Source organism: Maribacter thermophilus, assembly GCF_001020565.1.
Classification (GTDB): domain Bacteria; phylum Bacteroidota; class Bacteroidia; order Flavobacteriales; family Flavobacteriaceae; genus Maribacter; species Maribacter thermophilus.
In genome coordinates this window covers 3,847,002-3,904,672 of sequence record NZ_LDAS01000001.1, presented here as the reverse complement: position 1 = coordinate 3,904,672, position 57,671 = coordinate 3,847,002, and the positions used below count along the sequence as shown (strand labels likewise).

The following is a 57,671-nucleotide window of genomic DNA, read 5'->3' as shown; positions in this document are numbered from 1 at the left end:
CCTATCTTTTAAGGCGATACCTATTGTTTTTCCTTGCATCTGGGTGTGCAAACGCAATTGATCGGTAATCGTAGTCACTTGCATACGGTGCGGAGACATTTTACCCGCATCGGAAGTAGTACCTACAGAAGCATAACTGTCATCGGAAGCACAATACACCTCTACATCGTTCTCCTTATCATACCAATTGTTACCTATGATACCATGAGTTGCAGGCGTTGTGCCCGTGTATACGGATGCATGCCCCGGACCTGTACTTGTAGGAGCATAGTTATAATGGTTGTTCTTACAATTAAACCCATTTTCCATCATCCTTTTAAAACCTCCCTCATCATCGTACTGATCATAAAAGCGAGTCAAATAATCATAACGCATTTGATCTACGATAATACCTACCACAAGCTTCGGGTTGCCTTTTAAAGCACTATCGTCCTTTGCCTTCGCCTTACGTTGCGAAAACCCGGATATAATTGAAAAAAAAGTAACTAATACTGCTAAAATCGGTAATCTGAAATTCGTACTCATGCTTAAAATTTTGAAGTGTAAAAGTAAATAAAATCCCCCTTAATAGTTTAAATAGAAGTTAAATCAAATCGTTTATTGTTATTTTTACCGTAAGAAATCTATTTTTAATACATGAACTATTTAGCGTCTATTGGCAGCTATGCAATTATGATCCGTGAGGTTTTCAAAAAACCTACGAAATGGCGCATAATGAAATCGTTGATTTTAAAGGAAATAGATGAACTTGTTTATGGGTCTTTGGGCATCATCATTTTTATCTCTTTCTTTATTGGCGCGGTGGTTGCCATACAAACGGCATTGAACTTGACCAACCCTATTATCCCCAGAAGTCTTATCGGTTTTGCCACCAGACAATCGGTCATTCTAGAATTCGCCCCTACTTTCGTATCTATAATCATGGCCGGAAAAGTAGGTTCTTATATTACCTCTAGTATTGGCACCATGCGGGTAACAGAGCAAATCGATGCTCTGGAAGTTATGGGGGTAAACTCTTTGAACTATCTGGTATTTCCAAAAATAATAGCGATGCTCTTCTACCCTTTTGCCATAGCTATTTCTATGTATGTTGGTGTTTTTGGCGGTTGGATAGCAGGTGTCTTCGGAGGGTTTCTTACAAGTGCCGATTTTGTATCTGGGCTACAAACAGATTTTGTCCCCTTTCATATTGCCTATGCCTTTATCAAAACCTTGATCTTTGCCTTCATTATTGCTACCATACCTTCTTTTCACGGTTATTACATGAAAGGTGGAGCCCTAGAAGTAGGTAAGGCCAGTACCACCTCGTTCGTTTGGACCAGTGTGGTAATTATAATATTGAACTATTTACTAACGCAACTTTTATTGGGCTAATGATCGAAGTAAACGATATTCATAAATCTTTTGGTGATGCCCATATTCTTAAAGGTATTTCAACCACCTTTGAAAACGGAAAAACCAATTTAATAATAGGCCAGAGCGGCTCTGGTAAAACAGTCTTCCTGAAATGTCTTTTAGGACTGTTCTCTCCTGAAAAAGGATCTATTGTTTATGATGGAAAAACATATTCTAGCCTAACAGAAAAAGAAAAAAGAGCGTTACGGCAAGAAATGGGAATGGTGTTTCAAGGCAGTGCCCTCTTTGATAGTATGACCGTGGAAGGAAATGTTAAATTTCCTTTGGAAATGTTCACCAACCAATCCAAATCTGAAATGGAAGACCGGGTTAACACCGTATTAAAACGTGTAAACCTTGTAGACGCCCATCATAAATTCCCCGCCGAAATTTCTGGAGGTATGCAAAAGCGCGTAGCCATTGCAAGGGCTATTGTAATGAACCCCAAATATCTTTTTTGCGATGAGCCAAATTCTGGTCTAGATCCAAAAACCGCCATTCTTATAGATAACCTAATAAAAGAGATAACCGAAGAGTTCGACATCACCACCATTATCAATACGCACGATATGAACTCCGTGATGCAAATAGGCGAAAAAATTCTTTTCTTAAAAGATGGCCTTAAGGAATGGGAAGGCACAAAAAATGAAATTTTCAAAACCGATAACGAAGCCGTTACCAATTTTGTTTATTCATCCGATCTTTTCAAAAAAGTGCGCCAAATGTATATTGAAGAGCGAAATTAATCCGCTATTACTTCTTTTACCTGAATTTTATTATTGTTAAGACGAAGTTTTAACCATTCCTGCAATTTTTTCACATCCTTTTCGGTCTGATATCGTTTGGCCTGTTTCTTCCAGGTAACTTCAAAAACGGGTATCGTATCGGTCTTTTCAAAATCGGTAGAAATCAAATAGGAATACCCCAACCTTGACAAGTTTTCATAGTTGGCTTTCGCCTCTTGACTAATTTCGCCAAATGGAATTTGCCACTTGGTTCTTTCCTTCATTTTTGCCAATTCAGATTCTAAAAAGGCAATTTGATCCTCTTTGCTGGATAATTGGTTTTTTTGCGACTCATACAACTCGTTTACATACTTGAGCTGATCCACCTCGTCATTCTGTCCACCTTGGATAATTTGCAACTCCGTATTCTTGAGCCTTGGGTCTTCCATAAGCTTGGCCCGCCATGTTTCGATTACATTATCGGGTATTGCCTCACTCCCCATAAAAACTACAGCTATAAGCGAATTTTCACCGTGATTATATTCCAAGTCCGTAAAATCCTTTAAAAACCTACCTTGTCCCGAAAATTTATAGGGAATTATATTTTCAGCAATAAACTCATTTGCCTGTTTTTTAAACAATGATTCTTGCAAGGCATCCCAAAAAGTGATTCCTGCCGGAATCATCACAGCTATGGCCACGGCCGAAGCAAGCCTGGCTATCAACCTTCTCCTTTGAGAATTGACATAGCGCACCATAGGAAAACGCAACAACTTTATTACCAAAAACGTAGCCATGGCTATGAAAATGGTATTGATCGTAAATAGGTACATGGCACCACTGGCGTAGTCCCAATTACCGATAGCCAATCCGAACCCAACGGTGCACAGAGGAGGCATCAATGCCGTTGCAATGGCCACCCCAAAAATAACACTGGCAATGGTTCCTTTTTTTGCCCTCGCTATCACAAGGGCCAAACCACCAAAAAAGGCGATCAGTACATCGCGTATATCCGGGGCCGTTCTTGCCAATAGTTCAGAAGACTCATCCCTAAGCGGAAAAAATTTAAAAAAAAGGAAAGCAGTGAGAACACTAAGCACCACCATCACCCCAAAGTTTTTTAACGACCTCTTTAATGTGTCAATATCATTAATACCTATAGAGAGGCCTATACCTAAAATAGGCCCCATTAAGGGTGAAATTAACATGGCACCGATAACCACTGCGGTAGAGTTGGCATTTAAACCAATAGAAGCTATAAAAATAGAACATATAAGAATCCACGACGTATGGCCTTTAAAAGGTATATCGGCGATTATGGCCTCTTTGGTCGCTTCTTGATCGGTATTGGCCCTTATGTCCAACAATTCCAAAAGAAACTTCTTTATACTCCCCAACAGGCCCCAAAAGTCCTTTTTTACCTCTTCACCACTATCCGTTGGCTTCTCACTAGGTGTAATATTATCTTGATCTAATTTTTCTTGCATACCTATGCGTACTTGTTACCAAATTTGTCCTTTACTTTGTTCAATACCTTTTTTATATCTTGTTCTTTGGTTTTCGGGTATATCAAAAGTACATCTTCTTTATCTACAATTATATAATCTTTTAAACCATCGACCACAACAATTTTATCCTTAGATGTTCTGATCATATTGCCGGTAGCATCTTCTGGCAGCAACTGTGCATTCACTACCGCATTCCCGGTACTGTCTTTATCCAATTTATCAAAAAGAGATCCCCATGTACCCAAATCGTTCCAATCAAAGGTAGCGGCCAGCACATAAATAGCTTCCGATTTTTCTAGAATTGCATAATCTATAGAAATATTTTCGGCCTTTGGGTAGTTTTCAGCTATAAACCCTGTTTCCTCTTCCGAATTTAAGCAAGCTAATCCATTTATAAAAATTTGATATTGAGCAGGTTGGTAATTTTTAAACGCATTTACTATGGTCTTTACACTCCACATAAATATGCCCGCGTTCCATAAAAAATTACCCTGCACCAAAAACTCCTTTGCCGTTTCATAGTCAGGTTTCTCCCTAAATTGATTTACCTTCTTAACCTCATCGGTATCTTCCTTATCATATTCTATATACCCAAACCCCGTATTCGGAAATGTTGGTTTTATACCCAAAGTACACAACACTTCTTCTTTTTCGCATTTATCAAAACATGTAACAACATCTCTCGCAAAGGCATCCTCATCTTCTATCCAATGGTCACTTGGGGCTACGATCATTACCCCATTTGGGTTCATTTTCTGGATTTTCAAAGCTGCATATAGAATACAGGGCGCCGTATTTCTCATAGCAGGTTCTAACACTACCTGATCCTGTTTTACCATTGGTAATTGTTCCAACACCAAATCATTATAGCGCTCGTTGGTCAAAATCAAGATATTTTCTGTCGGAATGAACTTATTAAGTCGTTGAAACGTTTTTTGAATAAGTGTCTCACCTGTTCCGAGCATATCGTGAAATTGTTTTGGGTATTCCGACGTACTTATCGGCCAAAATCTGGAACCAACTCCACCTGCCATTAACACTGCGTAATAATTTTTATTCATTTTTCAACTATTTATAAGTTCAACCACGGCATTGGGTTGAAAAAGATACATTTTTCCTGTATTCAACTCTATACATTCATATCTTTTTACCCTTTTATTTCCTTTTTTGAACAACTTTCCGTTGTAAATCTTAAAAATGCTACCAATGGGTAACTCAAAAACGTATGTTTTCTTTTCTTGTTGTTCATCAAACTGTTGCAAAGCTACGGACAACATTGCATCGGTACTGCTACTTGCCTTCGGATTCCTGAAATGTTTCGCTAAAAGGGGTAAAAGTTTCGATGGAAATATTTCTGGCCGTATAAAAGGAAGCATCAAATATTGAAACGTCTTCTTCCACTCAACACCATGTGGTTTAATATGTCTGCCATACTTTTTAAATGCTACCAAGTGTGCAATTTCATGAATCAAGGTTATTAGAAACCGGTATTTATTAAGGGTGGCATTTACTGTTATCAGATGTTTTCCATCTGCCAGCCTTCTATAATCACCATGTCTGGTAACCCTCTCATTAACTATTTTCAAATGAACCTCATTTGTTCTAATAAGCTCCATACAGGACGAAGCGGCCCGTTCCGGTATATATTTTCGAAGAACTTCTTCCATTACTGCAAAAATACCTGAAAAAATATTATCTATTTGTTATTAAACAACGATTATAGTACTATTGATACCATATTCATTAATTATGAGGAAGTATTTTTTTACCCTAATTTTCTTGGCAATCGTTAGTTGCTCTCCTAAACTGTTCAACAAAAAATGGACAGAAGAAATTTCGCCATTACATTACAAAGTTCAATTCGAAACCTCAAAAGGGACCTTTGAAATAGAGGTAGACCGTAAACTTTCACCACAAGCGGCGGATAGGTTTTATCAACTCGTTAAGCATCGTTATTTTGACAATCAACTATTTTATAGGGTGAACCCAGGTTTTGTAGCTCAGTTTGGCAGTAGTGACTCTACAAGCATAAACAATTGGAGCAGTGTAAAAGTCCCCGATGAAAAGGTTGTTCAGGGCAACACAATGGGGACAATAAGTTTTGCGAGAAGCGGTCCAGAAACCAGAGCAACCGACCTCTTCATAAACCTAAGTGATAATGAACGCCTGGACACCATATTTTATAATGATGTAAAAGGCTTCCCTACTTTTGGAAAAGTTACCAAGGGAATGGATGTTGTCTCTTCTTTATATTCCGGTTACGGAGATAAGACAATGGGCTCCCTTGATCTAATGTACTCCAACAAGTCCGATTTTATAAAAATGTTCCCCAAATTGGACACCATACACAAAGCTGTTCTATTAAAATAACTCTATGGCGTTGAATTGGAAACCTGAATCAATTTACCATTAAAAAGCTGATTGCCGTTTAGCGCAAAATCTTTGATGTAACGTGCCATTTGTTCTGGAGTTGTGGGCGCCTCATACCCAGGAAAAGCCTCTTCCAACATTTCGGTCTGTACGGCACCCAATGCCAAAACATTAAAGGATGGCCCGGTTTCTTTATATTCCTCCGCAAGCAATTCTGTAAGTGTTATTACGGCTCCCTTACTGGAACTATATGCCGAAAGCCCCGGAAACTTAACACTACCCTGTACACCGCCCATAGAGCTACAGGTAATCACATGCCCATTTTTGCCCATCAACGGGATTACTAATCTTGTAATTGCCGCTACCCCAAAAACATTGACCTCATAAACTTCCTTAAATTCTTTAATCGAGGTTTCGGAAAACGGTTTGTTCAATAATTTGCCTGCATTGTTGATTAATATATCCACTTCTTGCCACTCTTTTTCAAGAAAGGCCCTAAGTGTATTCAAATCATCCTCTTTTGAAATATCAAAAGGAAAAGTTCGAATATTTTTATTCCCTAAATCCTTTATAGGTCTTTCATTTCTGGACAATGCCAATACCTCATGGTTTTCATTGGCGAACAATTGTGCCATTTCAAAACCAATGCCCCTACTTGCACCTGTTATTATTACTTTGGCCATTATTTTTAATTATATTTTATTTCCTTTTCCGGGGCATTGGCAATACCCATAACCACGGGTATCATTTTATTTATAACATTTGCCATATGCCCATAGTCCATTTCTTCATTTTCATCACCTACCTTATGGTAATGTCCGAAGTTGGTAAAATCAAACGTACTATACGTTTGGGACGGCACATTGAATTCTTGATGAAAAGCATAGTTATCAGAGCGTTTGAAAAGACCCAACTCTTTTGCCTTTGGAAGAAACCCAGCAATTTTTTCACCTGCATATTTATTACTGACCTCCGCTAAATTAGAAAGTTCGTACCCCGTTAAATACAATAAATGGTCCTTACCCACCATGGGAACCCCTACCATTTCAAAATTCAACATCGCATAAAGATCTATACTTTCTCCTTTCAATTTTGAAGCCAAATGCCTAGAACCCAACAATCCTTTTTCCTCTGCACTGAAAAAAGCAAAAATAATACTCCTCTTATTCGACTTTGTTTTCCCGAAGTATCTTGCCAATTCTAAAAGTGTACTTGTACCCGAAGCATTGTCATTGGCGCCATTGGCAATCTCATCATCTCCTTCGGGGCTTATGATACCAATATGGTCATAATGAGCTCCCAAAACAATATATTCGTTCTTTAAACCAGCGTCGTTCCCTTCCAAAACACCTACAACGTTATAAGCTACTTTATCAAAATTGTTCAGGGTATCACGATACGAAACAAAATAGGGCCTTACACCATTTTCTTGCAGAATACCCTCGATAAACGTGGCGGCCTTGGCAATACCCTCGCTACCGGAATCTCTTCCCTGAAGTTCGTCAGAGGCCAAAAACCCCATCAACTTACCTACTTCTGAAGGAGAAGTAAACCCAATCTTAGAACTTTGCCCCTTGTTTGGGTTTGTGGCCACAACACTTCCTTTTAAGCCCTTTGGATTAGTAGGATTCAATTCTACTTCATTGGAAATTTTCTTTGACCCACAAGAAGTCAACAAAATGACAAACAGTAAACTTAAATATTGTTTCATACGATTCGTATATATGGTAATAATAATTTTTAAAGATAAAAAAAGCATCCCTTAAGAGATGCTTTTTTTATCTTATTCGATAGATGTTTATTATGCTAACATCGTTACCGGATTTTCTATATAGGACCTTAAGGTCTGCAAGAACTGAGCCCCTACGGCACCATCAACGGTTCTGTGATCACAGGCCAATGTCAATTTCATGGTACTTCCAACGACAATTTCACCGTTCTTTACAACCGGTTTTTCCTCTATAGCCCCCACGGATAATATGGCAGAATTAGGCTGATTGATAATGGACGTAAACTCCTGAATACCAAACATACCTAAATTAGAGACGGTAAAAGTACTCCCTTCCATTTCTGCAGGGGTAATTTTCTTATTACGTGCTTTTCCGGCCAAATCTTTCACGGCACTTCCTATTTGTGTTAGTCCTAACAAATCGGCGTGCTTTACTACAGGAACGACCAAACCTTCATCAACAGCCACGGCAACCCCCATGTGAATATGCTTATACTGTATAGTAGTATCGCCATTCCATGTTGTATTCACCTGCGGATGTTTTCTTAAAGCCATGGCACATGCTTTTAATACCATGTCATTAAAAGAGACCTTTGTATCTGGCAAACTATTAATTTGTGCCCGTGACTTCTTGGCATTGTCCATATCCACTTCTATGGTCAAATAAAAGTGCGGTGCCGTGAATTTAGAGTTACCCAACGCCCTAGCGATTGCCTTACGCATATTGGAGTTCTTAGTTTCCTCTACCCCTTCTTCCCCTGACGGAAGTGCCATGGAAACAACCGGAGCTGCAGAGACCTTCTCTTCTTTTGCTACTGGTGCAGATGCACTTGTAACCTCTTCAATCGGCTTATAATTTTCAATATCCTTTTTGATAATTCTACCGTTATCACCTGTTCCGGTAACTTTGGATAAATCTATGCCTTTGTCCTTTGCTATTCTTTTTGCCAATGGGGAAGCTAAAATGCGACCACTGTCCGATACGGTTGTTGAACCCGATGGCGTCGACGTGGCATTATCTTTTTTATCTTCAGAAGAACCGGCAGTTTCTTTTGTTTCTACCACTTCATTCTTTGTCGCACCCGGTTTGGCGTTTAAAACGGCATCAACATCGGTACCTTCTGGGCCAATCACCGCAAGTACCGCATCCACGGGTGATGATTCTCCCTCTTGAACCCCAATGTACAAAAGCTTTCCGGAGTAAAAAGACTCAAATTCCATAGTAGCCTTATCCGTTTCTATTTCGGCAAGAATATCACCTTCCTCTACGTCGTCTCCCACTTTCTTCAACCAAGCGGCCACGGTACCTTCTTCCATAGTATCGCTCAGACGTGGCATTTTAACAACTTCTACTCCTTCCGGAATTTCTGCAGACGCTGTAGTATCTGAACTTTTTTCTGAATCCTGTACCACCTCAGCGGCCTCGGCGTTACTTTCTTCTGGTTTAGAATCGGCGCTACCGTTCAATAATCCCGAAATATCTTCACCTTCCTCACCAATAATAGCCAAAAGTGAGTCAACCGGAGCTCCTTCCCCCTCTTTTACACCTATATGTAAAAGGGTTCCTTCGTGAAAAGATTCAAACTCCATGGTGGCCTTGTCGGTTTCGATCTCGGCAAGAATATCACCTTCCTCGACTTTGTCTCCGACATTTTTTAACCACTTCGCTACGGTACCTTCTTCCATGGTATCGCTTAATCGGGGCATGTTTACTACTTCAGCCATTTACTTACAATTTATGTTGAACAAATGGAAAATCCTCTTGTTCGTAAACCACATCGTACAATTGATTTACTGGGGGATAATCTGATTTCTCTGCAAATTCCTCACACTCCTTCACCAAAGCTTTGACCCTATTGTCTATCTCTTTGATTTCTTCGTCGGTAGCGTAGTTTTTCTCTTTTATAACCTCTAAAACCTGTGTTATAGGGTCTATCTTCTTGTATTCTTCTACTTCTTCCTTGGTTCTATAGTGTTGTGCATCTGACATGGAGTGCCCTCTATAACGATAGGTTTTCATCTCCAAGAAAGTAGGTCCTCCTCCAGACCTGGCTCTTTCTATGGCCTTACTCATTTCTTGGGCAACGGTCACAGGATTCATCCCATCTACCGGACCACAAGGCATTTCATACCCTAGACCTAATTTCCAAATATCGGTTGAAAACGATGTTCTCGCTACAGATGTACCCATCGCATATCCATTGTTCTCACAAACAAATACGACCGGTAATTGCCACAACATGGCCAAATTGAATGTTTCATGAAGAGACCCTTGCCTTACGGCACCATCTCCCATATAACATATAGTTACGGCATCACGACCGTGATACTTATCACCGAACGCCATACCTGCACCTAAAGGAATTTGTCCCCCAACAATACCATGACCACCATGAAAACGATGTTCTTTTGAAAATATGTGCATAGAACCACCCATACCTTTAGAAGTACCTGTCACTTTTCCGTACAGCTCTGCCATCACTTTTCTAGGATCAACCCCCATACCTATGGGTTGCACATGATTCCTGTATGCAGTAATCATCCTATCCTTAGTCAAATCCATTGCGTGCAAGGCACCGGCGAGTACAGCTTCTTGACCATTGTACAAGTGAAGGAAACCCCTCACCTTTTGTTGAATGTATACTGCGGCAAGCTTATCTTCAAACTTTCGCCAAAAAAACATGTCCTCGTACCATTTCAAATAAGTTTCCTTGGTAATTTTTTCCATCGATTTTTTTATGAATTTATTACAAATTAGTTAGACTCATGGTATAGAGTCTACATGCACACCACAAGAAAGCAAAAATACACATATAAATGAATGGATAAAAAAAATAAAAGCAAAAGCGGAAAGAAATTACAGCCATAACAAAAAATCTGTTTGAAGTGAATTATGGCCAATCCATAAACCTTACCTATTTTAGGTAGGTATTATTAAAACCTAAAGGAAGAATATCCTCTAGCGACGCACATTCCACAATACTTCCACTAGCCCCCATAAGCAATAGCCTTATCGGAGATTTTTGCTTGAATTCGTATTCAAAAATAGCTTGCCGACAATTACCACAGGGTGCAGCCGGGACCGTTACCTCGTAATCTTCCGAAGCTGCCGTAATGGCTATAGTCTTTACTGGCACCCCCGGAAACTTCGCCCCCGCATGAAAGATCGCTACCCTTTCCGCACATAGCCCCGAAGGATATGAGGCATTTTCTTGATTACTGCCTATTTCGACCTCTCCATTTTCTAGCAATACGGCCGCGCCCACATTAAATTTAGAGTAAGGAGCATACGCATTTTTTCTAGCCTCAACGGCCAGACCCAATAATTTTCGGTCAGATTCCTTCAATTCGTTCAAAGAATCATAAACAGTAATATCAAAACTAATTTTCTTCTTTTTTGCCATGCCACTAAGGTAAAATATAATCTATAGAAAACAACAAGCCCGCCATATGGCGGGCTTGTCAAAATTATATAATTGTCTTTTTAATCGTTATAAAATTCTTCTCCTAAACTAAAGGTAAGAGAGAAACGCAATGTATTTTCCAATGGGTTTTGAACTTGTGAGGTTGAAAACAAATAAGATAGGTCTATTTGTGCCGCCTTAAATTTAAATCCGGCTCCTAAAGTGAAGAATTTTCTAGAACCTTTTACATCACTTTCATTAAAATACCCGGTTCTTACCATAAAGGCATCTTGATAAACGTATTCTGCACCCAAGGCCCAAGTCATTTCCTTAAGTTCTTCGCTAAACCCATCAGGTGCGTCCCCAAACGATTTAAAAATTCCACTGAAACCACTTTCATTTTGATAAATATCATTGTCCGCAGAGTCAATAACACCATCACCATTTTGATCTTTGGGTGTTGGCACCAACAATTTATTGAACTCTGTAGTCAATCCAATAACATTGTCTTGGTCCAATATAAAATCAAAACCAACCCCAAATTTCAGGTTACTGGGCAAAAAGTTTTCTTGACCACCTTCGTCATATTGAATTTTTCCTCCAATATTCGAAATATTGAAACCTGCCCTCCATCTACCGTCAAAATTATCATAGGCAATTTCCCTAGACCTATAATAACCGGCAACATCGACAGCAAAAGAACTGGCCGCCTGAGAATCTTCGGATCCATTACTTGGCAATTTTAAGTTAGACCTTATATATCTTCCTCCTACGGCCATTGAAAATGTAGGACTCAATTTTAAAGAATAAGACCCATCCAATGCCAACTCGTTCGGCTTGGCCAATGTACCGGGGTCATTTGCAAATTGCCTCAATTCTATTTCACCCAATGTAAAATATCGCAAACTAACGGCGAAGGCACTTTGCTCATTGATTTTATTGAAATAACTGGCATTCAACAACGAAATATCAGTAATTATACTTTCCAGATACGGGGTATAACTAAGACCAATACCCATTTTTCTTTCCGCAAAAGCAAATTTCGCAGGGTTCCATTGCTGGGAAAAAGCATCTGTTGAAGTAGCGACACCCATATCACCCATTCCCGCAGCCCTAGCATCGGCCGCAATTGTTAAAAACGGAACCGCAGTGGTTATTACCCTTTCATCTTCCTGTGCAGTAACTTTAACCAAAAAAAACAATAATAATAGTATCGAAATCTTTCTCATCTAGTTCAAAATTAATAAAGGCAGGGCAATATAGTGTTTCAGCCTAATATTTCTTTCTATTTTACATGTAAACGCCATTTTTAACGTTATCGTGTATCCATATATAACTATTTTCCATTTTTTTAAAGAAAGTAAGACCTTAAATCGATTTAATTTTAAATGATAAACCAAAAGAAAACATAGTATCCATACTATATCCATTTTTAGTACGTTATGAAAAATAGCAGGTAGCATTTTAATTACCTCGACATTAAGGATCGTTAAAATAATCCTGCCCCATAAAATATTATAGGGAAAACATCGTTCTAATCAGCGAAAGTGACATAAATTAATCAAAATCCAAATCAATTAGACTAGCAAAACTATTAGTTTAAACAGATTGAACTCAAGTCCTAATTATGAAAAAACAGTTTATTAAAGTTGTACTCTCATGCGCCGTTGTTGCGGGAGGTTTTACAGTAACCAGCTGTTCGAAATCCTCATCCTCCAAAAATGTGTCTCGAGCTACAGGTTGGAAAATAAATGCTAAGGAAGGTGGTTTTCAATACAATACAGATTTTAAAGAGCAAGAAACCGCTCCTGGACTCGTATTTGTTGAAGGTGGCACTTTCACAAAAGGTAAGGTCCAAGATGATGTAATGCACGATTGGAACAACACACCTACCTCTCAGCACGTACAGTCATTTTATATGGACGAAACTGAGGTTACCAATGTAATGTATTTGGAATATTTGGATTACCTAAAAAAGGTATACCCTCCAGAAAATCCTAAATATACCAATATATATAAAGGAGCCTTGCCAGACACTTTGGTTTGGAGAAACAGATTGGGTTTCAACGAAACGATGACCAACAACTATCTAAGGCATCCTGCATACGCAGAATATCCTGTTGTTGGTGTTAACTGGATCCAAGCTACCCAGTTTGCGGAATGGAGAACAGACCGTGTAAACGAAGTAATGCTGGAAAGAGAAGGTTATTTGGCCAAAGATGCCAAGTACAAAGCGGCACAAGGTGAAGTGGCAGGTACATTCAGTACCGAAGCATACCTTAATAGACCCGAGTCTGTATACAACGGACAAATAGATTCCCTACAAGGCAAAAAGAAAAAGGACAGTGTATCGACCTTTGCAAAAAGAAGTACTGGAATTATCATGCCAGAATACCGACTGCCAACTGAAACCGAATGGGAGTATGCAGCACAGGCACAAGTAGGACAAAGGGAATATAACAACTATAGAGGTAGAAAAAAATACCCATGGGAAGGTGATTATACCAGAAATGGGCAAAGAGTTGGTAGAGGAGACCAATTAGCCAACTTTAAACAAGGCAAAGGTGATTACGGTGGTATTGCCGGTTGGTCAGATGATGGTGCCGACATCACTGCAGAAGTAATGTCTTACAAGCCTAACGACCTTGGTCTTTACGATATGGCCGGTAACGTTGCAGAATGGGTTGCCGATGTATACAGACCAATAGTAGACGACGAAGTAAGTGACTTTAACTATTATAGAGGTAATATTTACATGAAAACCGCTATTGGTGAAGACGGTAAAGTTACTATCTTAAAAGATTCTATCGTATACGATACACTTCCAAACGGAAAAGTGGTTGCCGTAAACCTACCGGGAGAAATAAAAATGGTTCCTGTAGATGAAGAAGAGACTTATTTAAGAACAAATTTCTCTTCTAGCGACAACAGAGGATACAGAGATGGTGACCCAGGTTCCTCTAGATTTTATGACAGGTTTAACGATGAAGAAGAAAGTACGGACCAACAAGTAATGTACAATGCGCCTAAACATAAAGTCCAAAGGGATTCTGCAGGAAACATCATTAGACAATACGATAAATCCAACTCCAGAACTTCTTTGATCAATGACGAAGTTAGAGTCTACAAAGGTGGATCATGGAGAGATAGAGCTTACTGGTTAGATCCAGCACAAAGAAGATACCTACCTCAATATATGGCAACAGATTACATCGGCTTTAGATGTGCTATGTCTAGAGTAGGTTCTAAATCAAAAACGAAAAACAAAACAGTTAGAGGCAAAAAAGCCAAATAACGATCTTAAATGATATGTTTAAAAAAAGCCCTTTTCTTAAAGGGCTTTTTTTTATCTTCGATTTCATGACGATAAACGAACTACACACTATTTTTCTTGAAAACCCTTCCATTAATACGGACACAAGAAAACTAAGGCAGGGGGATATTTTTTTTGCACTTAAAGGTGATAATTTCAACGGAAACAAATATGCGGCACAGGCTCTGCAAAACGGTGCATCTTACGCAGTAATAGATGAAAAAGAGTTTCTAATAGACCATAGGACCATTCTGGTGGACGACGTTCTACAGGCCTTACAAAACCTAGGCAATTACCACAGAAAACAATCAAAGGCCACAGTTATTGGCTTAACCGGAAGTAACGGAAAAACCACCACCAAAGAACTCGTAAATGCCGTTCTCTCGCAAAAATATAGCACCATTGCCACTAAAGGCAACCTAAACAACCATATCGGAGTTCCGTTGACCCTACTTTCCATAAAAGAGGAAACGGAAATTGCAATCGTGGAAATGGGTGCCAATCATTTAAAGGAAATAGCGTTTTTATGCACATTGGCCGAACCGGATTTCGGATATATTACCAATTTCGGAAAAGCGCATCTAGAGGGTTTCGGAAGCGAACAAGGCGTTATAAAAGGAAAAAGCGAACTATACGACTATTTAACATCGAACAAGAAAGGCATTTTTTTGAATGCAGACGACCCTGTTCAAAAACAAAAACTGAACAGCTACATAAAAAAGTATGGATTTAGCTCTAACGATCCTAAGTTCTACCCTATCCATTTTAAGCAAGCAGACCCTTTTGTTGTTTTAGAGGTCGAAAACACCAACATCCACACAAAACTATTGGGCGCCTACAATTTTACAAATTGCTGCGCGGCCATTATCATGGGCAAATATTTCAATGTTCCATTAGAGGACATTAAAAAAGGGATAGAAGCATACACCCCGGACAACAATAGATCACAAATCATTAAAAAGAACGGACTTAAGATTATTTTGGACGCCTATAACGCCAACCCATCAAGCATGAGGGCAGCCCTTGAAAACTTCTCCAAAATGAATGATGATAACAAAGTATTGTTTTTAGGAGACATGTTCGAGCTAGGTGATTCTTCTCTGCAAGAACATGATGCCATTGCAAGATTGGCAACGGACCTCGGTTTCTCGAACGTAGTATTGGTTGGAGAGAATTTTAAAAAGATAAATTGTGGCTTTAGTACATTTGGTTCGTTCGAAAAATTGAAAGAAGATTTCAAGAGTATCCAAATACCGACACCCTCTACTGTTCTAATAAAAGGATCAAGGGGAATGGCACTGGAAAGAATATTGGAGTTATTATAATAGGCAAAAGACATTTACCGAAGAAACCTGTGGGATATACTGGATTCGAACCAGTGACCTCTGCCCTGTCAAGGCAGCGCTCTAAACCAACTGAGTAAAACCTTTAATGTTCCATTCAATAAGTTTAAAATCACAGACACCTCAAATAATATACATAATTCAAAATATTATTCTATGTGTTCTGTAAGTAAATCAGAATTGCCCAACAAGCTTAAAAGCATTGCTATTTTTTAAAGAGTAATAACCACTTTATTATTTTTTAATGGTTGTTCAACCTTTTGGCCCATCGTAATTATAATAAAACCAATCAACATCTATTACCCCACTTTCATCTAGTTCATTCCAATTAAAAAAGCCGAGCCGATCTCCCGTCCAATTTCCAAATTCAATAATAAATTCTGGACCAAATCGATAATACACATTACCATCTAAGCTGTATTCAAAATATGCTTTATTCCCATTGTTTATTGTTTTAATATAAAAAAAATCACCACTTATTTTAGGTCCAATTCTTTCTTCTCCCCTCTTATTTACGTAGAATATATAGCGACTATCCCAATCATCCATATGGACCCCTAACATATTATAAACACCTCCAAACCTAACAAAACCCGCCCTTTGCCCAATAGCCATCCTTGAAATATCAAATTTAGCAATCGCCGTTCCGTATGTAGTACCCATAATACGTTGACTCAATGTGTTACATGCACGCCAAAATGGGTATGACTCCCCTATTCCTTTTGGTCTTTTTATTTCTACATTATTAAAACTATCTCGAGGTACAGGTTTACTGGCTTTTAATCGAAGCCATCCAGGTCTATCGGTTAGCGACCAATGAGTATTTCGAGGATTATGATTCCATTCCCATTGAAACCCCAATTTGTTTTCAGAAAAATCATCATCGGTATACGGAGCCTTTACGGGAAAACCCAATATTGGTTTTTTATATTCCATTACTGGCTCCCCTATTCCATCATTATCCACATCCTCCCCAATTATAGGCCACCCGTCGACCCAAACCACTGGCTGCAGCAACTGCGGCCTTCCTTGAAAAGGTATTGCCGTATTTTGGACCAATTGATGAATATACCACCAAGAATTATCTTGAACTTTTACCAAAGCACCTTGGCTACAACTTTGTTCTATGCCATTTCCTCGCTCAAAAACAACTTTCTTTTCAAAAGGCCCGTAAATACTATTTGTTTTTGAACGCAAAACAATTTGTTTACGATCATTTTCATAAGTGTGAATTCTTCCATCCCCATTCGCCTCTTTTATATACCATTCCGAAATAAAGATGTACCATGTTTCATTTATATTATAAATTTTTGCTGCCTCTGCACCATACCCTGAATATATTACTTGTCCTGAATCTATAATTGTGCGCCCATCCCAACTCATTTTATACAAACGGGTCTCAAAATCGATTTTTTTATCCTTTTTTGATTTCAATAAATTTCCAGTATTACAAATAAGGAAAGCTTCATGTGTTTCTTCGTCCCAATATACGGCTGGGTCGTTGAATACTTTATTAGCCGCAAGCATCCTATGTGGTTCTGTCCACGGCCCACGTATATTTTCAGAACTACTCATGAACAAACCATAGTTTCTATCGATAAAATAACAATACCAAGTACCATCATGAAAAGCCAAATCTCCCGCCCACACACCAAAGGCATAGCCGTTCATTTGATCCCAATCATACTTTTTACCCCAAGAAAGCCTATCCCATACATGCCCAATATTTGTCCAATTGACGAGATCTTTCGATTCCAATATTACCATACCAGGTGACATATGCTGTTTCGAAGAAATCATATAATATGTATCCCCAACCTTTTCCACATCAACATCTGGGTAATCCGCATTAAGAATGGGGTTTTTATAGGTACCATCACCTTGATCTCCCCAACTACCTATTTTCCATACCTGTTCTTGGGCACAACAGACATTAAATCCCCCTATTAAAACAAGTAAAAAGTAACTTACAGTCCTTAACTTCTTTATCATTTACAATTAACTTTTCTTGTTTTACCACTTAATAGACAAGAACTGTTCATGAATTAAGCTTTTTACTCTTAACAATAGACATCTAAAATCTTATGGTGAGCGAGTTGACATTTTTCTCAAAAAGCTACGCCTCACCCCTTATTCAACAATTCTTTCTGCTTTATTCCAAATAGGGTTGGGTTTCATCATTTTTGCATTATTCCGAATACGCCATTCGTCCAATTGCGAATAAAGAGATGCTGCCAAAATTGGAAGCTCTTGATATAAATTGTGTTTTTCTGACAAATCATTTTCTAGATCAAACAACAATTTTTCCCCTGTCTCAAAATCGTGGATCAATTTATATTTACCTTTTCGAATAGCACTTCCTGGATTCCCTCCTTGATTTCCATAATGAGGATAATGCCAATATAGAACCTCTTCCCGGTTATTATCTTTTAAAACGTTTATACCGTCTACCTTATGAGGGTACTCTATGCCTACTTCGGATAAAATCGTAGGAAAAATATCGATACTGCTTACCATAGTATTACTAATCTCCCCCCCTTTAATATTTCCGGCTCTTTTAATAAAAAAAGGCACCCTGACACCTCCTTCATACAACCAACCTTTACCTCCCCTCAAAGGAACATTACTAGTAGGAGACCCATTCACGGTTGACAACCCTCCATTGTCAGATGTGAAAACTATTATTGTATTATCGTACAAATCAAGAGACTTAAGCTTTTCAACTACTTTTCCAACATTTTCATCCATACTTTTGACCATGGCTGCATAGGTCGGGTGGGCCTGGACGAATCTTTCTTTGAACGTTCTATTTATATAATTACCGGCCTTCCATTTGGGATTAAAATCTAGCTCATTTAATGTATCTCGGCCCAAAGATTTTCTTTTTTCCTGATATTGGGACACATACTCCGATTTTGCCTGTAAAGGGGTATGAACTTGATAAAAGGATAAATTAACAAAAAATGATTTGTCTTTGTTCTTTTCCATAAAAGCTACAGTTTCATCTCCCAGTCTGTCCGTAAGATATTCTCCTTCTTTCCCGTCCGACAACCGCGGATTTCCGTACGGACTAAAATACCCATGCACACCATTCTCCCTATTAAGGTTGGGATGACCTTTACCGGCACCACCTATATTTATGTCATACCCTTGGTTTTCTGGCCATAAATCTTCTGTTTCTCCCAAATGCCATTTACCTATAAAACATGTAGTATAGTCTTTGCTCTTTAAAACTTCTGCAATTGTAGTATATTTCAAATGAAGCTTATCTTCCGTAACATTGGACAACCATCTATTTTCTTTTTCAGCTCCTTTGTTCGCCGCCCGCCCCGGAATCCAATTCGTAACATCTACATTGGTCGGATACATTCCTGTTTGAATACTAGCCCTTGAAGGTGAACAAACTGGACTTGATGCATAACCGTTTATGAACCTAACACTTTCTTTAGCTAAGGCATCAATGTTAGGTGTTTCATAAAAGGAACTTCCATTATACGAGACATCCATCCATCCTAAGTCATCCGTTACAATTAAAACTACATTAGGTCTATTAACACTATCTTTTGGCGTATTGCTCTTGCAACTCACCAATATTGCATACATGACCAATACAACAATTACATTTTTCATATATTATTTTTTATCACCACATTATTGGTTTACCCTATAATAACATTATGTACAGCACTTTAGGTTCTATTTTCCTTTACAAAAAAAGAGTCCTTCTTATTATATAAGCTTATGCCAACACCTCTGCCGCTACCAATAGTCCCGCTCAGGGATAAACCACATTATACTTTTTTCTTTTCCCTATTTTAATATCCGTGGTCTTGGAGTCATACTTCAATACCGGTTTTGAACCATTTAAATATTTAAAACTATTTCCCTTTACAGAAACATCAGAACAATTTTCTATATATAAACTAGGTAGGTTTTCCAATATTGGTACGTACGTATCCGTCTGTTCAACAACATTGTCATGAAATACCAATCCATCTATGGAGATAGCCGTTAAAATTGGTGTATCGAATGTTTTAAATAAATTATTACGAATAATAATATTTTTATTGAATTTACTTTCAGCCCCTTTCTTGTCGGAATAGATTGGATCTATCAATATGGTAGATTGACGGTTATACCCACCATAGCCACAATCCTCAAAAATATTATTTTCAATGACCAGATTGTTAGAAGGCCCAGATTCGTTCCACAAATCCATGTCAGCCGTTATTCGAAGACTTGCCATTTGTGATGAGAAATGGTTTCCCTTTACCACTATTCCCTTAGAGCTGGCCAACAAAAAACTTCTTGCACGATTATTGCGAACTATATTATCCTCAAGAACAGCTGTGGGGCTCCACGTAACATTCTCTATTCCATAATATAGCCCCACCTTGTTTTTTACAGGTTTATCAAAAGTAAGAATTGAAATTTTCTCATTGATTCGTTTAACTTTCGTTAAAAAAAGATTCTCAACAGTCGGCTCCAATGTTTTATTATTAACAATACGAACCTCATCTCCCGTTTCCCCGAACAAATAGCCATTTTGGTGAGGATGATAAGTTTCTACGGCAACACTATAGTCGTCAATGATTTGATTAACCCTAACATATGTTCCGTGAATATTTGTAGCATCGTCCAACATATTTTCAAAAATCGAATTCCTTATGATAATGTGACCTTTATTGTTACAAAAGTGAGTTGCATCTGCCGAAGTGGTAACCATTCTTCCCTGTCCCTCCTTTAAAACGACATTAAAGCCATCTAAAGTTATATTCTCTGAACGTTCGGCAATAAACCCCATGGCACCTGCATGGTGTACATTGATATTCTCAAATAACAACTCTTTAGATTTAAAAACCCTAAATGCCGGGCACATTCTATTTGCAAGATATTCTCCTTTAGAAACAAATATAGACCCAACAGGAGGCACTTGTCTAGACTCTCCCTTTAACCGAATAACGCCCTTCTCAAGTTCTACAGCCTCAATCCCTTTTTCCTGCATTTGATACAGAAGGGTATTATAATAGGGAGACTTGGTTTTAGGATCCCAGACTATGTTTTGCCCAACTTCCACATCATACCTCTCTGATATATTAAATTTTGGCCCATATTTATTATGATAAGGAGTATCTTCTCTTTCCAAGGACAAATACAAACGCCCATATTTTACTACATATGGGGTACTAACCTTAATGTCAAAAGTTTTGTCCTTCTCATTATTCGCGATTACTTTCCCTTCCAATACAAATGGAACATCCCAGTTAACACTTAAATTGGCAATCTTTATATTGGAACTATTTTCAAGAATAAACGGAACTATTTTACTATGAAATATAAATTCTGAACCTCCCCCATCTATCTCAAAACCATTTAAATTCATCAACGGAAATGGAGTCCTTTTAAGCCCGTTATCGTTATTGGTAATTTCGCAATAAAATTCTGGAGCATACGTGGGATAGAAATGATACTTGCCTTTTGGAAAAACTACTTTTTTAACATTCAACTCTTTATAAGCCTCTATAACCTTTACAACTATAGGGGTAACATCTTGGTATTGCTCCAAATACTCCCCGTCGAACTCAAGTACACCATTTTTTATATTATATTGACAGTTTACATTACAACTTACCAAAAAGATCAGTATAGCTACAAACGATAAATTAAATTTTGTGTTCATCCATTTTTATTAATATGTTATAATCTGTACGTTTTTATTTAAATCTTTTGAATTGAAATTCTTAATCGGCATCTTCGGGCCTAAAATCAGATTTATTAACCCAATTAAGTTTTGGTGTATCTTCTCCGTTCATGTACTTTTCATAGTAGTTCATGAACTTTGCTGGATAAATAGGATATCCATCAAAAATTTCTCCCTTACCAAGTATTCTTGGATCATTTTGAGCTTTTAGTTTATCCTCCATTTGTTGGTACAGATCCTCTTTTAAACTCACAAAATCTTCCTTTCCGGCTAAATTATTTAGGCACTGTGGGTCTGTCTTTATATTATAAAGCTCTTCGGGCGGTCTTTTTCCAAAACTCAACTCCCAAAAAACATTTTTCCCGTCTCCTTTACTATCCAATATTGCCGTTTTAGTTGGCCCTCCATCACAATTTAGGTATCCTGTTTCTGGGTTACCGGCCGGCCACCTATCAACCTCGAAATTCTTTAGATATAAGTAATCACCAACTATAATCCCCCTCATTGGATAACCTTCATTATTCGGACGACCAATGTCGTGACGTTCTTTCCCGATTAATACATGGTCTCGATATGTTGTAATGCGTCCAGATTCCTCAGAAAACAATACATCCGACAAACTTGTTCCTTCGATAACTTCCATACCTGATTCCTTTTCCGAAATCCCGGCAAACTCAAGAAATGTCGGCGCAAAATCAATAAAGTTCACAAAATCTTTTACCGTCCTTCCTTTGTTTTTTATCTTTTTTGGCCACATAATAGCTAACGGCAAATGATTGGAGAGCTCATAGGTTTGACCTTTTATTCTAGGAAAAGGCATTCCGTTGTCCGAGGTTACCACAATAATCGTATTTTCAATAAGATTTTTCTCTTCAAGAAGATCTAACATTTTTTCTAGTTGAGAATCAAAATACTCTAACTCAAATGCATAATCTAAAATATCAGTTTTAACCGAATCGGTTTTAGGCCAAAAATCGAAAACCTCTTTTACTTCAGACAATTTTTTCCCATTTTTTAGTCCCGAACCAAACTCGTAACTCCGATGTGGTTCCCAGCCACCATACCAAAAGAAAAAAGGTTGATCTTCCTTTCTTTTTTCCAAAAACGTTTCAAAATTCTTAGGGTAATCATTATCACTTATTTCTGAGGTTGGCGCATCCTTTTTAAACTTGTTGTACGATTTTACCAGTAGTTCTCTTTTTTCCCCTTTTTCATCATAAGCTACCCCGGGCAGATACCCTTTTCCTGTATAACCTACATGATAGCCATTTTCATAAAGCACTTCTGGAAAAGATTTGAATTTAGTAGGAAAGTATGCCATATGGTTTGCCGCCTCTTCCAATTGCCATGAATTTCTACCGGTCAATACAGCGGCTCTAGAAGGAGCACACTTTGCATTCGGTGTATACGCATTTTCGAAATACACTCCTTGTTCAACTATTTTGTCAAATGCAGGTGTGGTTACCCAATCTGGGCTATGCTTTCCCATATGTAAAAAAGACGCATCATCGGCAAGTACAAACAAAATATTAGGGGCTTTCTCTTCGGCTTTCTCTTCGGTTTTCGAGAACCTATTACAATTAACAAATAATAACACCCAAACAGGGACAGAGATTAAATATCTAATTTTCATAAACTTATATCTTATTTCTTAACTTTGATTATTGTTGCCATATATTGTTGCGGAAAGGATACCGTAAACTTACCCGCTCCTTGTTCTAAACTTATTCCCAAATCTTTAGGGTATAAAACTTCCGCTTCGCCAATGTTTTTCATTTCCAATTGAACAACTTCTTTTCCTGACAACCTCCATACAGCATAATAATCTGCATCCTCACTTTTCAACCCTAAAGCTATAGGTGATGCATCATCCGATATTTTAGGCATTCCAAAAGGAAAAAAAGGAATAGATTTTGGTATAATACCCGCTAATTCATCTTTATAAATTTCAATACCCGTTTTTACCTGTTTAAAACTCTCTTCCGGTAATTCTGCCAAATGACCACTTTGATGAATTCGCCCTAGCATGGCATTGACCATATTAAAAGAGGCCTCATATTTATTTCCGTCCTTCATAGGATATGACCATACCGCCAATTGTTCTGGTAATACAGCGGCCATAGCACCCACAACGATAGCAGGGTTTTTCTTGTAATCCGTTTGATCACTAGAAGATTGTAATTGGTTCATGGAAAGCATGGCATAGTCCATTCGCATTCCTCCACTTCCACAATTTTCAATTACCAAATCTTGGTGTCTATCATAAACATTTTCCATCCAATTTCTATACGCCCTTTGATGCTTTAACAAACCTTGCCCCATACTACTGGCATTTGTCTCGGTCCCCATTAGGGAGTTAACATTATAATCCATCTTTACATAACCAGCACCATATTGGTCTACCACCCTATCTATAACTTCATCTGCATGCTCTATAACATTAGAACTTCTAAAATCCAGCATATAGCTACCATTATCTATGACTCGCTTGCCGTGGCGCATAAAAAACCAACTATCCGGCTTCTTTTTAAGAGGAGACCGTATCCCCACCCTCTCGATTTCCAACCATAGACCAGGTATCATATCATTAGAGCGGATACTATCCAACAGCCTTTCTATCCCCCCTGGAAACCTACTGTTTCCCGGTCTCCAAAGACCTACGGCATCCCACCATTTTTCGTTCATTTCCGCATACCAACCAGCATCGATCACGTAATATTCACAACCTGCCTCGGAAGCAGCCTTGATCAATGGTAATTCTTTTTCGGTTGTAGGGTCTCCAAAAAGACAATTCATATAGTCGTTAAAAATAACTGGACATTCCTGATTATCCTTATTAGGCGAAATACAAGCTACTCTCCTATATTTTGTTAAAGCTTCTATAGCTTCATCAAAACCTCCTTCTACACATCCTATAGCTACGGGTACCGTGACATATTCCTCCCCCGCACCTAGAGATTTCCATGCTTGATGATGCTCTTCATCAGGGCCTCCTATATAAACATATGTAGGGTTTTCCCCTGTAGGTGTTTTTGCACCAGACCTAACATTCGAGAACTCCCAGTGCCAAGACCCATTATGTTCTATTTGCCAAAACCAAGTTAACCCAACAGCTTTATTCTCTATCATAGCCATGGGCAACTCCTTTACAGTTGACATTGAACCGATATTAGTGTGAAAAATTCCAGAAAGTTGAAAAGTTCCATTAGGCCCCCAACCTGCTTCCGAAGGAAGTTCACTATGCCATTGTGCTTCTGTTTTCCAACCATTGTTGGCCCAATGCACAAGTAACTTTTCTTCTATACTCCCTTGTCCCAAATTACCAATATTGTTGATCATGGCCGAACTAAGGTGATTAACACCAATACTCTTTTTAGATACGTTCTTTACTTTTGTATATCTTCTACAGGTATTGGTACCTCTGTAAAATTCGTAGTAGGTAAATACCTCCAAACCAAGTTTTTGATCTTTCTGATATACCGTGTATAATTTCCCCCATGGCCTACTAACTTCCTCCACACTTACATAGTCCAGTCTTAACCCCGGTAGTCCCCCTGTTAGTTTTGCCCCATGGTGGGAGTCTCTATTCTCCCCCGTTACATGAAAAGAAACGCTCAAATCCGTTTCTTTATCAGTAGCGGGAAGCACAATATCTCCGTTATATTCAGAGGGCAGTAACAACCTTTCTTTTAAACGGTTATCAGAATCTACCTCAAATTTAATTTTGAGACCTTCAACTTCCATGTCGAAAGAGTTTTCTTGTGAGAAAACATTACATCCAAAAACCAAAAAAACCAATAACAATCTAAGTATATTCACAATACATTTTTTTTAATTATTCATCTATTCGCAACTCATTATCACATAGAACATCATGAAAAGCCAGTACACTCATCATGACAATTATGTTGATGACAATATGCTTATATCAATCATTATATATGAGACAAATGCTTTTGCTTTATTGTTCTTTATTAATTTTATGATTCAAATTTTAATTAAAAACAAACCACTCAAACCTTCTGTTGTAACGGTTCTATCCACTTCTTCCCCATTATTTATATCAATATTCTGAAGTTTGGTCCCCTTAAGCCTTTTAAACCTAGATCCTGGAAATAATTTGACAAGATCAAATGTGTAAGGTTTCAGTGATGCATTTACCAATACTACACCATTTTCAAATTCACGTGCCATTGCCAACTGCCTATTAGTGATCTTAAAATCCTTAATAACAACCTCACCCCCACCTTCTATTTCTATTTCAAGATCCCCTCTTTGCCCCACTTCCCTAAAGTAGAAACTACATGCTAGTTCGTCCACAGAATTTATGTAATTAAGAATTGAAGGCGCCGTATCATCTTTGTTTATCATGGCATCGGTACTGACCACTAACTGCCTAGGAACCAAAGATTCAAAACCAACAAGTGGTTCTTTAGATTTTGCTTTAAAATCGATAACCACATCTCCTTTTGAAAAGTTTACATCTTTTAATACCACTTTCATGTTCTTATCCGCAACATTAGCGTGGGAAAACACTATGAGTTCATTGTTTTTTATTTTGAATTGGCAATCCACAGAATTGATCTTTACCCCCTTAAAGTCCAGAACATTTTTTTTATTCAAACTAGCTCCGTCATAAATTGTCGGCCCTAATGGTTTGCCCAGCCAATACTCTTCATTTTCCTCGCCCTTGACCAACTCGTCCACAATTCCTCTCTTAAACCCGCTATCAGACGGTGTTCCTATAACCGAATTGAAAGAAACCCCTAAACATTGGGCAGCTGCCAAAACCATTCTTTCTCTATCTTTTTGATCCTTTTCACTGCCATTTTTATCTTTATTAGTTATATATGAAAAAGAAGGTGTTATAGCGTATTTGTTCCAATATCTGAACAAACTAAGAGGTTTTGAAAATTCTCTAAATGAATTATTTGGCTGGCAAAATCCCTCAGCTTCCATACCATTTGCAACACCAATAGCTCTCATCGAATAATCTACACCTCCATCGCCCAAAATAAGTTTTGTATTTCCTAAAGTTTTTCTAAGATTTTTATAAAAACTATACACCCCCATACCAAAAACATTCTTTCCATCTAGATAACCGTCATCTGCTATACCATCCAAATCAAGATCTACTTTTCGTTTTCCACTTGTCACCTTTTTTAATGTCCAAGGTGATATATCAAATTGGATTCCGTCCAAAGCAAAAGCGATACCATCATTTTCAAACCAGAATCCAATTTCCTCGACCAGTATATCTGCACATTGTTTACCATCCAAATCTTTAGGACAAGTTGAAGAAAGGTTATAATACCATAATAAATTATTGTCTTTGGGAGAGCCCCATGGACCACTTGTAGCATGTGGGGCAACATACGTTTTCCCCTTTTCAAAACTTAAAGGCTTTGTTCCATATTGGCCCCTAGCCACCTTTATGTAACCATCTCCAATCCCTACTAAGGTTACCTGCTCGGCCCTTTCCCAAATCTTTTCCCCATTCTTATCTATTGGCACCAAAACAATGTCGTCTTTCTTTTTCGCATTTCTTAAACCAATATTTAGTCTAAAAACGGAGGTGTCTGACACTTTTAAAATGGTATCGTTGGAAGAAATACCCTGTTCCAGAAAACAGCCGGGATTATATAGCCAATGACCCGCCGAATATTTGGAAGTATTCCAATTAGGGTCCCTAGACCTTCCATTAAAATGTAATACTACTAACTGCTCAGGATTTTCAACAGCAAAGCGATTTAAATAGGTTAAAGTTCTCGAAACATCTTTTGTCGATATTTCTTCCGCCATCGCCTTTACAAAAACACCTCCTAACCGTCCATTTTCCTTTTCCCAGTCTTCATAACTCATATTTACATGATCGGGAGTCCTAAAAAAAAAGCCTTTGGGATATTCGTTCCCCAAAATCCTTTTATCAGTCAAAGTTACATCCGAATGTAGATTGACCGTATTAACTATTTGCTGTATTTCTTCAATTTTACTATCTGGCAGATTCTCAATTTTCAAAAGATCAGAAGTGTTCGTTTTTTGCCGTATCATAAACCAGTAGGCCTTTAACAGATCTTTCCGTATATTTTTCAACCCTATTCCCCTTAAGTTATCACCAACTATTTTAAGGTCTTCATTTCTTTGAAATATGACGTCTGTCTTTTCTATTGGTTCCCAAGAACCATGATTCTTTTTTGGTGTTATAGACTTAGACGTAGTAATAGAACATCCTATTAGAAGAAATAGAACAGGCAAACATAGCCCTCCAAACCTTATATCTCTTTTGACCGTTATAAATCTCATTTACAAATAATTAACTTCCAGCTTTAGGATAAACTCAAATTGTTACACCTTAACTTAACAATCTCCCCACCACCTATAATGGCAGAACCCTCCCCTAATAACCAGGGTTTTGTTCTAAGTTTGGATTGATCTCTGTTTGTTCCAAGGGCAATGGGAACCATATTTTATGGGAGACCCAATTGGATTTTAATTCTGCAACGACTGAATTCCATCTACCATTACTAACATCCAGACCATTGATAGCCTCGTCAAACTTGTTAAAACGCATTAAATCAAATCTTCGTTGACACTCAAAAGCCAATTCGCGAGATCTTTCATCAAGAAGCTCTTCAACAAAATCTTCTTTATAATAAGCGTTATTAAGGGTTGCCACAGTATACCCATCCTCCAGGGCCCTGTTTCTGACAATGGAAATTGTATTTCTCGCTTCCACTTCATTACCCGTAAAATACTGTGCCTCCGCTTTCAGCAGTAAGATATTGGCAAATCTTAGCAAAGGAAAATTACCTTCGGTCCCATAGTTTACAACGGTTTTTTGTTTTGGGTCTTGGACCCTGAACTTTCCTTGGGTATAGGAATTGAACTCTGTGGGCTCTGCGAGCTGACTGATGGAATTAGGAATAAAATATCTTATTCCGTCTATTTCTTCATAATCCGCATTGTTTGGTATTACCCCAACCAGATTGTGGTCACGTCTAAAATCCCCATCAGTATATTTATAATAAAATTCTCCGGTAGGTCTTAACCATCCATACCCTCCACCTACTAAATCTCGGTTTCCTTGAGGTAGCAAATTATTTACCCAAATATTAATTCTTTGATTGGAAATATCGTCACTTCCCTCGGCCATAAACAAACATTCTTCTCGTTGATATGAAGAAGTGGTAGCCCTAAAAAGATAATCGTATTGATCAATTAAACGATAACCACTGTTATCAACAACATCGGATGCCACTACTAGGGCCTTCGCATACATATCATCTTCATCCACCCAATCAAAACTATTTAACGGAAAAGCCAAATCATTACCCACTCCAAATTTTTTGCAACTTCCAAGATAACAGTATAATTCTGCAAGAAACCCACCTGCTGTCCATTTATTGGCACGTCCGGTTTTAGAAGACCTATGGTCTAAATTTTCATATGCATACTTAAGATCCTCAATTATCAGTTCATACACCTCATTTAACGGTTGCCTCGCCTTTTCTGGATCCGCCTGAGATTCGGTATATGTAGGAATAGCCCCGAACATTTTAGCTAAGTACATGTGATAAAGACCACGTAAAAAACGAGCCTCCGCCCTAACTGTTTCCCGTCTGGCCTCATCTTCCATTTCCGCCCCGTCCAAATTCTCCAACAATAGGTTTAACCTATTTATACCGGCATACCAATAAAACCAATTATATTTTAAAAATTTATTTGTACTATTGAACGACGCCAACCCCCATGGTGCATAATCCGTATTCCCAAACCCTTCCTTCGTAATCGATTCATCCGTACCACCATTGAGCATAAACAAAAGACCCCTACCAAAAGTATCGTAATTACCGTTCCCCATTACCGAACCATCGTTTATTACCGAATAACCTGCGGTAATTGCCAACTCTATTTCCACTTCATTGGAATAAAAATTTTCTGGAGAGGAGAAAGAATATGGAGCTGTTTCCAAGAAATCTTCCTCACAAGAACTGCATAACCCCAATAAAAGAACAAAAGCTATTATATTTTTCATTTTTTTAGTTTTTTTAGTTAAAAAGTAATATTAAGACCAAGCGTTATAGTCTTGGATCTTGGATAGGTTACTCTATCAAAACCTGTTAAGAGAGGATTGTTGAAACTAACATCGGGATCAAAACCAGAATATTTGGTCCACGTTTTTAGGTTTGTCCCACTAACATAAATCCTTAATGATTTGATACCCGTATCGGTAATGAATTTTTGAGGTAGATTGTATCCTAAAGAAGTGTTTGCCAACCTCACATAAGAGCCATCCTCAACATAGTAACTCGACGACAGTCTAGCCGTAGAATTTTGTTGAGACAATGAACCATGTTCATTTGATGGATTTTCTGGCGTCCACCGATCATCATAATAATCTTGAAGGATATTATTCGCACCAAAACCTTCTAACCGATATTTAAACTCGTTGAAAATTTCATTTCCATACTGAAATTCTAAAAAGAAGCTAAAGTCAAAGTTTCCTACTTTAAAAGAATTCGTGATTCCCCCAAAAATATCAGGATAACTATTACCAAGACTTTTTCTATCGTTTTCATCGTCCACAACCCCATCTCCGTTCAAATCCTTGAATTTAAAGTCACCTGGTAGAACAGACGCGGATGAGTTTTGAACCACCCCGTCTTTCAACTGAAAAACCCTTTCATCGAACGGTATACTAGAATCGCTACCGTCTTGCCATGTAAAATCATCGATCTGATAGACTCCATCCCATTCAAAACCATAAATGTTGCCAATGGATTCACCTTCTTCAACCCTTCCTACATTGGTAATATATCCGCCACCTATAGTAACCGGTATAAAGTCAACAGCACCTAGATCCTTAACCTCATTTTTATTGGCGGCGACATTTATACTGGTTTGCCATGTAAAATTAGGTCTATCAACATTAACGGTGTTTAGGGATAATTCGACACCATTGTTATCTACAACTCCTATATTTGTATATTCTTCAAAATATCCTGTTTGAGAAGACACGGGGGAAAGTAGCAACAAATCCTCTGTTCTCTTGTGATAAACATCGGCCCCCAGACTTATTCTATTATTAAAAAGACCTATGTCCAGCCCAGCATTATATTGAGTGGTCGTTTCCCATTTTAAGTCTGGATTGGCACGCCTAGATGGCGCCAGCCCCAAATCCAAGTCCCCATCTGTAGCATACCGGGTATTGCCCAAACTAGACAAATATAAATAAGCGGGTATACGCTCATTACCGGTCACACCATAACTAAGCCTTAGTTTAAGGTTATTTATCGTTTCACTTTCCTTTAAAAAATTCTCTTTGCTTACCCTCCAAGCAAACGCCACGGAAGGGAAGACACCATACTTATTACCGGAGCCAAATTTATCCGAACCATCTGTCCTTATACTTGTAGTAAATAAATATTTGCCCAGTAAATTATAATTTACCCGCCCCAAATAAGACAATCTATTCGTAGAATATCGGTTTGAACTCAATGTTTTGTATCCGCCAGATTTACCAATATCGTTAATTCCGGTAGATTCATCTTCAAAATTGGTCACTTCCAATCCAAAACTTTCAAAATTATAGTGATTGGTTTCTGCGGCCAACATAAAATTAAAGACATGTTTATTAGTGAGTTTTAACCTATAATTTAATTGTGATGTTGTAAAATAAGACATCGTCTTACGGTCTTGTAAAACTCCCAACCCATTATCATTGACTCCCCAACGAGTATCTTTTCCGTAAAATTCCTTTCCTTTGGAATCGGAAATATTACCTCCTCCGCTTAACTTAAAACTTAAGTTGTCATTAAAATTATACTGTAGATAAGAACTTGCTATGGTTTGAAACAGAGAAACATTTTTCTCCGCTTCGGTAAGTAAGGCCATAGGTGAAATAAACTTTCCAAACTGCCCATCTTCAGGATCATCTGGATCATAATAATCTACAGGTTTGGCTATTACGATTGATTGTAAAACACCATTAAAATTTGATGACCCTCCAGTACTGGTAACCCCAGATTGCATTGAATAGCTGGACGATATATTAAACCCGGCTTTAAACTTCTTGGAAAACTTATGATCTATCCTTACCCTGGAATTTAACCTTTCATAATTATTGTTTACAACAATCCCATCTTGATTCAAATAACCAGCACTTGCAGAAAAACTGGTGTTCTCGTTACCACCTGATGCCGAAATATGGTGAGATTGGGAAAATGCGGTCCTAAGAGCCTCATCTTGCCAATTAAACATAGGTATGTTAGATAAATCCCTATCGGAATCAGGAATACCATCATTGTCCGTATCCTCAAAAAATAAAAAATCGTTAGTGTTACCTAGAGACTTTCTATATTCCAAATAATCCTCACCATTTAAAATATCCAATTCTTTTGTTGCTTGCGAAAAACTGCTATACGTATTGTAGGTAAAACTCGCCTTATTGTTTCCTCCGCTTTTGGTAGTAACCAAAACAACACCATTTGCCCCCCTAGATCCATATATGGCCGTAGCAGAAGCATCTTTTAAAACCTCGATAGATTCAATATCAGCTGGATTCAAAGTTGCTAAAGGATTCATTGAAGTTGAATTACCAACAGAAGAATTAGCTACTTCATCCTCATTAATATCAATTTGAACTCCGTCTATTACATACAAAGGATTAGAACTTGCGCTAACCGAATTGGCTCCACGTATTTTTATGTCTATACCAGCTCCAGGCTCACCAGACGACTGCTTTACTTGCACCCCTGCCATTTTACCTTGAATTGCCCCTAGAAAAGAAATAGATTTAGACTGCACTATATCATCGGATTTTAAACTGGTAACCGACCCCGTTAAGTCAGACTTTTTCGAAGTACCATAACCAATCACAACCACTTCGTCCAAGGTTGAAAAATCCTCTTCCAGCAAAACATCGACAACCGTTTTCCCTTTGATATTCAATTCTTTGGTCTTAAACCCTATAAAAGAAAAAAGAAGTACGTCCGATTCAGATATATTAATTTTGTAATAACCGTCAAAATCAGTTACCACACCATTTAGCGTGCCTTTCTCAAGAACATTCACCCCTGGTAAAGGGGTGCCATTTGAGTCCTTCACAACTCCTTCAATACTTTGTCCCGTCTGCCCATAACTTTGCAGAAAAAACAAAATACAGATTAAGAACAGCCCCCAAACTTTTCTCGGGAACCCTAAACCTTTTTTTAAAAAGTTACAGTTTTTAGTCATAATAGTTGGTTTTTAGTAATGTCTAAATTTTAAGAAGTGTAAATTTAACACGTGTAAATAAAACACTATATTTTTATATATCCTATTTTTTTAACAACATAAATATTATATAAACAATTTTTTATGTGATATTTTAAAAATTTGAAAAAAACGTTTTAAAAAAGTCATAGGAGGGATCTGTGTCGATTCTGTACAACATTGAAATTTTCAGTATGTAAAGCAGAATTTACTAACGATATGAATATCCCTATTACTTATTTAATTTGTCATATAGATCCTTACTTATACGAATTACACTTCCATGTTTTGCCTCGTCAGGAAAGGAGGCGGTATCGGTAAGATCTTCCCATTCTCCCATACCAATTTCCTTGGTACGAAATACGGCCATTCTATGTTCTCGGCTTAAATCCACATACAAGTAATAGTAGCCCCCGATCTTTATAAGATTAGGACCTTCCGAGAATTTATATTTACTAGTTATATAATTATCTGTCAAGTTATAAGGACCTGTCAATCCATAGGAATACGCCTCCCTAATAGTGGCCAATTTTCCGGGATGTACTATATGTTTAACAAATTCTATATATTTTCCTTTTGGATGATTATCCGGTAACCTATAGATGTAACAGTCTACAGAAGGAAACCCAAAATCTTGCAACAAAACAGGTTGCGACCAGTTCTCCAAATCATTTGATAAGGAATAATACATTCTATTATTGGCTCTGGGATTAGGCGATAATTTACTTGTTTCCACAAACCTCCCTTGAATTGAAGACCCCCAATAAACCATCCATTGTTGTGTATCCTCATCCCAGAACAATTCTGGGGCCCACGTATTATGTACCCCTGGCACATCCTTATTGATATGAACCTCTCTTGTATCCGACCAGTTTAAAAAATCATAAGTAGATGATATTCCAAAACTATCATTGTTTCCCGTAGACCAAACCATATGGATCAAATCGGGATTTTTAGGATCTCTTTTAAACATTGGATCCCGAAAAAAAGTACCAAAGCCTGGGTGAAAAATAGAAGAATCATTTTTCACAGGAACCCAATGCAAACCGTCTTCACTAACGGCTAAGTGGAGTCCTTCATTTTGTCTTTCATAACCATAGAAATAGCCGAATAAGAAGTAATCATCAGAAGTATCCGCACTTTGTGCATAGAGCACAAGAAACGGACAAAATAACAGCATAACAGCAATGGTCAAATATATTTTCAACTTATTCATTGGTATATGATTTACAATTGTTCTTTACAGCTAGAAAGTTATTGTTAAACCGCCATCAACGGTAATTACAGAACCGGTAATATAACTTGCATCCGGACTAGTCAAGAACCAAACTACACCAGAAACTTCATCTGGTCGCCCTGCTCGTTTTAACGGTAAATGATCATTCTTTACATAATTCTCCCTAAACCAACCCGAATACAACTCATTTTCACCATTTTCTTTGATTGACATTGGAGTCTCAATAAACCCAGGTGCTATGGTATTTGCCAATATTTCCCGATCGGCCAATTCTACGGCCAACGAACGTGTGAATTGAGTAATTGCAGCTTTTGCCATTCCATAAGAAGAACTGCCCAGCGCCACTCTCTCATAATGAATCGATGTAATATGGACTATTCTACCTCCATTCTTCATTAAAGGCACAAGAATCCTGGCAATTTTAACAGAACCATAAAGCATGGTCTGCAACGACTTATCCCACCTTTCCATATCATCTTCAAAAATGCTTACATTTTGTGATATGCCTACACTGTTTACATAAGCATCGATCTCCCCGAAAGTATCGCGTACAAAAATTCCGAATTTCCTTATGGACTCATCATCACTTACATCAACACCAACCCCAATATGCCCGTCTCCATCCAAACTCTCAACCACATCAGTACACTTACCTGTACTCCGTCCGGTAACCATAACCTGCCATCCTTCTTCAGCGTATCGTTTTGCGGTAGCTTTGCCAATACCAGAAGAACCCCCTAAGACTACTATTTTTTTTCGCATATCTATGAATTATCAATAACTAGCTCGCCCTCCAGAAATATCAAAGATGGCTCCGGTATTAAAACTTGATTCCTTTGAAATAATAAAAGATACGATAGAAGCCACTTCTTCTACAGTACCCAAACGCCCCATTGGTATTTTCGATGTCATGTAAGCCAATTGGTCTGGTGAGGTATTTTCGTTCATGCTGGTTTTAATCACAGCCGGAGCCAAACCATTTACAGTTATACCCGATTGGGCATATTCTTTACCCACACCTTTAACCAAGCCAATAACCCCCGCCTTCATAGATGAATATCCGGACATAAATGGATTACCTTCTTTACCTGCAATGGAAGATATCAACAAAATACGACCATACCCATTTTTTTTCATAACCATAATACTATACTTGGTCATAAGAAATGCTCCTCTAAGATTAATTCTATATATATTATCATAATCTTCCAACCCATAATCAACAATACTGGTACTGGTAGGGCCTACTATCCCAGCAGAATTTACCATAGCATCTATTTTGCCGTATTTTAACTCAACTGCCTCAATAGCCTTTTTAACATCATTCTCAGATGAAACATCCACTTTAAAACCTTCGGCCTTATAACCTTTACCATGTAGGACTTCCACTGCCTTCTCCAAAACTTCTTCGTTTATATCAAACAATGCAACACTACCTCCTTCAGATGCCACCCTTTCTGCAATACCATAACCCAATCCGTCCGCCCCTCCAGAAATAACAACCACTTGATTTTGAAATCTATTCATAATCCCTTTCTATTTTCTTAAATAATTCATCTATTTACTTTTAGAACATATTAGAAGCCCCTAAATAATACACGTCATTTATCCTACGCGTCTATTATACCACCAACAATCAACACACAAAAAATCCATGTTAGTAAGATGTATGATTGTTTTCAACACTAAATATGCCTTATAATATTTTCTTACTTTTAAAATCTAAATCCGATGAATAGATTTGTATTAGATTAAGCTCCTAAACAAATTCGACACTAATCACCATACTCATTAAACTTAATACAATTGCGATTTGAACATAAATCCACCTTAAAAATTTCATTATTCCAATTTTCAACAACCTTAAAACAAATATATAGTATTTTTTTTAATAAAAAAACATTATATAATTATTATAAGTAAAAAAACATAATATTGATATATGAAACACAGCAAATTAACCTTAAGTATCTATAACAATCTATTGGACGACATTGCAAAAAACGAAAACCTTCCACGGGGATTACCCACAGAAGCAAAACTTGCAAGCAATTATTCCGTAAGTAGATCCACTATTAGAAAGGTAATCGAGATTGCATGTTCTAAAGGAATCGTAATGAAAGATGGTTCAAACAAAATAATATTAAGGCTTCCCACAAAAAGCGATTATTTTTCCTCTAATGAAATTGAAAATTCCAAATCGGATATTGCAGAAAGAGCAGTACTTAAAAAATTATATAATTACGAATTAAAACCAGGGGACAAGTTTTCCGAACTTGAAATTGCCAATGAAACCAATACCAACACAGTAAGTGTCAGGGAAGCTTTAAATGGAATAAGCCATACGGGACTAATAAAAAAAAGGGCTGGACAAAAGTGGGAAGTAGAGGCACTAACCCAATCCAAATTAAATCAACTAATAGAATTTAGATCTTTACTTGAGAATTATGCAGTCAACTGTTTAGAGAAACAAACCAACGATAATGATTCCATTACTAAATTTACTCAAATACTAAATAGACATAAGGAGTTACTACAGAAAAAAAAGGTGAATTTTTCGGATTTAACCGCTTTAGAAAAAAGATTTCATTATACTCTTATTAAGGCATGTAACAACTCTTTTATCGAAAGTTCATATAATTCATTATTTATTCTCATAAATTATCATATAGGACAAATAAAATATGACACCTTAAAAATTAAAAATGTGTTACGACAGCATATAACAATATTAGAAGCTATACTAGATAATGATTTTAACAGCGCCAAGAATGCACTTCAGTTTCATTTAGACCATGCCGAAAAAAGTATGAAAGAGGTGAATGCCAAGCTACCCATGTACAAATGAATTTATGAATCATAGACTCTATTTACGAAAAAAAATAAGGTTTATTATAGATTCCCCCTCTATGACTTCTTTAAATTTACCCTGCATTTTATTATATAAGAATACAAGAGAAAGCCTATGATATTTTGTGTCATGTCTTTAAACAGTTCAAATAGAAAGAAATCTACAATACTCAAAAACCTTTATGTTCAATGCTTACCCACCATGCCAATAACACCATTTATCCGTGTGAAAAATAGAATATAACCAGAGAAAAGAAGGACAGCCACGTTTAGATCTATTCGCACCTTTTTTCCTATACCTATTTTACCTTATCTTCTGCTAAGGTAGCATCTAACCATTTATCCGTTCTAAAAGATGGTGCCGGCAAAAGATTACCATTACAAAGAGTTCCTACCACCCAATTTCGCCAAGCATATCTTACCTCAACAGGATCGGGCACATTATTACTAGACACAAATACTTCCTTACGATTTATTATTTCTGCGTATGCAGGGTAAAACACCCTATCTTTCCCGGCAATCTCAAACCCCTTTAACTTATCGTATGCATATAATCCATTCTCGGCATTTTTAAATTTCAAGATTATTCCCCCGTCTTTTTTCTCTTTAGAATCATACATTGGAGAAAAACAGTCCACATTTTTGTATCCGTAGGTCCGATGCAGTGCATTAAACAATAATCTATCGGCAACCTCTTTCTTTTTAGGAGGATGAATACTGTTGTAATCTCCAATATCCATTGTTATTGCAATTCCTGAATTTGGTATCAGATCCAAACACTGAATCTGAGCCTCTCTAATAAAAGCAGTGTTACTAACAGTTTGAAATTCAGTATTACCACTATACTTATAAGGTGCAATTTGTACATAATAAAATGGGAAATCACCGATTCCCCATCTATGACGCCAATCTTTTACCATTGCAGGAAAAAGTTTCTTATAGTTTTCCGGTTCCATCCTATTAGATTCTCCTTGATACCATAATGCCCCTTTTATTGTGTAAGGGATAATCGGATTTATCATCCCATTATATAATGCAGTCGGAATATGATTTGTCTTTTTTGTTATATCCACACCATCAAGATGTATCTTTTCATAGTTGCTCAACACATCTGTACTCATCCATGCCTGAATAGGACTTCCTCCCCACGAAGACTGTATTAACCCTACGGGCACATCTAAAATCTCCTGCAATTGTTGTCCGAAAAAATAAGCTATGGCACTATATGTTGAAACACTTTGTGGGCTGGCCTGCTGCCATCCCTTATATTTAGAAACATCAGCCAAGGGTGTTTTAGCCCCAACCTCATCCACCGAAAAAAGACGTAGATTTGGATTACCGGCCTTAGCAATCGAAATATTAGATTCATATGTAGGTTGCCCCAAAAAACCTTTTACCGGCTGCTCCATGTTTGATTGTCCGGAACACAGCCAAACTTCTCCGAATAAAACATTCTTCAATGTAATATCTGAAGTTTTACTTTTAATTACAATAGTTTGAGGCTCTTTACTATTGCTCGTTTTTACTTTAATACTCCAATTACCTTCACTATCCGCTTGTATATTCACGACCTCCGAGAACCAAGAAGTTTTTATGCTGATTTTCTCTTTGGCATTGGCCCACCCCCATAGCTCAACGGTTGTATTACGTTGTAGAACCATATTGGACGATACAACAGCCGGTAATTTTACCTCTGCCCTTATCGAGACAACAAAAAACAGATTCAATAGTATTACATGAACAATTAAAGTTAATCTACTCATTTTATAAACTATTCTATTACTTTTTTCTGTGTTATGATCGCTGCAAACTGTACCCCTCTTTTTTTTTCAGATACTCCACAATAACATTTTAGCATATATTAAAACTAGACTTTTAAAGTTTCCAAATAGGCAATCAAGTCTACCAGTTCACCTTCTTTCATTACTTTATCAAGGCCTTCTGGCATAAGCGAATTTTTCATTTCCTCTATACTTTCTATATTCTCCTCTGGAATAACCTTGGTAGTCGCCCCCATCATCTTTATCGTAATATCTGTCTCACTTCTCCCTAAAATATATCCGTTTAACCTACCTCCATCTTTTAGCTTTACGGTATATCCTTCGTAACCAAAATTGATTCCCTCACTTGGGTTGATAATGGAAGAATACAAAAACCCTCTGGAAAGTTTATTTCCAATATCAGATAGTGCGGGACCGAAATCACCCCCCTCTTCTTCCGCTACATGGCAAGAGATACAATATTTATTATAAACGATTTTTCCTTCAATAGGATTTCCTTCCTTCTTCATCAACACTTCAATATCCTGAGAAATATTATTATCCGTGTCCAGGTATTTAAGAGCTCCCTCCCTTATCCTGTCTATACTACTTGACATCAATTTTAAAGCGGCTGCGGACTTAAGCTCTCCATTCAACTTATCTTGTTTTAAAAGACCGAACAACCTATTTTGCCCTCTACGGGTATTCCCAAGTGCCTCGATAACTTTTTTCATAAGAATGGGCTGGAATTTATTTTGAACCAAACACCTTTCCATAAACCCCATGGCCTTAATACTGTTTACCCCTCCTAAAATATTCATAACCGCATTCTTTTCGTTATACCCGACATCTGAATTAAGATAATTTTCAACAATGGATTCACCTCCCGACTCGAATAGATACTGTGCAGCCTCTGTCCTCAATGAATTTTCCGCATCACTAATCATCAAGTCAAACAACTTTTTCTCTTGCCCTTGAACATTAAGATTCTTTACAATCATCATCCATTCTTGAGTACCTTCTATTGATGGCAATATTTTTTTTACCAACCTAATGCTCTCAGGTGAACTATTTACAAAGTCTTTATCCAGTTGACCTACGGCATAGGCCCTTATCATTTTATCTTGCGGATGATCAACATTTAACATTGAAAGCAACATTTGGTTTTTTAGTGGGTGTTCCTTAAAATGAAATGCCCTGAAATATGAAGGAATTTTAGCAGGATCAACATTTTTATCTTTTATCAAATCAATCATCAATGGCACTGTTTCCTTTGCGTTTATCCTCCAAACTATTTCCGCCCCCTCTGGACTTTTCCATATGTTGCCTACCATATTTTTCCAAGCAGAAAAATAAAGATCCGCAAACTTATCGCCTCCTATTCCCAAAGCCTCCAACTCCCATCTATCACCTTCTTTATGTTGTGTGGCTAAATTGGCCCATAACAATGCCGCTTCCTTTGACCCTATATACCTTAAAGCAATTGCCGCTTCCCTTCTTACCTGTACCGATGCATCCTTTATTATCTTCTCCACATAACCTGTTATATTATCTGCTGAAAAATATCTAGCCATACGAATTCCCTGAACACGAATCTTAGGATCGTCATCGGCCAATGCCATATCAATATAAAAAGAACTTCTATTGGGTATCCTTGCACCTAACCATAATGCTCGGGCTTTTGCAATACCTCCCTTTGAAATCAACAAGTTTAAGTAGGGCTCCGCTTCTTCCCCCATTTGACGTAGTTTTTGCCAGGAACGAAAAAAGACATCCATATTACCAGAAGTCAATCCCTTTGCCGCCCCATCTGCTGTTGTAAAATCAAATTTTGGCAAACTATACTCTTTACGAGTAGAAACACGATATATTCTTCCACGAAAAATATCTTCCGCCTTATGTCCGCCTACACCACCATCATACCAATCGGAAACAAACAATGACCCATCAGGTGCCTCTGCCACATCATCTGGCCTAAACCAATCATCTTTGCTCTTAACTATATTCTTAATAGAAGCGCTATAACCAGCTCCCTCATTTTTCATTATATAAGAACGCACTACATTATGGCCAGGCTCACAATGAATTAATTGATCCTTGTATAGATCAGGCAACACATCCCCTTCATAAACAATCATCCCACAAGGAGAACCCGATCCGGTCTGCAACATATTGGGGACGGTCCCCGGGTCATTTAAATGCCAGTGCCTCAACGGTATAGAATCGCTCCAACCAGGCCTACGCTCCCTCCAATTGGCCCCAGTAATTCTATCTTTGTATCCGTAATTTCCATATTCCATAAGATAATTGATCCGAACACCCCTATTTCCATCATCGTCATTGTCGGATTGCCATATACTACCGTAAGAATCAACAGCTAGCTCATAAGGATTTCTAAAGTTATCTCCAATCACCTCTACCCGTGAACCGTCCTGTTCGCATCTAAAAGCCATGCCTTCTTGATATGGGTTTCTAGAAGCATCGATTTCTTCTCCATGTATATCCTTTATTACACTTCCATCTTCAGAAGTCAAATATTGTCCCTTGTTGCCATAATTAAAATATAACCTTCCATCAGCTCCAAAAACAACAGCGTGCGCTCCATGATCATGATCAACCCCACCTATTCCTGTAAACATTATTTCCTTTTTGTCCGGAACATCATCTTCATTCTCATCGGTAAAGACTAAAATGTTAGGACTTGCAGATACAATAACCCTATTCCCCAGCACTACAATTCCCAAGGCCGAATTAACATCTTCCCCTTGATAAAAAACCTTTGATTTATCTGCTTTACCGTCACCATTAGAATCTTCTAGAATTAATATTCTATCTCCTTTTTTATCATAGGCATTTTTAGGGTTTACCGATAATCTATAGTTCTTCCCTTCACACAACCATATTCTTCCCTTAGAATCAATCGCTATATTAGTAGGATTGCCGATCATCGGCTCTGAAGCAAAAAGTTGCATTTGTAAACTATCGGCAACTTCCATAGATAACAGAGCATTCTCTGGCATTCTTTTTTCCTCATCAGATAAATTTTCATAATCAATGCCAGAATCCCTCACCTCTGATTTACAAGCACCCATTAATATCAAAAAAATCAAGAGTATCTTACATCGATTAAGAACGATTTTCCCCTTCATTCCAAAATATGTTTTCATTCAATTATTTATTTTATTTATTTACCTCCCAGACTGCTATCTTAATTACATACCCTAACAAAAATCACCTCATCCATGAAGAAATAATTTATAAAGACATAAAAATAAATTTCAAAAAGAATGTCATAGCCCCCACATAAGCCCAGTATCTTCAAGGATAATATTTTACCTGATTAAAATTTTGATAAAAAAATCGCCAAAATCATGCATTGACACAAGTTTGTTTTTGCTCCCCGAGTCCTTCAATCATAATTCGGACCACATCGTCTTTTTTTAAGTAAACTGGAGGTTTCATCCCAAAACCTACTCCAGGCGGAGTTCCCGTATTAATTATATCCCCTGCTTCAAGGGTCATAAACTGCGATAAATAGTAGATAATATTATCACAGTTAAAAATCATATATTTTGTACTTCCGTTCTGCATCAACTTATCATTAACATATAATTGCATGGATAAGTCGTTTACATTTTCTATTTCGTCTGGGGTCACTAAAAAAGGGCCAATGGGATTGAAATTATCACAAGATTTGCCTTTTGTCCACTGCCCTCCCCTTTCTAACTGAAAGGCTCTTTCTGAAACATCGTGAGAAACACAATACCCCCCTATATATTCATTAGCCTCATCCACACTTTTGAGATACCTAGCATTCTTTCCAACAACAATGCCTAACTCAACCTCCCAATCAGTGCATTCGCTATTTCTGGGAATTATTATATCATCATAAGGTCCTACTACCGTATTCGACCCTTTTTGAAAAATTATTGGCTCTTTGGGAATAGCCATCCCGGACTCTTCGGCGTGATCAGAATAATTCAATCCAACACATATAACCTTACCAGGACGCGCCACACAAGCACCCCAACGTTCAGAATCCTTTATAGCGGGAAATGAATCAATGTCCGGCATCATCTCTTTTAATCTGTCAATTCCTTTATTCTGAAAAAAATTGTTGTCCCAGTCATTAAAAACCGAAGAAAGATCTTTACGTTTTCCATCTATCAATACACCTGGTTTTTCATTGCCAATCTCCCCAAATCGAATTAATTTCATCCTTATGTTTTATTTATTAGTTTTTATTTTATCCACAATACTTTAGGGCCATGTAATTACCTCAAAATTCTTCCCCCATTTTCTTATTTAAATACAAAGCCTCCAAAACATCGAGAAATATAGCTACACACAACAGACAGCCTAGCAACACACAAGGCCATATTAACAATAATCTTTAGAATAATATGAAGGTATAGTTCGCCGATTAGTGGGAATCTCTCGGAACTTCATCTCCCGATTTACCGACCAAGAAATCCATATCAGCGCCTAAATGTGCTTGTTGTACATTGTTAACATAAAGGCTGACATAACCTCTATCCGCAACTAATGGTTGAGCCTCTTTTTTTCGCTTCCTTTCATTAAGTTCTTCATCGCTCAAATCAACCGTTAGACTACGATTTGGAATATCCAAAATAATAACGTCCCCGTTCTGAATAACAGAAAAATTACCCCCAACTGCTGCTTCCGGAGAAACATGGAGCACAACAGTACCAAAAGCAGTACCGCTCATACGTCCATCTGAAATGCGTACCATATCTTTCACTCCTTGTTTTAAAAGCTTTTTAGGTATCCCCATATTACCAACCTCTGGCATACCCGGGTAGCCTTTAGGCCCTACATTCTTCAGCACCAACACACTATCTTCATCCACTTCTAGCTCATCTGAATCTATTCTTGCTTTAAAATCTTCTATATTTTCAAATACGACAGCTTTACCTTTATGCTTCATTAAATGATCACTTGCTGCTGAAGGTTTTATCACTGCACCATTTTCACACAGGTTTCCGGTAAGAATGGCCAAGCCAGTGGAATTATTAAATGGATTTATCACTTCCGCAATTACATCTTTATCATTATTCTCTGCCCCTTCAAAATTTTCCCCTATGGTCTTTCCGTTGACAGTAATACAATCCACATGCAAATAGTTCTGCAACTCCTTCAGAACGGCCGGAAGGCCACCTGCATAAAAAAGATCCTCCATAAAATACTTTCCAGAAGGCTGTAGATTAACTATAAGAGGAACATTGGCCGATATCCGATTAAAATCTTCAAGATCTAACGAAACACCAATTCTTCCTGCTATGGCGAGAAGATGAATAACAAAATTTGTAGACCCACCAATAGCCGCATTAACGGTAATAGCATTTTCAAAAGCCTTAGGTGTTAAAATATCAGACAACCTTACATCTTCGCGAACCATTTCAACTATACGATTACCAGATAATTGCGCCAAGACCTTTCTCCTTGAATCAGCTGCTGGTATTGCAGCATTCTCAGGTAAGCTTAATCCAAGAGCCTCCACCATACAGGCCATGGAAGATGCGGTACCCATTACAGCACAAGTACCATTACTACGACACATAGAAGCCTCTATATTTCTTAATTCCGATTCATCAAGCTTTCCCTCTCTAACATCATCATGAAATCTCCAAACATCACTAGTACCTATACTTTTACCTTTATATTTACCCGTGAGCATAGGGCCACCAGAGACCACTATTGTAGGTATATCTACACTACAAGCCCCCATCACCAAAGAAGGTGTTGTTTTATCACAACCACACAAAAGTACTACCCCATCTATAGGGTTGGCCCTAATACTCTCTTCCACGTCCATACTGGCAAGATTTCTATAGAGCATGGCCGTAGGTTTCATTAAGGTTTCTCCCAAAGACATAACAGGAAATTCCACAGGAAATCCACCAGCCTCTAAAATACCCCGTTTTACGGACTCGGCCAATTGTCTAAAATGTGCATTGCACGGCGTAAGTTCTGACCAGGTATTACAAATGCCAATAATTGGTTTGCCATCGAACTCAAAATCCGGAATACCCTGATTCTTCATCCATGCTCTATAAATAAACCCATCCTTACCTTTACGACCAAACCAATTTCTACTTCTTAATGCCATCTTCTCTAACTATATAATATTTTACTTAAGTACTCATTAATCAATTCTTAATTGAACAAACCAACATTGTATTTGAATAACCCAAATTTTTCCCTCAACTAGACGAATACAACTCTTTACATTCCTTTTTCAAATCCAAACCATACCTACATACCCAAACAAATATATGATTTTTTATTAATAAAAAAACATTTTTAATTATAAAACGAATTTAGAACACTAAAAATCTAAAATTTCACCTTGAAGATTTCAAAAAAGACAACCCATCAAGCATGAGGGCAGCCCTTGAAAACTTCTCCAAAATGAATGATGATAACAAAGTATTGTTTTTAGGAGACATGTTCGAACTAGGTGATTCTTCTCTGCAAGAACATGATGCCATTGCAAGATTGGCAACCGACCTCGGTTTCTCGAACGTAGTATTGGTTGGAGAGAATTTTAAAAAGATAAATTGTGGCTTTAGTACATTTGGTTCGTTCGAAAAATTGAAAGAAGATTTCAAGAGTATCCAAATACCGACACCCTCTACTGTTCTAATAAAAGGATCAAGGGGAATGGCACTGGAAAGAATATTGGAGTTATTATAATAGGCAAAAGACATTTGCCGAAGAAACCTGTGGGATATACTGGATTCGAACCAGTGACCTCTGCCCTGTCAAGGCAGCGCTCTAAACCAACTGAGCTAATATCCCCTATGCCACAACTAAGTTAGGGTATAATTTTAATCCTAAAAACTTAAAAAAAGCAATATTTCATAAAAAAAGGCCTTCGATTTACGAAGGCCTTATTCCTGTGGGCCCTACTGGATTCGAACCAGTGACCCCCTGCTTGTAAGGCAGGTGCTCTGAACCAACTGAGCTAAGAGCCCCAAAAGGAGTGCAAATATATAATAGTTTTTTATAGTCCAAAAGAAAAAATCAAAAAAAATTACACAACTTCCGCCACCACAAAATTGCTACCTCCAACAAAAATTAAATCCTTATTTGTAGCTCGTTGTTTTGCAGCAATATACGCCTCCTCTACACTTTCATAGGCCTCTCCAAATAAATTATGACCAAAAGCCTTTTCTTTCAACACAGAGGCCGATAATCCTCTTGAAATTTCCGGTTTACAAAAGTAGTAGGTAGCATTACGTGGAAATAATGTAAGTATACCTTCTAGGTCCTTATCCTTTACAAATCCCAAAACCATGTGAAGCTTTTCATACTTCTCTTTCATCAATTGATCTATCACCAATAAAAGCCCTTCTTTGTTATGGGCCGTATCACACAACACCTTTGGATATTCCCCAAGTTGTTGCCATCTACCCAACAACCCCGTGTTCTCCACCACCTTCATTAGACCATCTATAATATGCTGCTTATCAATCTTAAAGCCTTGCAACTCTTTTAAAACAGCCAGGACCCCCTTTATATTTTTTTGTTGATAATCTCCCTGTAACGAAGTTTTGAATTCAGATTCCCCCCCATGATCCGCAAAAATCAATTTTGCATTTTTGGATTTGGCCACAGCCTCGAAAACAGGAGCCGTTTTCGCCTGATACTCACTTATAACAATTGGCACGCCTTCTTTTATGATACCCGCCTTTTCAAAGGCTATCTTCTCTAAAGTATCACCCAACATATCGGTATGATCAAAACCGATATTGGTAATCAAAGACATCTCTGGATCTATAATATTCGTAGAATCCAATCTCCCCCCCAGACCTACCTCAATAATAGCCACATCCACCTCTTCTTGCGAAAAATAAGCAAAGGACATCCCTACCGTCATTTCAAAAAAAGAAAGCCTATTATGCTGCAAAAATTCTTTATGAACTTCTATGAACCCAACCACATATTCTTCGGAAACGGGCTCTCCATTAATTCGGATACGTTCTCTAAAATCTTTTAAATGAGGTGACGTATACAACCCTACTTTATAACCGGCTTCCTGCATTACCGAGGCAAGCATATGACTACTGGAGCCCTTACCATTGGTACCTGCGATATGTATGCTCTTAAAGTTTTTATGGGGATTATGAAGATAATCCGTGAAGTTTATAATGCCGTTCAATTTTGCATTAAAGGCCGTTTTACCTTTTTGCTGGTACATTGGAAGTTGGGCAAACATCCAATCTAGGGTCTGCTGATAGGTCACTCTCCCAATTTAAAGTTTACGACCACAAAACCAATTTGCTGGCTAGGAGCATTGGCATCCAAATTCCATTTATGCATGAAAGCCGTTTTTTTAGCGGGCTCCAACAAGCACGGGTTATTATTCGTAGTTCCACGAACCCCTGGGGTAGCACTGACTACCTTTCCATTTCTATCAACCACCACCTTGACCACTACTCTACCCGATTCGTTACATTCTTGTGGCACCTTGCCCTTGCTCACCAAAGACCTGCCGTTAAGACCATATCCTCCGGTTCCACTTCCAGATCCCGGGCTCCCGTAATAACTAGATGCGTAAGGATCCCCATCAGGACTCCCCTTGTCACCGGCCCTATCATCATCACCCTCACTGCCCGATGCACTACCATCAGACTTGTTCAACCCCCCCATAAGTTCATCTAGCTTTTTCTTCTTAGCTTCTTGCTCTCTTCTTGCCTTCTCTTCGGCATCTCTCTTTTGTTGGGCAATTCTCTCCGCTTCAGCTTTTGCTTTTTTTTCAGCTTCCTCAGCCTTACGCTTTGCATCGGCCGCTGCCGCATCGGCTTTTTTCTTAGCCTCCTGGGCTTTTTTGATTTTTATAGACTCCTCATTATCCTGGGTAAGTACTTTTTCGGCAGGCGCCTCTTGCACTTCTTCCTTCACAACCTCCTCTTTCACTTCTTCAACAGCTTCGGCAACTTCTTGTTTTGTAGGCTCCACAGGAGGGGCATCGACAGGTTCCGATTTTATTTTCTCTTTGGGTTGTACGCGACCACTACCAAAATCCGTAGTTCCGAAATTAACCGAAATACCATTTTCTATAGGGGGATCCATATAGGTAAGACCTATATAAAACAACATAAGCAACAATGCACTTAAAAGCAATGTTGTAAGTGTTAAGGATTTTTTTTTGTGTCTCGTATCTAAAAATGCCATTAGTTGGGCCGCACAGCCAAAATGACCTTATAATTATTTCGGTTGGCAATATCCATAACATGTACCGCTTCTTTAATGGCGACACTTTCTTCCGCTCTTAAAATAATTGTAGGCTTATCTTGACCTTCAAGTGCTTTTTTTAATTCAATTTCAATGTATTCTCCATTTATTTGTTGGCCATCCACAAAATATTGTAAGTTTTTATCGATACTTACCGATACATTCTGTGTATTGGTCGATTTCCCCTTTGCTTTTGGCAATAACAAATCCAAGGCATTGGGCGAATTTGCGGTAAGCATGAAAAAAATCAACAACAGAAACACAATATCTGTCATGGACGACATGCTAAAGTCTGGACTAACTTTATTTCTTCCTTTTAATTTCATAGTGAAGATTTAAAGCGGTTCGTTCAACAGATCCAAGAACTCTACGGCATTGGCTTCCATCTTATGCACCACCTTATCTGTTCTGTTCACCAAATGGTTATAACCCATGTAAGCAATAATACCCACAATCAACCCTGCAACAGTAGTCGTCATAGCAGTATAAATACCGGATGCCAAAGAACCCATTTCCGCCTGGCCCCCACTACTGGCCATCTCATGAAAAGCTAAAATCATACCTATAACGGTACCAAGAAAACCAATCATTGGTGCTGCACCCGCAACGGTTGCAAGAACACTCACGTTCTTTTCTAACTTATACACCTCCAGCGTTCCTGCGTTTTCAATCGCCGTATTAATATCGTCCAAAGGTTTTCCTATTCTAGATATACCTTTCTCCGTTAATCTGGCTACCGGGGAATCAGTTTGGGCACAAAGCAATTTGGCAGCTTCTAGCTTACCCGTGGTTACATGGTCCCTGATTTGGTTCATGAAATTCTTATCTATCTTGGAAGCGGCGTTTACCGCCAAAAGCCTTTCAAAATAAATATATAGGGCCACACCCAACATTATGAACAATACGGTAATAATAATTACACTTCCCGTACCTCCATTAAAAACCAAATCCATTACAGAAAGCGTCTTTTCTTCCGAAAGCACTTCGCTTGCCGCTTGGTCTGGTGACAAATCTTGCAATAATAACATAGCGTTCTTGATTATCAAATTTGCCATTATAACGATGTTTTTCGGATTAAATTATACGTTGAGCACAAAATCTCTTAACAATATAAAGGTAATCGCCCCAGCGATAAAGCCTATAAAAGCCAACCACGCTATTTTCTTCAGGTACCAGAAAAAATCTATTTTTTCCATACCCATGGCCACAACTCCGGCAGCGGAACCAATGATAAGCATACTACCTCCGGTACCAGCAGAATAAGCGATAAAATGCCACAACGGATTATCCATAGGCTCTCCGAACATTCCCATACTGGCAGCTACCAACGGTACGTTATCTATAATAGCCGACCCCAAACCAAACAACATTACCACGATATCCGTATTCGGTATAGCTTCGTTAAGAGCTCCGGCGGCATTAAACAATATACCTAAAGACTCCATCGCCGCAACAGCCAATAAAATCCCTAAGAAAAACAATATACTTGGCAACTCTATCTTGGACAAGGAATGGTGAACGGGACTATGATGCCCTTCACTATCTTGCCCCTCTTGATCCACAGAAGAGATACTAAACTTTTTATTACTATAAATTTCCGCAAATGTAGCCACAACCGCCAACGACAACATCATACCTACATAAGGAGGCAAATGGGTTATGGTTTTAAAAACAGGAACAAACAAAATTGCGCCCAAACCTAGGTACAACATAATAGATCCGTATTTTGATTTTGGCTTCTCTTCTTCCAAGTCTCCATCTACCAAACCTTTAAACACCTTAAACCTACCTGCTATTAATAAAGGAACGATCATACATACCAATGACGGAAGCAATACATGCTCCACCAATTGAGCTGCACTCACCTTTTTCGCAATCCAAAGCATTGTGGTCGTAACATCACCAATAGGTGACCACGCACCACCTGCATTTGCCGTTATAACGATCATACCGGCAAACCAAAGTTTGGTCTCGCGATCTTTTATAACCTTTTGAAGAATGGTTATCAAAACTATCGTTGCTGTTAAATTATCTATAATAGCGGACAATACAAATGCCAAAATAGAGAACAACCAAAGTAGTTTTCCTTTCTTTTTAGTCTTTATAAACCCCTTAATGGTAGCAAAACCATCAAAGTAATCTATAATTTCCACAATGGTCATGGCCCCCAACAAGAAGAATAAGATTTCCGCTGTTTTACCTAAGTGATGCAAAAGGGATTCTTCCATTAAATGCATCTTATCCGCATGCCCCATGGCCGCAAAGCCATCGACAAGACTTTGTTTGGCAGAGTCGAACCAATTGGTAAAACCATCGATATCCAAAGCAACCAATGCCCATAAAATAGCCATCATGGCCAATGCCGGAATCAATTTATCTATCTTCAGATTATGCTCTAGTGTTATAGCCAGATAGCCTGCTAAAAAAACAATAATAATAAGGGTTTCCATTGTTGTTTGGTTTTAAATATTCTCGAATTTAGTATATCAAATATAAGACTGTATTATAATTTTTGAAATTCCCTAAAGATATCCAAAAATGCCCATGTTACCATGGCCAAAATAACAATCTCATCGAGAATATTGAAACTCAAACTTTTACAATCTAAATTTAACATTATCAAACTTATAAACAGTGTCACAAAAAAAGACAACGAATAGCAAATTTTAACATAAATTAATTGGAACAACAAATCGAAAAACCAAAAAAATCTACACACATACACCTATCTTTGTAAGACAACACCTTAATTAACATAAACTAACAGTATGGATTTTAGTCTTACCGAAGAACAGAAACTTATACAACAAGCAGCAAGAGATTTTGCTCAAAACGAATTATTGCCCGGAGTAATTGACCGGGACGAAAAACAAGAATTCCCAAAACAGGAAGTTCAAAAAATGGCCGAGTTGGGTTTTCTGGGGATGATGGTAGACCCAAAATATGGAGGAAGCGGCCTAGACACCTTATCTTACGTATTGGTAATGGAAGAACTTTCTAAAGTCGACGCCTCATCATCCGTTATCGTATCGGTCAATAATTCATTAGTATGCTGGGGATTAGAGAATTTCGGTACCGAAGAACAAAAAGAAAAATATTTGACAAGACTTGCCACCGGAGAAATAATAGGCGCCTTTTGCTTATCTGAACCTGAGGCTGGCAGTGATGCCACATCACAAAAAACGACCGCTATAGACAAGGGCGACCACTACGTATTAAACGGTACAAAAAACTGGATCACCAATGGCGGAACTGCAGGAGTATACTTGGTAATCGCCCAGACGGACAAAGAAAAAAAACATCGCGGAATCAACGCTTTGATCGTTGAAAAAGGCACACCTGGTTTTGAAATAGGCCCAAAAGAAAATAAACTCGGAATACGTGGCAGTGACACACACTCTCTTATTTTTAACGATGTCAAGGTTCCTAAAGAGAATAGAATCGGAGATGATGGTTTCGGGTTTAAATTTGCGATGAAAACATTGTCAGGAGGCCGTATAGGTATTGCGGCACAAGCTTTGGGAATTGCAGCAGGGGCTTACGAACTAGCCTTGAAATACTCTAAAGAACGTAAAGCGTTTGGAACAGAAATAAGCAATCACCAAGCAATAGCCTTTAAATTGGCCGACATGCACACCTCCATACAAGCCGCAAGATTATTGGTATACCAAGCTGCCAAAGACAAAGACAACGGATCAAATTATGATGTATCAGGAGCGATGGCCAAATTATACGCCTCAAAAGTAGCCATGGAAACCGCCATAGAGGCTGTTCAAATTCACGGAGGAAATGGTTTCGTAAAAGATTATCACGTAGAAAGATTAATGAGAGATGCCAAGATAACCCAGATTTACGAAGGCACTTCTGAGATCCAAAAAATCGTTATTTCCCGAAGTATTTTAAAGTAATTTACCTTTCTAAAAGATATACCCCTAATTTTTTTGGGGGTGTATCTTATTTTTTTAACACTTTAAAGTGTTAAAACGATAATTATACAGGGTTATATTGTTATAAAGCATAAAATAACCGCCCCAACCCCATTCATTTCCCTTATATTCATAAAACTATAGCTCAAATTTATCAATCTGATAAATTCAACCAAGTAAAAATCACGATTTAAAGTTTTTTCATACTTTAATTAATTACGTTGAATTATTTACTTCAAAATACTCTAATTGTTGAATATAATTCAAATAAAATGATATTTTTGAACAAATACTACATCTTATGAAATTGAAGAAGCAAGGACTATATCTACCAGAATTTGAACATGATAACTGTGGGGCTGGTTTCATTTGTAGCCTTAAGGGAAAAAAATCAAATGACATTATCCATAAAGCCCTTGATATTTTAGAGAGGTTAGAACACAGGGGTGCAGTAAGCTCTGACGGAAAAACCGGCGACGGTGCCGGAATATTAATAGATATACCCCATGACTTTTTTAAAGAAGTATGCAATTTTGAATTACCCGACCAAGGACAATATGCAGTAGGAAACATTTTCTTTCCCCAAAAACAAAACCAAAGAGAATATTGTATCTCTGTTTTTGAGGAAAATATAAAAAAACAGGGGTTAAAATTATTAGGCTGGAGAGACGTACCGGTTAACCGTTCTGTTCCTGGTAGAATAGCCCTAGAAACTGAGCCATACGTAAAACAAATATTCATTGCAAAGGAAAACGAGGAACAGACGGAATTCGAATTCAACCTAAAGTTATTTATAGCGCGTAAGGTTACCGAACACGCCATTACCAAATCAAAACTTTCAGAAAGCCAATTTTTCTATGTCCCCAGTTTGTCCACCAAGATAATTATTTTCAAAGGCTTGTTAATGCCTATGGACATTAGTTTATATTATTCAGATTTAATGGATCCCAGGGTAGTTACCAGACTAGCTCTTGTTCACCAAAGGTTTTCTACCAATACATTTCCAACATGGGATTTGGCACAACCATTTAGATACATGTGCCACAATGGCGAGATTAATACGCTTCGGGGAAATGTTTCTAGAATGTATTCTAGGGAAGAATTGCTCCAGAGCGATATGTTCGGTGACGAAATAAAGAATATACTACCTATAGTACTCCCAGGAAAATCGGATTCGGCCACCATGGATATGGTCGTAGAACTATTACTTATGACCGGTAGATCTTTACCTGAAGTAATGATGATATTGGTTCCGGAAGCTTGGGAAAAAAATCCGGAAATGTCCGAAGCAAAAAAAGCATTCTACGAGTACCACTCCTGTATGATGGAACCTTGGGACGGACCGGCATCGATACCTTTTACGGACGGAAATTTTATCGGGGCCGTTTTAGATAGAAACGGACTTCGCCCCTCTAGATATTCTGTTACCAAAGATGATTACGTTGTAATGTCCTCGGAAACGGGAGTAGTTGAAATTGCCCCAGAAAATGTTGAATTTCATGGCCGATTGGAACCCGGGAAAATGTTTCTTGTAAATATGGAAGAAGGGCGAATCGTAAATGATGAGGAAATAAAAGAAAACATAGCTAAAAAACATCCATATAAAGAATGGTTGGACAAAAACTTGGTACATCTTAAAGATATCCCATACAACGATTGCCCCTTATTTTTGGGCGAAGCACCACTGGAAAAAAGAAAATCCGTTTTTGGGTATACGTTAGAGGACATAAACACCATAATTCTTCCCATGGGAAAAACGGCCAAAGAGCCCATTGGATCTATGGGGTCAGATACTCCCATTGCAGTTTTGTCCCAGCGACCTCAATTACTATATAACTATTTTCAGCAGTTATTTGCACAAGTTACCAACCCCCCGTTAGATGGAATAAGGGAAGAACTCATCACCGATATAAGTCTAACCCTAGGTAGCGACCACAATATTTTCGAATTTTCAGAACTTCATTGTAGAAAATTAAAAATTCAGAATCCAGTAATCTCAAAAGAAGATTTGGACAAGATCAAAAACTACGATGTAAGCCCAGACTACAAGGTTGTATCCATTCCTATGTTATACCCAGTAAAAAAAGGACTTAACGGTTTAGAGGATGCTCTTGAGTCTTTGCTGAAACAAGCCTCCGATGCAGTAGACGAGGGAGCCAACATTCTTATACTATCCGATAGAAACGTGAATGAGGAAGAAGCTCCAATCCCTGCCTTATTGGCTTGTTCTTATATAAACAGTGGATTACAAAAACTCGGAAAACGCTCTAAACTAAGTATCATTATTGAATCTGCAGAACCTAGGGAAGTTCATCATTTTGCCCTATTGTTCGGATTTGGCGCCAGTGCCATTAACCCATACCTGGTAAACGAAATTATCGGGGAACAAATCGAGGAGAACGATATTAGTGATATTGCCTTTGAAGAAGCTGTTAAAAACTATAACAAAGCTATAGGAAAGGGAATTTTAAAAGTGATGAACAAAATTGGTATCTCTACCCTAAACTCATACAGAGGTTCCCAGCTTTTCGAATGTATCGGTATCAACTCTAAAGTTGTAGAAAAGTATTTTCCCAACACTCCAACGAGAATTCAGGGTATTGGACTTTACGAAATAGAGAAAGAAATCGCCAAAAGACATCAAAGAGCATTTGCCGATAAAAAAATTGATGCAAACCTAGATTTAGAGATTGGTGGCGAGTATAGATGGAGAAGAGATGGGGAAAAACATATGTTTAACCCACTTACCATAGCAAAACTTCAAAAATCCGTAAGAAATAACGAGCCCGATACCTATAAAGAGTATTCTCGAATGGTCAACGAACAGTCTAAAAACCTTATGACCATAAGAGGCCTTTTTGAGTTTTCTAACTACGACCCTATTCCTTTGGAAGAAGTAGAACCTTGGACAGAAATCGTAAAACGATTTAAAACAGGCGCTATGTCATATGGTTCCATTAGTAAAGAAGCCCATGAGAACCTTGCGATAGCCATGAACAGAATAGGAGGCAAAAGTAACTCTGGAGAAGGCGGTGAAGACGAAAACAGATTTTATAAAAACGCTACAGGCGATTGGCGCAACAGCGCTATTAAACAGGTAGCATCGGGCAGATTTGGAGTAACTTCCAATTACCTGACCAATGCGAAGGAAATACAAATAAAAATGGCCCAAGGGGCAAAACCGGGAGAAGGTGGCCAATTACCGGGCCCCAAAGTAAACCCCGCAATAGCAAAAACACGAAACTCCACTCCTTATGTAGGACTTATATCACCACCACCACACCACGATATTTACTCTATCGAAGATTTATCACAGCTTATCTACGATTTAAAATCGGCCAACAGAAAAGCAAGAATAAACGTAAAACTGGTGTCTGAGGTAGGTGTTGGTACAGTTGCTGCAGGGGTTGCGAAAGCAAAGGCAGATGTAATTCTTGTCTCAGGTTTTGATGGAGGTACAGGTGCCTCACCACTCACCTCTCTTAAACACGCCGGGCTACCCTGGGAACTTGGCATTGCCGAGGCGCAACAAACATTGGTTCTGAACGATTTAAGAAACAGAATTGTATTGGAGTGTGACGGTCAATTAAAAACAGGAAGAGATGTAGCCATAGCTTGTTTGCTGGGAGCCGAAGAATTTGGGTTTGCAACCGCTCCATTAGTAGCTTCTGGCTGTGTAATGATGCGCGTATGTCATTTAAACACATGCCCAGTAGGTATTGCCACTCAAAATCCTGAACTAAGAAAGAAATTTGAAGGTAAGCCAGAACACGTAGTCAATTACATGTACTTTGTTGCCCAAGAACTTAGGGAGATAATGGCCCAACTTGGATTTAGAACCATCAACGAGATGGTAGGCCAAGTCCAAAAACTAGATCGTAAGAAAGTTATAGACCACTACAAAGCCGCAGGTATCGACCTTACCCCTATATTACACGAGGTAGACGTTCCTAAGGGCACTAAATTATATAATACCCAAAAACAGCAACACGATGTTTTTGATTCAATCGAATTTGATATAATCGAAAAAGCAAACCCTTCATTGTTCAGAAAGGAAAAATTGACTTTAGATTATCCTATTAATAATACCGATAGGGCGGTTGGCGCCATTTTAAGTAATGAGATCTCAAAAACGTACGGTGCAGAAGGCCTCCCTATAAACACTTTAAAATTGAACTTCACGGGATCTGCCGGGCAAAGTTTTGGAGCATTCGCAACCAGAGGGTTGACCATGATCGTAAACGGAAACACCAATGATTATTTGGGCAAAGGATTATCTGGAGCCAAGTTAGTAGTTAAGGTACCGGATGGATCCACCATTGTTCCAGAAGACAATGTTATAACGGGTAATGTTACATTATATGGAGCCACAGCAGGCCGAGCATATATAAATGGTAAGGCAGGAGAACGTTTTTGCGTGAGAAACTCCGGGGCCAAAGCTGTAGTAGAGGGCATTGGAGACCACGGTTGCGAATACATGACCGGTGGAGTTGCCGTCATACTTGGTGAAGTCGGCAGAAATTTTGGAGCTGGTATGAGCGGCGGTATCGCTTATATTCTAGATGACAAAAATACCTTTAGAAAAAGATGTAGCGGAGAAGGTCTAAATTTATTAAAAGTAGAGGAAGACCAAGATATCAAGGAACTAAAAGATTTAATAACCAGTCATTACAATTCTACATTAAGTCCATTGGCGCAAAGAATTTTAGAAAACTGGGAGTCCTATTTGCCAAAATTCATTAAGGTACTGCCAGAAGAGTACAGGCAAGCATTGATACGTTTAGAACAAGAAAATTTACAAACTATATAAAATCGAGAGATGGGGAAGACAACAGGATTTTTGGAATTCGATAGAAAAGTGGAGTCTTATGCTCCTGTAGAAGAACGTGTAAAGAATTATAAAGAATTTACACAACCAATGGACAAAAAGGACCTTAAAGAACAAGGTGCCCGTTGTATGGATTGCGGCATTCCTTTTTGCCATAGTGGATGTCCATTAGGTAATTTAATTCCAGACTTTAACGATGCCGTATATCTTGGTAAATGGGAAAAGGCAAGTGAAATATTACACTCCACCAATAACTTTCCCGAATTTACGGGAAGATTATGTCCTGCCCCTTGCGAAGAAGCCTGTGTATTGGGCATTAATGAAGACCCGGTATCTATAGAAAATATTGAAAAAAATATTGTAGAAACAGCCTTTAAAAAAGGGTGGATAACTTCTAGACCTCCGGTCTCAAGAACTGGCAAAAAAGTTGCCGTTGTGGGCTCTGGCCCTTCAGGATTAGCTACGGCACAGCAGCTAAATAGAGCCGGTCATGAGGTAACCGTATTCGAAAGAGACGAAAAACCCGGAGGCCTACTTAGATATGGCATTCCAGACTTTAAGATGGAAAAGCACATAATCGACCGTAGATTGGAAATCTTAAAAGAGGAAGGCATTGTTTTCAAATGTGGCGTTCATGTCGGAAAAGACATAAAAGCAGAAGAACTTAAAGAAGCTTTTGATGCCATTGTTTTAACTGGAGGAGCCACTGTCAGAAGAAACCTGCCCATTGAAGGTTCCGATTTAAAAGGAGTTGTACAGGCCATGGATTTTCTAAGTCAAAATAATAGGCGTGTAGACGGCATAAAACAGTTAGGCGAAGAAATTAAAGCTACCGATAAACATGTTATTGTTATTGGCGGAGGTGACACCGGATCGGATTGTATCGGCACTTCTATCAGACATGGAGCTCTTTCGGTTTCCAACTTTGAAATCATGCCTATGGCTACCAAAGAAAGACCAAAAGACCAACCTTGGCCTTTTTGGCCCATGAGATTAAGAACCAGCTCTTCGCACAAAGAAGGTGCAGAACGCTTTTTTAGTATTTCTACTAAAAAATTTATTGGGGAC

General features: G+C 38.1%; 40 protein-coding genes and 3 tRNA genes (2 of these 43 cut by a window edge). 10 read left to right on the top strand and 33 right to left on the bottom strand.

Going from position 1 to position 57,671, the window contains the following annotated elements; all coding sequences use genetic code 11:
• Positions 1–525: the beginning of an alkaline phosphatase PafA gene (gene pafA, locus AB657_RS16925; RefSeq protein WP_047247576.1), read on the bottom strand. The gene continues 1,152 nt to the left of window position 1, outside the view; 525 of the gene's 1,677 nt are visible here — the first part of the coding sequence; the start codon lies at positions 523–525; its stop codon lies beyond the left edge, outside the window.
• Between the two features lie 111 nt (positions 526–636).
• On the opposite strand from pafA, the gene AB657_RS16920 reads away from it, so the two are divergent.
• Positions 637–1,374, top strand: coding sequence for an MlaE family ABC transporter permease (locus tag AB657_RS16920; protein WP_047247575.1), 738 nt, complete (start codon positions 637–639; stop codon positions 1,372–1,374).
• On the top strand, positions 1,374–2,141 hold the full coding sequence (locus AB657_RS16915; protein ID WP_047247574.1) for an ABC transporter ATP-binding protein: 768 nt from the start codon (positions 1,374–1,376) through the stop codon (positions 2,139–2,141). Before AB657_RS16920 ends, AB657_RS16915 begins: the two co-directional genes overlap by 1 nt.
• Here AB657_RS16915 and AB657_RS16910 read toward each other — a convergent pair.
• The 3 genes from AB657_RS16910 to AB657_RS16900 are packed head-to-tail and all read right to left on the bottom strand — an operon-like array spanning position 2,138 to position 5,295.
• A complete protein-coding gene (locus AB657_RS16910; protein WP_047247573.1) occupies positions 2,138–3,607 on the bottom strand; it encodes a DUF389 domain-containing protein in 1,470 nt (489 codons plus the stop codon). The two genes, AB657_RS16915 and AB657_RS16910, sit on opposite strands and share 4 nt — an antisense overlap.
• 2 nt (positions 3,608–3,609) lie before the next feature.
• On the bottom strand, positions 3,610–4,689 hold the full coding sequence (locus AB657_RS16905) for a mannose-1-phosphate guanylyltransferase (protein ID WP_047247572.1): 1,080 nt from the start codon (positions 4,687–4,689) through the stop codon (positions 3,610–3,612).
• Positions 4,690–4,692: 3 nt separating this feature from the next.
• Positions 4,693–5,295: a SprT-like domain-containing protein gene (locus tag AB657_RS16900; RefSeq protein WP_047247571.1), complete on the bottom strand. Its 603-nt coding sequence runs from the start codon at positions 5,293–5,295 to the stop codon at positions 4,693–4,695.
• A gap of 82 nt (positions 5,296–5,377) precedes the next feature.
• Between AB657_RS16900 and AB657_RS16895 the strand changes: the two genes are divergently transcribed.
• A complete protein-coding gene (locus tag AB657_RS16895) occupies positions 5,378–5,998 on the top strand; it encodes a peptidylprolyl isomerase (RefSeq protein ID WP_047247570.1) in 621 nt (206 codons plus the stop codon).
• A 2-nt stretch (positions 5,999–6,000) separates the two neighbouring features.
• On the opposite strand, the gene AB657_RS16890 is transcribed toward AB657_RS16895, so the two are convergent.
• The 6 genes from AB657_RS16890 to porV form a co-directional block, all read right to left on the bottom strand.
• The gene (locus AB657_RS16890; RefSeq protein ID WP_047247569.1) at positions 6,001–6,681 is read right to left on the bottom strand and encodes an SDR family NAD(P)-dependent oxidoreductase; all 681 of its coding nucleotides are present in this window, start codon (positions 6,679–6,681) and stop codon (positions 6,001–6,003) included.
• 5 nt (positions 6,682–6,686) lie between these two features.
• Entirely contained in the window at positions 6,687–7,709 is a 1,023-nt protein-coding gene (locus AB657_RS16885; RefSeq protein ID WP_047247568.1) for a M28 family metallopeptidase, read from the bottom strand.
• Between the two features lie 90 nt (positions 7,710–7,799).
• On the bottom strand, positions 7,800–9,452 hold the full coding sequence (locus AB657_RS16880) for a pyruvate dehydrogenase complex dihydrolipoamide acetyltransferase (protein ID WP_047247567.1): 1,653 nt from the start codon (positions 9,450–9,452) through the stop codon (positions 7,800–7,802).
• A gap of 4 nt (positions 9,453–9,456) precedes the next feature.
• Positions 9,457–10,455: a pyruvate dehydrogenase (acetyl-transferring) E1 component subunit alpha gene (gene pdhA, locus AB657_RS16875; RefSeq protein WP_047247566.1), complete on the bottom strand. Its 999-nt coding sequence runs from the start codon at positions 10,453–10,455 to the stop codon at positions 9,457–9,459.
• Between the two features lie 187 nt (positions 10,456–10,642).
• Positions 10,643–11,131, bottom strand: a complete 489-nt coding sequence (gene cdd / locus AB657_RS16870) for a cytidine deaminase (RefSeq protein ID WP_047247565.1) — start codon at positions 11,129–11,131, stop codon at positions 10,643–10,645.
• 80 nt (positions 11,132–11,211) lie between these two features.
• Entirely contained in the window at positions 11,212–12,360 is a 1,149-nt protein-coding gene (gene porV, locus AB657_RS16865) for a type IX secretion system outer membrane channel protein PorV (RefSeq protein ID WP_047247564.1), read from the bottom strand.
• Between the two features lie 398 nt (positions 12,361–12,758).
• On the opposite strand from porV, the gene gldJ reads away from it, so the two are divergent.
• Together gldJ and AB657_RS16850 are read left to right on the top strand one after the other, a co-directional pair.
• Positions 12,759–14,426, top strand: a complete 1,668-nt coding sequence (gene gldJ / locus AB657_RS16855; RefSeq protein WP_047247562.1) for a gliding motility lipoprotein GldJ — start codon at positions 12,759–12,761, stop codon at positions 14,424–14,426.
• A 65-nt stretch (positions 14,427–14,491) separates the two neighbouring features.
• Entirely contained in the window at positions 14,492–15,769 is a 1,278-nt protein-coding gene (locus AB657_RS16850) for a UDP-N-acetylmuramoyl-tripeptide--D-alanyl-D-alanine ligase (protein WP_047248062.1), read from the top strand.
• Between the two features lie 30 nt (positions 15,770–15,799).
• On the opposite strand, the gene AB657_RS16845 is transcribed toward AB657_RS16850, so the two are convergent.
• The 12 genes from AB657_RS16845 to AB657_RS16790 form a co-directional block, all read right to left on the bottom strand.
• A tRNA-Val gene (locus AB657_RS16845) sits at positions 15,800–15,873 on the bottom strand.
• Positions 15,874–16,039: 166 nt separating this feature from the next.
• Positions 16,040–17,779: a glycoside hydrolase family 43 protein gene (locus tag AB657_RS16840; RefSeq protein WP_052958742.1), complete on the bottom strand. Its 1,740-nt coding sequence runs from the start codon at positions 17,777–17,779 to the stop codon at positions 16,040–16,042.
• A gap of 138 nt (positions 17,780–17,917) precedes the next feature.
• Positions 17,918–19,417, bottom strand: a complete 1,500-nt coding sequence (locus tag AB657_RS16835) for a sulfatase (protein ID WP_084696451.1) — start codon at positions 19,415–19,417, stop codon at positions 17,918–17,920.
• Between the two features lie 145 nt (positions 19,418–19,562).
• A complete protein-coding gene (locus AB657_RS16830; RefSeq protein WP_047247560.1) occupies positions 19,563–21,467 on the bottom strand; it encodes an alpha-1,3-galactosidase-related protein in 1,905 nt (634 codons plus the stop codon).
• 61 nt (positions 21,468–21,528) lie between these two features.
• Positions 21,529–23,121, bottom strand: coding sequence for a sulfatase family protein (locus AB657_RS16825; RefSeq protein ID WP_047247559.1), 1,593 nt, complete (start codon positions 23,119–23,121; stop codon positions 21,529–21,531).
• Between the two features lie 11 nt (positions 23,122–23,132).
• Positions 23,133–25,307 carry an alpha-galactosidase gene (locus AB657_RS16820; RefSeq protein WP_157491799.1) on the bottom strand — a complete coding sequence of 725 codons (2,175 nt, stop codon included), beginning with the start codon at positions 25,305–25,307 and terminating at the stop codon, positions 23,133–23,135.
• Positions 25,308–25,475: 168 nt separating this feature from the next.
• The gene (locus tag AB657_RS16815; protein WP_047247558.1) at positions 25,476–27,791 is read right to left on the bottom strand and encodes a hypothetical protein; all 2,316 of its coding nucleotides are present in this window, start codon (positions 27,789–27,791) and stop codon (positions 25,476–25,478) included.
• 94 nt (positions 27,792–27,885) lie between these two features.
• Entirely contained in the window at positions 27,886–29,523 is a 1,638-nt protein-coding gene (locus AB657_RS16810; RefSeq protein WP_047247557.1) for a RagB/SusD family nutrient uptake outer membrane protein, read from the bottom strand.
• Positions 29,524–29,540: 17 nt separating this feature from the next.
• Entirely contained in the window at positions 29,541–32,723 is a 3,183-nt protein-coding gene (locus tag AB657_RS16805; RefSeq protein ID WP_052958739.1) for a SusC/RagA family TonB-linked outer membrane protein, read from the bottom strand.
• 250 nt (positions 32,724–32,973) lie between these two features.
• The gene (locus AB657_RS16800; RefSeq protein WP_047247556.1) at positions 32,974–33,957 is read right to left on the bottom strand and encodes a glycoside hydrolase family protein; all 984 of its coding nucleotides are present in this window, start codon (positions 33,955–33,957) and stop codon (positions 32,974–32,976) included.
• 30 nt (positions 33,958–33,987) lie between these two features.
• Entirely contained in the window at positions 33,988–34,740 is a 753-nt protein-coding gene (locus AB657_RS16795) for an SDR family NAD(P)-dependent oxidoreductase (RefSeq protein ID WP_047247555.1), read from the bottom strand.
• A 12-nt stretch (positions 34,741–34,752) separates the two neighbouring features.
• Positions 34,753–35,505, bottom strand: a complete 753-nt coding sequence (locus tag AB657_RS16790) for an SDR family NAD(P)-dependent oxidoreductase (RefSeq protein ID WP_198146916.1) — start codon at positions 35,503–35,505, stop codon at positions 34,753–34,755.
• Between the two features lie 415 nt (positions 35,506–35,920).
• On the opposite strand from AB657_RS16790, the gene AB657_RS16785 reads away from it, so the two are divergent.
• Positions 35,921–36,826 carry a GntR family transcriptional regulator gene (locus AB657_RS16785; protein ID WP_047247553.1) on the top strand — a complete coding sequence of 302 codons (906 nt, stop codon included), beginning with the start codon at positions 35,921–35,923 and terminating at the stop codon, positions 36,824–36,826.
• Positions 36,827–37,127: 301 nt separating this feature from the next.
• On the opposite strand, the gene AB657_RS16780 is transcribed toward AB657_RS16785, so the two are convergent.
• From AB657_RS16780 to AB657_RS16765, 4 genes are all read right to left on the bottom strand, one after another.
• Entirely contained in the window at positions 37,128–38,591 is a 1,464-nt protein-coding gene (locus AB657_RS16780; protein WP_047247552.1) for a sialate O-acetylesterase, read from the bottom strand.
• A 104-nt stretch (positions 38,592–38,695) separates the two neighbouring features.
• Positions 38,696–41,755 (bottom strand): PVC-type heme-binding CxxCH protein, encoded by a 3,060-nt coding sequence (locus tag AB657_RS16775; RefSeq protein WP_047247551.1) that lies wholly within the window; start codon positions 41,753–41,755, stop codon positions 38,696–38,698.
• Between the two features lie 202 nt (positions 41,756–41,957).
• Positions 41,958–42,806 (bottom strand): fumarylacetoacetate hydrolase family protein, encoded by an 849-nt coding sequence (locus tag AB657_RS16770; protein ID WP_047247550.1) that lies wholly within the window; start codon positions 42,804–42,806, stop codon positions 41,958–41,960.
• Positions 42,807–43,011: 205 nt separating this feature from the next.
• Positions 43,012–44,718: an IlvD/Edd family dehydratase gene (locus tag AB657_RS16765; protein ID WP_047247549.1), complete on the bottom strand. Its 1,707-nt coding sequence runs from the start codon at positions 44,716–44,718 to the stop codon at positions 43,012–43,014.
• A 272-nt stretch (positions 44,719–44,990) separates the two neighbouring features.
• On the opposite strand from AB657_RS16765, the gene AB657_RS16760 reads away from it, so the two are divergent.
• Positions 44,991–45,305, top strand: a complete 315-nt coding sequence (locus AB657_RS16760) for a UDP-N-acetylmuramoyl-tripeptide--D-alanyl-D-alanine ligase (RefSeq protein ID WP_047247548.1) — start codon at positions 44,991–44,993, stop codon at positions 45,303–45,305.
• A 30-nt stretch (positions 45,306–45,335) separates the two neighbouring features.
• Here AB657_RS16760 and AB657_RS16755 read toward each other — a convergent pair.
• The 7 genes from AB657_RS16755 to nhaD all read right to left on the bottom strand — a co-directional run bounded on the left by AB657_RS16755 (position 45,336) and on the right by nhaD (position 50,299).
• Positions 45,336–45,410, bottom strand: a tRNA-Val gene (locus AB657_RS16755).
• 101 nt (positions 45,411–45,511) lie between these two features.
• A tRNA-Val gene (locus tag AB657_RS16750) sits at positions 45,512–45,586 on the bottom strand.
• 59 nt (positions 45,587–45,645) lie between these two features.
• Entirely contained in the window at positions 45,646–46,857 is a 1,212-nt protein-coding gene (locus AB657_RS16745; RefSeq protein WP_047247547.1) for a bifunctional folylpolyglutamate synthase/dihydrofolate synthase, read from the bottom strand.
• Complete coding sequence (locus tag AB657_RS16740; RefSeq protein ID WP_047247546.1) at positions 46,854–47,789, bottom strand: hypothetical protein; 936 nt, start codon at positions 47,787–47,789, stop codon at positions 46,854–46,856. The genes AB657_RS16745 and AB657_RS16740 overlap by 4 nt, the downstream gene beginning before the upstream one ends.
• Positions 47,789–48,175, bottom strand: a complete 387-nt coding sequence (locus AB657_RS16735) for an ExbD/TolR family protein (protein ID WP_047247545.1) — start codon at positions 48,173–48,175, stop codon at positions 47,789–47,791. Before AB657_RS16735 ends, AB657_RS16740 begins: the two co-directional genes overlap by 1 nt.
• Positions 48,176–48,184: 9 nt before the next feature.
• Complete coding sequence (locus tag AB657_RS16730) at positions 48,185–48,877, bottom strand: MotA/TolQ/ExbB proton channel family protein (RefSeq protein ID WP_047248058.1); 693 nt, start codon at positions 48,875–48,877, stop codon at positions 48,185–48,187.
• A gap of 51 nt (positions 48,878–48,928) precedes the next feature.
• A complete protein-coding gene (nhaD, locus tag AB657_RS16725) occupies positions 48,929–50,299 on the bottom strand; it encodes a sodium:proton antiporter NhaD (RefSeq protein WP_047247544.1) in 1,371 nt (456 codons plus the stop codon).
• Between the two features lie 318 nt (positions 50,300–50,617).
• On the opposite strand from nhaD, the gene AB657_RS16720 reads away from it, so the two are divergent.
• The 3 genes from AB657_RS16720 to AB657_RS16710 form a co-directional block, all read left to right on the top strand.
• Positions 50,618–51,757 carry an acyl-CoA dehydrogenase gene (locus tag AB657_RS16720; RefSeq protein ID WP_047247543.1) on the top strand — a complete coding sequence of 380 codons (1,140 nt, stop codon included), beginning with the start codon at positions 50,618–50,620 and terminating at the stop codon, positions 51,755–51,757.
• 319 nt (positions 51,758–52,076) lie between these two features.
• Positions 52,077–56,585, top strand: a complete 4,509-nt coding sequence (gltB, locus tag AB657_RS16715) for a glutamate synthase large subunit (RefSeq protein ID WP_047247542.1) — start codon at positions 52,077–52,079, stop codon at positions 56,583–56,585.
• Positions 56,586–56,594: 9 nt separating this feature from the next.
• On the top strand, positions 56,595–57,671 hold the 5' portion of the coding sequence (locus AB657_RS16710) for a glutamate synthase subunit beta (RefSeq protein WP_047247541.1). 390 nt of this gene lie beyond the right edge of the window; only the first 1,077 of its 1,467 coding nucleotides appear in the window; the start codon lies at positions 56,595–56,597; its stop codon lies off the right edge, out of view.

Bases quoted from the DNA above. Each gene is read 5' to 3' on its own strand.
- AB657_RS16765 (WP_047247549.1), bottom strand. From the start codon at position 44,718: ATGGCATTAAGAAGTAGAAATTGGTTTGGTCGTAAAGGTAAGGATGGG.
- AB657_RS16790 (WP_198146916.1), bottom strand. From the start codon at position 35,505: ATGAATAGATTTCAAAATCAAGTGGTTGTTATTTCTGGAGGGGCGGAC.
- AB657_RS16890 (WP_047247569.1), bottom strand. From the start codon at position 6,681: ATGGCCAAAGTAATAATAACAGGTGCAAGTAGGGGCATTGGTTTTGAA.
- AB657_RS16805 (WP_052958739.1), bottom strand. From the start codon at position 32,723: ATGACTAAAAACTGTAACTTTTTAAAAAAAGGTTTAGGGTTCCCGAGA.
- nhaD (WP_047247544.1), bottom strand. From the start codon at position 50,299: ATGGAAACCCTTATTATTATTGTTTTTTTAGCAGGCTATCTGGCTATA.
- AB657_RS16830 (WP_047247560.1), bottom strand. From the start codon at position 21,467: ATGAACACAAAATTTAATTTATCGTTTGTAGCTATACTGATCTTTTTG.
- AB657_RS16730 (WP_047248058.1), bottom strand. From the start codon at position 48,877: ATGTTATTATTGCAAGATTTGTCACCAGACCAAGCGGCAAGCGAAGTG.
- AB657_RS16815 (WP_047247558.1), bottom strand. From the start codon at position 27,791: ATGAGATTTATAACGGTCAAAAGAGATATAAGGTTTGGAGGGCTATGT.
- AB657_RS16920 (WP_047247575.1), top strand. From the start codon at position 637: ATGAACTATTTAGCGTCTATTGGCAGCTATGCAATTATGATCCGTGAG.
- AB657_RS16735 (WP_047247545.1), bottom strand. From the start codon at position 48,175: ATGAAATTAAAAGGAAGAAATAAAGTTAGTCCAGACTTTAGCATGTCG.
- AB657_RS16915 (WP_047247574.1), top strand. From the start codon at position 1,374: ATGATCGAAGTAAACGATATTCATAAATCTTTTGGTGATGCCCATATT.
- gldJ (WP_047247562.1), top strand. From the start codon at position 12,759: ATGAAAAAACAGTTTATTAAAGTTGTACTCTCATGCGCCGTTGTTGCG.
- AB657_RS16835 (WP_084696451.1), bottom strand. From the start codon at position 19,417: ATGAAAAATGTAATTGTTGTATTGGTCATGTATGCAATATTGGTGAGT.
- AB657_RS16795 (WP_047247555.1), bottom strand. From the start codon at position 34,740: ATGCGAAAAAAAATAGTAGTCTTAGGGGGTTCTTCTGGTATTGGCAAA.
- cdd (WP_047247565.1), bottom strand. From the start codon at position 11,131: ATGGCAAAAAAGAAGAAAATTAGTTTTGATATTACTGTTTATGATTCT.
- AB657_RS16770 (WP_047247550.1), bottom strand. From the start codon at position 42,806: ATGAAATTAATTCGATTTGGGGAGATTGGCAATGAAAAACCAGGTGTA.
- AB657_RS16900 (WP_047247571.1), bottom strand. From the start codon at position 5,295: ATGGAAGAAGTTCTTCGAAAATATATACCGGAACGGGCCGCTTCGTCC.
- AB657_RS16785 (WP_047247553.1), top strand. From the start codon at position 35,921: ATGAAACACAGCAAATTAACCTTAAGTATCTATAACAATCTATTGGAC.
- AB657_RS16880 (WP_047247567.1), bottom strand. From the start codon at position 9,452: ATGGCTGAAGTAGTAAACATGCCCCGATTAAGCGATACCATGGAAGAA.
- pdhA (WP_047247566.1), bottom strand. From the start codon at position 10,455: ATGGAAAAAATTACCAAGGAAACTTATTTGAAATGGTACGAGGACATG.
- AB657_RS16885 (WP_047247568.1), bottom strand. From the start codon at position 7,709: ATGAAACAATATTTAAGTTTACTGTTTGTCATTTTGTTGACTTCTTGT.
- AB657_RS16850 (WP_047248062.1), top strand. From the start codon at position 14,492: ATGACGATAAACGAACTACACACTATTTTTCTTGAAAACCCTTCCATT.
- AB657_RS16800 (WP_047247556.1), bottom strand. From the start codon at position 33,957: ATGAATAAGTTGAAAATATATTTGACCATTGCTGTTATGCTGTTATTT.
- AB657_RS16905 (WP_047247572.1), bottom strand. From the start codon at position 4,689: ATGAATAAAAATTATTACGCAGTGTTAATGGCAGGTGGAGTTGGTTCC.
- porV (WP_047247564.1), bottom strand. From the start codon at position 12,360: ATGAGAAAGATTTCGATACTATTATTATTGTTTTTTTTGGTTAAAGTT.
- gltB (WP_047247542.1), top strand. From the start codon at position 52,077: ATGAAATTGAAGAAGCAAGGACTATATCTACCAGAATTTGAACATGAT.
- AB657_RS16810 (WP_047247557.1), bottom strand. From the start codon at position 29,523: ATGAAAAATATAATAGCTTTTGTTCTTTTATTGGGGTTATGCAGTTCT.
- AB657_RS16760 (WP_047247548.1), top strand. From the start codon at position 44,991: ATGAGGGCAGCCCTTGAAAACTTCTCCAAAATGAATGATGATAACAAA.
- AB657_RS16910 (WP_047247573.1), bottom strand. From the start codon at position 3,607: ATGCAAGAAAAATTAGATCAAGATAATATTACACCTAGTGAGAAGCCA.
- AB657_RS16840 (WP_052958742.1), bottom strand. From the start codon at position 17,779: ATGATAAAGAAGTTAAGGACTGTAAGTTACTTTTTACTTGTTTTAATA.
- AB657_RS16825 (WP_047247559.1), bottom strand. From the start codon at position 23,121: ATGAAAATTAGATATTTAATCTCTGTCCCTGTTTGGGTGTTATTATTT.
- AB657_RS16895 (WP_047247570.1), top strand. From the start codon at position 5,378: ATGAGGAAGTATTTTTTTACCCTAATTTTCTTGGCAATCGTTAGTTGC.
- AB657_RS16740 (WP_047247546.1), bottom strand. From the start codon at position 47,789: ATGGCATTTTTAGATACGAGACACAAAAAAAAATCCTTAACACTTACA.
- AB657_RS16780 (WP_047247552.1), bottom strand. From the start codon at position 38,591: ATGAGTAGATTAACTTTAATTGTTCATGTAATACTATTGAATCTGTTT.
- AB657_RS16720 (WP_047247543.1), top strand. From the start codon at position 50,618: ATGGATTTTAGTCTTACCGAAGAACAGAAACTTATACAACAAGCAGCA.
- AB657_RS16775 (WP_047247551.1), bottom strand. From the start codon at position 41,755: ATGAAAACATATTTTGGAATGAAGGGGAAAATCGTTCTTAATCGATGT.